We start from the raw sequence: 57,671 nt of genomic DNA on the forward strand, positions 1-57,671 counted from the left end.
GATGCGCAGTTCGAGGCGGAGATGTTCGGCATTGAACCGGGATCGGCCGCCGACTCCTCCACCCGCGGCAAGTCAGGCTATGTCGAGGCGGCTGACGGCGGCGTTCTGTTCCTCGATCAGGTGACGGACCTTTCGCCGGTCTCGCAGGCGCGTCTCGTCGCCTTTCTGGAGACGCGCACTTACAGCCGGTTGGGCTCCTCGCAACGCCGCCAGGTTCGCATAGGGCTGGTGGCGGCCACCAATGCACACTTGCGCCAGATGGTGGTCGAAGGCGCCTTCCGTGCGGATCTTTACTATCGCCTTGCTGTCGTCACGCTAGAATTGCCGCCGCTGCGCGGTCAGACCGAGTTCATACGTGTTGCCACGGACAGCTTCGTGCGGCGCATTAACATGGCGCGACGGCCTGCGCTGACGCTGTCTCCTGAATTCTTCCGGATGCTGCAGGAACATGATTTCCCAGGCAACATCCGAGAACTATCCAACATCGTGGAACACGCTGCCGCCAGCGCCGACGATCTGGCGCGCGTGCAGGATTTCGTGGTTCCGCTGCGTACACCGCCACCCGCGCCGACTGTGGTGCAGCCGCCGCCACTCGGCAGCGCAGGGCTGAAGAACCTAGTCCAGGAATTCGAAAGCTGGGTCCTGGAGAAATCCATCGCTGAGAATGGAAGCAAACGAAGCGCCGCCAAGGCGCTCGGCATCGATATCGCGACACTGATCCGCAAGACCAACCGCAAGAGATGACCCAACGAAAAAAGGGGAACGGCAATGACGAAACGACTACGCGTGACGACGTTAGCCAGGCTGGGCACCTGCGCGCTCGCCCTGCTTGCCATGCTACCGCAGGCGGCGCCCGCTTCGGCCGGCGAGCTAAACATCCTGACCTGGGAGGGCTACGCCACTCCAGATTTCATCCCGAAATTCGAGGAAAGCTCGGGCTGCAAGGTCACGGCTTCCTATGTGGGCTCGAATGACGACTTCGCGGCCAAGCTGGCGGCCGGCGGCGGCGTCTACGATATCATCACGCCCTCGCTGGACACCGTGCCGATGATGCGGCTGGGCGGTTTCGTCGAGCCGATCAATATATCCAAAGTTGAGGGCTTCGACGGTATCTATAGTGAATTTTCCAAACATGTCGACGTGACTGCCGAAGGCAAGACATGGGCGGTGCCGCTGGTCTGGGGCTCGATATCGCTGATCTACCGGCCCGACAAGTTCGCCACCAAGCCGGATTCAATCGCGGTGCTATTCGACCCGGCTAACAAGGGCAAGATTTCGATGTGGGATGACAAGTCGGCTCTGTACTGGACCGCGCGCTATCTCGGCTACGACAACATCTACGACCTGACCGACGAGCAGCTTGATGCGGTCAAGGCAAAGCTGATCGAGCAGAAGCCCCTGATCCGCAAGTACTGGGCCTCCGCCGGCGAGCTGACGGAATTGATGGCAAACCAAGAGGTCTATGTCTCCAACGCTTGGAACGGCCTAACCTCCAAGGACGTGAATGCGCTGAAGAAGGGCTTCGAGGTGGTGGAATTCACTCCCAAGGAGAAGGCCGAGGGCTGGATGGATTCCATGATGCTGGTCAAAGGCACACCGAACGAAGACTGCGCCTATAAGTTCATGTCCTTCATGGAATCGCCCGACGGCCAATGCGGGCTTGCAAAGTCGACCGGCTATTTCCCTGCCAATCCCGTCGCGGTCGCCTCCTGCATGGACGAAGAGATGAAGAAGGAGCGTCAGGTCGGCAACATCGATTTCGTCAAGAGTCTGGTGATGTGGCAGCAGCCGAAGCGCCTCGACAAATATCTCGAGGTCTGGAACGCGGTTAAGGTTGCCCCGTAAGGCCACCCTGCCGCGGTGCCGGCCCCGGAGGGGCGGCCGGCACCTGCAACACTAAGACACAGGCAAAGACCGCATGATATCGCGACCCATAGTGGCGCTTTCGGGCGTCGCAAAGAGCTACAGCTCTTTCATTGCTCTGGACACCACCGATCTTTCACTCGGCGAAGGCGAGTTCGTCACCCTTCTTGGGCCTTCCGGCTGCGGCAAGACCACGACTCTAAGGTTGATTGGCGGCTTCGAACTGGCCGACCGCGGCCGCATCGAGATCGCGGGCGAGGACGTAACCGCCAAGCCGCCCTACCGGCGGCCGGTCAACACCGTGTTCCAGGAATACGCTCTGTTTCCGCATATGACCGTTGCCGAAAACATCGGCTACGGGCTTTCCGTGAAGGCCAACAACGTTCCCGCCGCCGAGCGCCGCCGCCGCGTGACCGAGGCGTTGGCCATGGTCGGACTGGAGGAGATGGGCATGCGGCGTACGGCCGAGCTTTCCGGCGGCCAGCGACAGCGCGTTGCTATGGCACGTGCGATCGTGCGGCGCCCGCGCGTGCTCCTTCTGGACGAGCCGCTTTCGGCGCTCGACGTGAAGCTGCGCGAAGGCATGCAGATGGAATTGAAGCGCCTGCACCGCGAACTGGGCATCACATTCCTAATGGTAACGCACGACCAGCAGGAAGCGCTGGCGCTGTCTGATCGCATCGTGGTCATGAACCGCGGCCGCATCGTGCAGATCGGCTCGCCGGCCGAACTCTACGATGCGCCGACTACGCCCTATGTGGCCGACTTTATCGGCACCAGTAATCTGGTGCCGGTGCGGTCGGTCGGAAGCGATGGCCAGTTCGATCATCTGCTGATGGCCGACGGCACCCGCCTGCGTCGTCGGCGCCGGCCGGGCGACCGCGTCTTTCCCAACGGCCAGTCCGTGTTAGCCGGAATCCGTCCCGAGCGCCTTCTGACTAGTGACGGCGGGGAAGTAAACCGGCTCGCCGGCAGGATTGTCGAGGCGCTTTTCCAGGGCGACCGGGTGCGCATCGAAATAGCGCTAGCCGGTGGCTACGAGCGCAGGTCGATTTTCGCCAACGTGACCCGCACCGCCTCCACGGCCTCAGGAGCGATTGAGCCAGGAACGGAGATCTCGCTGCAAGTCGACCCCTTCGACATCATGCTGTTTGCGGCGGAGGACGGGCAATGAGTGTGCAGCGGCGGCAGAGGTTCGGCGCCTTCGCAGCGCTGTTTTCAGTACCCTTTCTGTGGGCACTGGTATTCATGATCGTGCCCTATCTGGTGATGATCTCGGTAAGCTTCTGGACCCGCCAGTTCCCGCTCTTCGTGCCCGACTTCCAATTCGGCAACTTCGTTCAGATCTTCTCCGATCCGCAATACACGACGGTAATCCTACGAACCCTCAAGATCGCCGCGCTGGTAACCCTCGGCGCACTAGCTCTTGGCTATCCGCTGGCCTATTTTCTCGTTTTCACCGTACGTTCGGAAGGTCTGCGCAACCTGCTCTATATGTCGGTGATCGTGCCGCTTTGGGTGTCCTACCTGCTGCGCGCCTATACCTGGAAGATTATCCTCGGCACCGACGGCGCCGTTAACTCCTTACTGAGGATGGTCGGGCTCATCGACGAACCGCTGACCGTCTTTCTCTACAACCAGACCTCTATGGTCATCACGTTGGTCTATATCTTCGTACCCTTCATGGTGATGCCGCTGTTCGCGGTGCTGTCAAACATCCCGAAAGCCCTCATTGAGGCATCCGAAGACCTGGGCGTCGGTCCCTTCATGACCTTCTGGAAGGTCGTCTTCCCATTGTCTCTCGGCGGCGTGGTGGCCGGCGCAACCATGACCTTCTGCCTCTCCTTCGGCGACTTTGTCGCGCCGGTTCTGGTGGGCGGCCCTGACGGCACCATGGTGGCCAATCTCCTGCAGAGCCAATTCGGCGCCGCGCTCAACTGGCCGCTAGGCTCGGCGCTGGCGACGCTGGTCCTAGTACTGGTGCTCGCGGTGCTGCAGGTTTCAAGCCGCATGGACCGGGCTGGCCGCGTCGGTCTCGGCTGAAGGAGGGGACCATGCACGCATTGAGATGGTGGCAGAAGGGTATGGTCGGCGTGAGTGTCGCCGTGCTTGCTTTTCTTTACCTGCCGATCGTCATCCTCGTCGTCTTCTCCTTCAACGACAGCTCCGTCACCTCCTTCCCGCTCGCCGGCTTCACGCTGCGCTGGTATCAAGCCTTCCTTAGCAATGCGGCGATGCTGAAGGCGCTGGCCAACAGTCTTACCGTGGCACTCTTCGCGACCGCAGTCTCGGTCATCGTTGGCGTGACGGCAGCACTGGCCCTCGACCATTTCGACTTTCCGGGAAAGCGGCTGTTCCAAAACGTCATCCTGCTGCCGCTCAGCCTGCCTGGCATCGTCACTGGCATAGCCATGCTGAACTTCTACAAGCAGATCGGCATTCCACAGAGCCTGGGAGCGGTTGTGATCGGCCATGCCACGGCGCTGCTGGGCGTCGTCGTCTCGCAGGTGATGGCAAGGCTGGCGAAGCTTGACCGCCGCGTGCTGGAGGCCTCGGCGGACCTCGGCGCGGCGCCGCTCGAGACCTTCTTCAAGGTGGTGTTGCCGGCAATTCGCACCTCCATCCTTGGCTCGGCGCTATTGTGCTTCACGCTTTCCTTCGACGAAATCCCCGTCACCTACTTCCTGACAGGGCGCGAGGTAACACTGCCGATCTACATCTATTCGACGCTACGACGCGGCATCACCCCCGAGATCAATGCCATCGGCTCCGTCATCGTGGCCGTGTCCTTCGTGCTGATCGTGCTGTCGGTCACGCTGCTGCGCGATCGTAAGTAATCCAATCCAACAAGGGAGAGCAGAATGGATACTTCCTCCTATACCCGCGATTTCTGGCACGCCAGGGCTAAGTCGCTGAAGTTCCGCGTCAATCACTTTATAGACGGCGCCTACGTGCCCTCGGCGGATTGCCGTAGCTTCGCCACCGTCAACCCGGCCACCGGACAGCCGCTGGCCCAGATCGCTCGTGGCGGCATGCCCGAGATCGACCACGCGGTGGCGGTGGCGCGCAAGGCTTTCAAGTCGGGCGTCTGGTCGCGCATGGAGCCGCGCGCGCGGATGGCAGTGCTGGAGCGCTTCTCGGCGCTAGTGGAAGCCAATGCCGAGGAACTCGCTCTGCTCGACAGCCTTGATATGGGCAAGCCGGTCATGGACATGATGAACATCGACATACCCGGCTCGGTCACCAGCCTAAAGTTCTTCGCCGAGACGATCGACAAGATCGAGGGCGCTGTGACCTCGACCGCGGTGACCGCGCTGCACTACATCCTGCGCCAGCCGCTGGGCGTTGTGGGCATCATCGTGCCATGGAACTATCCGCTGATGATGGCGGCTTGGAAGCTCGGGCCCGCGCTGGCCACCGGCAATTCCGTCGTGCTGAAGCCCGCCGAGCAATCGCCCCTTTCGGCCGGGTTACTTGCGGAATTGTTCATTGAGGCGGGTGGTCCGGCTGGCGTGCTCAACGTGGTCCACGGACTAGGCGAAGAGGCCGGAAAGGCGCTGGCGCTGCACCATGACGTGGACAAGATCGCCTTCACCGGCTCCACCGAAGTTGGCAAGCTCCTGATGATTTATGCCGGCCAATCGAACATGAAGCGCGTGACCACCGAATGCGGCGGTAAGACCCCGCAGATCGTGCTCGCCGATTATGACGATCTCGACACAGCCGTCACTTATGCGGTGAACGGCATCTACGGCAATCAGGGCGAGGTTTGCAACGCAGGGTCCCGCATTCTCGTCGAGAAGACGATCCATGACGATTTCATCGAGCGCTTCACAATGCGCACCGCGCAGAATTTTGTGCTGGGTGACCCGCTCGACCCCTCTACCACCATCGGTCCGTTGGTGACGGCCTCGCACCAGAAGCGCGTTCTGAACTATATCGATATCGGCCGCAAGGAAGGTGCGGCGCTGCGTTTCGGTGGTGGCGTGCCCAACTCATTCTCAGCTGGCGCCTATGTGGAACCCACGCTGTTCACCGGGGTCGACAATTCCATGCAGATCGCCCGCGAGGAGATATTTGGACCTGTGGCGACCATCATCCCCGTAGACGGAATCGACGACGCCATTGAGATAGCCAACGACACGGTCTATGGGCTTGCCGCCTCCATTTGGACGCGAGACGTCGCAAAGGCTCACCGCTTCGCTCGCGACATCGAAGCAGGTGTGGTTTGGGTCAACTGCTTCGACCACGGCGACATGACTTCTATCTGGGGTGGTTTCAAGCAGACCGGCAACGGGCGCGACAAGTGCCTGGAGGCGCTGACGCAATACACGCAGACGAAATCGGTCTGGATCAACTTAGGCTGACCTGCCAATGCCCGAGTTTCTCTCCCCAGGAACTCGGGCCGCCAGATCCATCGACATGGGCAGTTGGCCGGCCGCCCGTGGGGTGGCTAGGCCTCTGCCTTCAAGCCATACATCACCCGACCCAAGACGCTTGCGTAACACAGTGGGGACCGCATTTCGTAGAGTCGGCGATCGGGTTTTGCATGTCCGATGATCAGTTTCGGTTCGGTTTGGCGAAGATGCGCCAAAGCTGCGATTTTCCCGAAAAACGGGAAGGTCGTTCCCGTCATCAGCGTATTCATTGAGCCGAGTGATCCGCCGTAGCTTGCTTCCAACGGTTGAACCGGGAGGAAGAAAGTGATTACTGAGCTCCAGGCCAAAGAGGCGAACGAGCAGTTTCGCGAGGAAGGCTATGCTGTCATTCGCGAATTCATCGACAGCGACAAGGTGGAGCGGCTGCAGCGCGAAACCCAGGCCGTCTACGACGAAGGCCTCGAGCATCATGCGACCTATCGCAATGGGAATCTCAGTTTCCAGGTGCTTCCCGAAAGTCATTTCGACAAGCGATACGTGCTGCAGGCCTACTGGTTCTCCTGGATCAACGACTACTTTGAGAAGCTCCGCCGCAATGACGACTACTACCGTCTGCTACAGGGGCTGATCGGCCCCGATATCCGGCAGATCGCGCAGCAACTCCACTGGAAGCCACCTGGCGTCAATGTTACCGGCTATCGCTTCCATCAGGACATAAGGTTTCGTAAGGGCGACGATCTGGAGAAGGTGGCCACATCGACGGTGACGACCGGGCTCGCGGTCGATCGCGCCACCAAGGAGAACGGCTGCCTTCAGGTCGTGCCGGGAAGTCACAAGCTGGGATATCTCGGTCTGTCCGACGACACGCATGATGGCATGCTGATGAAGGGACTGACCGCGGAAGATGAGCTGCGCAAGGTCGGTATTGATCCATCCACGATCGTCGGCCTCGAACTGGAGCCGGGGGATCTCGCCGTCTGGGGTCTGCTAACCGTGCACGGCTCCTCTCCCAACAAGTCAGACTACGACCGAGCATTCTTGCTTTCCAGTTATGTCAGGGCGGACGCCACCGAGCGCGGGGAGTGGGCGTTCCGCAATGGTGTTTCGACGCCACTCGGCGACACGCCGAAGCTTTGCAAGGATGATCGCCTGCTGACCAATCCAGGTCCAGAATACGACACTACGGTCTGGTGGAATTGAGTTGGGAGTGGGTACCCGTCTCAGATCAAGTCGGAGGATAGTTCGCGGATGAGGAAATCCACAAAGGCGCGCACCTTAGCGGGCACATAGGTGCGATGCGGATAGAGCGCGTAGATCGGGCTGGTAACGGGGCGGTATTCCTGCAACACCGCCTCGAGCCTGCCTGCGCGCAAAGCATCGTCCACCAGCAGGCTGGGGAGATTGCCGATGCCGAAGCCGGCGAGCGTCATCTGATAAGCCGCCTCCACGCTGTTGGTCGAAACCCGACTCTTGACAGGCACCGAGAACGAACCGTCAGGCCCCTGGAAGGGCCAAGTACCGATACTCTTGGCGTAGTTGCTAAGAACACATTCGTGGCCGCCAAGTTCGGCCGGGTGAGATGGCCTGCCATTGCGTTCGAAATAGCTCGGCGCCGCGCAAACGTAGTTCCGGACCTCCCCGAGGCGGCGGGCGATAAGCACCGAGTCGCTCTGGTCGCCGAAGCGGATGGCGACGTCGTAGCCTTCCTCGACCACACCGACCACATAGCGCGAGGTGAGGTTGAATTCGACAGAGACGAAAGGGTTTTCGCGCAGGAATTTCGGGATCAGCGCGGTGATGCGCGTATGCCCCAGCACGTTCGAGCAGGATACTCTGATCAGACCCCGGGTGTGGCTATGCAGCCCCCGCGCCGCATCCTGCAACTCATCGATCTCGTCAAGCAAAACCTTAGCCCGTTCGAAGTAGTTTCGGCCGACCTCGGTGAGATTGAGCTTGCGCGTCGTGCGGTTGACGAGGCGCGCACCCAGTTCGTCCTCAAGCTCCTTGAGATGGCGGCTGACCGCAGTGGACGACATCCCAAGCTCTCTTCCTGCCGCAGAAAGCCCTCCAAGAGTGGCAACGCGTTCAAAGACCCGCATGGCTGTGAAGAGGTTCATATTCGCCCCCGCGCGTATGTTTGCAGACAGGGAAGTTTCCAAAAATGGGAGGAAAATGGAATGGCTGAACATCCGATATTGACTCGATTAAAGACGGATGCCCGAGACGGCCGAATGGACAGAAGAGAGTTTCTGGCGCTGGCGAGCGTATTCGGCGCCAGTGCAGCCGGCGCATATTCGCTACTCGGGCTTGCAGCACCGGTTTCCGCGCTTGCTGAGGAGACCCCACGACGGGGCGGCATCCTGCGCGTCAGCATGCAAGTCATGGCGATCGAGGACCCCAGGAAGTTCAGTGTTTCCCAGATGGGCAATGTCGCCATGCAGTTCATCGAACCGCTTGTGCGCTGGGACCACGATTTCACCTTTCGGCCGATGCTGCTGGAAGGCTGGCAGGTCAGCGACGATGCCACTCAATATGTCCTCAACGTCCGCAAGGGTGTGAAGTGGTCCAACGGCGACACCTTCACCGCTGAAGATGTGGCTTTCAACATAAGCCGGTGGTGTCAGAAGGATGCTCCCGGTAACTCCATGGCGGGACGGATGGGTGCTCTCATCGACTCCGACAACGGCCGACCCAGAAAGGGAGCGATCGAGATCGTGGACGACCATACGATACGTCTCAACCTTGGTAGGCCGGACGTCACCATCATTCCAGCCATGACCGACTATCCCGCGCTGATCGTTCACCGGGATTTCGACAAGAATGGCAAACAGCTTTCAGATCAGCCGGTCGGAACGGGGCCTTTCGAACTGACGAAGCTCGAAGTCGGCTCCCGCGCTTCCGTCAGACGACGTCCTGACGGCTCCTGGTGGGGTGGCGACGTCTGGCTCGATGGTATCGACTGGATCGACTACGGCATCGATTCGCAGGCGACGATGGCCGCCTTTGAGGCCGACGAGGTGGATTTGAACGGCCAGACACAGACAGCCGTGGTTGCAGCTATGGATGGCATGGGCCTGAAAAGATCCGAGATCGTCACCGCCACCACCATCGTGGCCCGGATGAATGTCAGGAAGCCCCCTTACGACGACCAGCGCGTTCGCAACGCGGTCCAGCTTGCCGTCGACAACGAAGTCATTCTCAAGCTGGGCGCGGACGGTTTCGGAACCGCCGCGGAGAACCACCATGTCGGCCCAATGCATCCGGACTATGCCGTCTTGCCACCGGTCAAGCCCGATCCGAAGGCTGCGATGGCGCTTCTCCATGAAGCAGGTGCCGTGGATCACGAATTCGAACTCATTTCGGTTGAAGCCGATTATCGTAAGGAGAGCGCTGATGCGATCGGGCAACAATTGCGAGCAGCCGGCTTCAAGGTGAAGCGCACTGTTTATCCGGAAGCCTCATTCTGGAATGGCTGGACCGAATATCCGTTTGCGGTCACCAATTGGAATGCCCGTCCGCTTGGCATCCAGACCCTGGCACTCGCCTACCAAACCGGAAGCGCTTGGAACGAAACCGCTTTCTCCGATCCGGTGTTTGACGAGAAGCTGAAGAAAGCAAATGCGATAGCGGGCTCCGACAAGAGACGCGAACTGATGGCGGATCTGCAAGGCATATTGCAAAACGCCGGCGTCATCGTGCAGCCCTACTGGCGCAAACTGTTCTGTCATATGCAGCCCCGCGTCAGAGCGTACGAGATGCATCAGGCCTATGAACAGCACTTCGAGAATACCTGGCTGGGATAGGCTCGCGTCCACCCCCTGAAGAAGCGGCCGAAGCGAAATCCGGGGCCGATGTTCATACTCATAGGACTGGGCGGCTATGTCGCCCTCCATTACCTAGGCGTCGACGACCAGCTGACGCTGGCCGTGACCGCGCTGCGCACGGACACGCCGGCCGGTGTGGCGAAGGTCCTCATGTGACCTACGTCGTGACGGGGACACGTCTAATTCTTACGCTTTGCGAACCAGCCGACACTGTTCAGCGGCGGTCGGTCGTCCGGGACTGGGGCGGATGGGTACAAAACGCCAGTCGACGGTGGAGACATTTGAAAGCAACGAGGACGCGGTTTCATCGTCAAGGCGGCTCAAACCTTTGAAGCGCCCGCGAGGATATCGCAATTGTCGTCCCGCCTGGAGGGCGCGGGCAAGGCAACAAATCCGACGAATTCCCAGGATTGATGCGGTTTTCGGTGGATGCGCGTCGAGATTGTCGCTTCCGAGCTACCATCGCCGCACATTCATTGTCATACGGGAAGAAGTAACTTTCGAAACAGGGGATTTTCTTTACATGACGACAGCAACCGAGATTGCGGACAAGATCGCCGGCGAACAGAACCTTTCCAAGGCGCAGGCGAAATCTATCGTTGACAGCGTGTTCAAGCAGATCGCCGAAGCTGCGAAGAGTGGCGCGGAGACAAACGTTGCCGGATTCGGTAAGTTCAAGATCAAGGAGACGCCGGAGCGCGAAGGCCGCAATCCCGCTACGGGCGCGACGATCAAGATCGCGGCGTCAAAGAAGCTGACCTTCACGCCGGCCAAAGCGGTGAAAGACATGCTGAACGGCTAATGAAGTCTGGCGCGTTCCGCAGATAAAGGCTTGCGGCTGAGGCAGCGGACGACCTCGGCCAATGGCATCATTGGATGATCTAGGCAGACGATCCCGTTTCCGGCTGGGCTCCCGGCAAGCCGGACGCTGGTTTGGCGCGTTGTTTCGGCTCAACAACGCGCGGGAAATTCATGCCGCCGAGGCGGGGTCGTTCCGCGCAGCGACCGGAACGACCGTCATGATCGCTCAACCGCGCCCCGCAGGGCGCCTGCCGCGATCCGTGCCCTGGTGGCACTACAGCGTTGTCACAAACGCTTCCATTTTCTTGCGCTGATCCGGATCAGGCAACAGACCGCGCATGGCGCCCAGATTGTCAGTCATGTGAGCGGGGTCAGCGGTGCCCGGAATAACGGCCGTTACTCGCGAATCGGCGAGCAGAAATTTTAGAAAGAACTGGCTCCAGTCTTCGGCAAAGCCGTGCGCCCAATCCGGCACCGGCTTGCCGCGCACAGCGCGAAAGAGCCGGCCATGTCCGAGCGGCAGGGCGGTGAGCACTGCCGCCTTGACATCGGCCGCCAACGGCAGGACGCGCTTCTCTGCCTCGCGATCGCCGAGCGAGTAGTCAATCTGCACAAAATCCGGCTTCTCGCGCCGAAGCACTGCCTCAACCGCGGGAAAGTCGTCGTGGCTCGTCGAAGTTATCCCAATATAGCGACACAAGCCCTGCGCCTTCCAATCCTTGAATCGAGCGAGCGATTGCTTCGGATCGCTAACATTATGCAATTGCAACAGATCGAAGTTTTGCATCTGCAATCGCTTCTGCGAACGCTTGAGTTCGGCGGCGTCCGGGTCTTCGAGCTTGGTGGCGAGGAAGATCTTGTCGCGCAACCCGGCCGGCACGATGGTCTCGCCGAGCACGGCCTCGGCATCGCCATAAACCGAGGAGGTATCGATCAGGCGACCGCCCCCAGCGATCAAGGCATGCAGCACCGCCGCCGCCTTCCCTCGCGTTTCTTCATCGTTGGTGTCGAATACGCGCGAGGTACCGAGCCCAACCGCCGGCAGCTGTTCGCCGGTTTTTGGGATGGCGCGCGTGAGCACGGTCGAAGTCTGTGCAGGCGCCGGCGAAACCATGCATGCCAGGGCGCCGGCGACGACAAATTGACGACGGGTCAGAGCGACGCTCATGCGCTTTCTCCTTTCAACGCTTCCGTCTCTATGAGTGCGGCGCGACGTTGTTGCGTTCGGCCGAGAGCTATCGAGAGAAGAAGCCATGCAGCCACCACGGGTATGGCGACCAGTGCTATACCGCCAAACTTGAGCCCCAGCGCCTGCAGGCTGCTGAAAACCCAGCCATATGCGGCATCCGAGCCACGATAAATTACGACGTCGATCAGGTTCTTCGCCTTATATTTCTCGCCACGCCCAAGGACGGTGAAAAAGACCTGCCGCGCTGGATTGGCGATCGCGAAATTCATCCAGCGCTGGACCACCTGGAGAGCGATCACCACTGCCAATGTGGGCGCCAGGAACAGCGCGGCAAATCCGAAAATATAAGCGGCGGGCAAGGCTCCGGCCGCAGCACCGGTGCCGAAACGCTTGAGCACCTGCGCGGTGGCGAATACCTGTGTCGCCAAGCTCAGAAGGCCGACAGCAAGATCGATGCCGGCGAAAATGCGCGTCTGCGTATCGCGATCATGCACCGCTGCAGCAATGATATTGGCCTGTTCAAGGTACACGATGGTGGCGCCAAACGACAACAGGCTGACCCACGCGGCGATGCCAAGCAAATAGGGTGAGCGGATCAACTCCGGCAGGGCGGCGAAGGCATTGCCGCCGATGCGCGTCGGCTCAGCGCGAACGGCAGCGTGCCCGCCGGCCGGTGCGGTGGCCGAGCGCTCCAGCCGATATGCGCAAAAGACCGCCACTTCCAACAGCGCCGCAGCTGGAATGAGAAGATTGACGGAGCCAAGCGGCTTCGAAAGCCCGATGGTGATGATCGGCCCCAATAGTCCGCCGGCGGTGCCTCCCGCGCCGATAAAGCCGAACAGGCGCTTGCCCTGCTCGGCGGTAAAGAGGTCCGCCATGAAGGACCAAAACACCGCGACCGCGAACAGGCTGAAGACGCTGACCCACACGAAGAAGACGCGAGCGACCTCCATGGGCGCGATGTTAAGCGTCAGCAGAAGCCAGAAGACGGCAAGGTTGATGACGAAGAAGTGGAAGACGATTGGAATGAAGCGCGCACGCGGCAGCCGAGATACCAAGGCGCCGTAAAGCGGTTGCGCTGCAATCAGCGCAACGAAAGTCGCGGTGAGCAGCCAAGGGAGATGCTGCACGCCGCCGGCAATGCCCATCTGGTCGCGGAGCGGCCGCAGCACGTAATAGCCGGCGAGCAGCGAGAAGAAATAGCCAAATGACCATAACGCCGCGGCTCGCTCCTCCTGCGTTGCCGGAACAGCAAACGCAAGACCTCGTTTTCCCGCAGCGATGATGCTTCCCAGGGAGCGAGCTTGAGACCCGGAAACGTCGTTCCGCTGCGATCTCGTCATGGCAGCGACAGTTTCTGTTTCAACTCGGCCGCGCTCACCTGCTGGCCGTAGCCCGGACCGCCCTGCTGGAACCTGCGCGCGTCGGCAAGTTTACCGACCACTACCGGATCGAAGCCTGCATCGCGGACGAGCCCGGCCGCAGTCTGCATCGCCTCGTCGTCATCGCCGGCAATCGGAATGGCCAACCTTGGAGCGGAACGATTGGCCTCGCTGGCAAGGACCTTGTAGTTGAGCGTGTTGAACGCGCGCACTAGCCGCGTCCCTGCAAGGTATTTCTGGGAAACCACGCCGATGCCGTCCCGCTCGACCTCGGCGACGATCGCATCGCCATCGCGCCGTGCAATCGCGTTCCCAGCATCAAGAACGATCTTGCCTTTTAGTGCGGCGCCATAGTCCTGGCCCATTTGCGGCAATGCGCGGTAGGGTATGGCTAGGAACACCACATCGCCGAACGCGATCGCCTGTTCGATCGTGCCGGCTTTCGCCAACTCGCCGAGGCCCCCGACCAAATCCTTGAGCTCATCGGGATGGCGCGAGGAAAACAGGACCGGATGACCGGCCTTGACCCAGAGCGTGCCGACTGTGCCGCCGATATGGCCCGAGCCGATAATACCGATGCGGGTCTTGCTTTGGGCGTCGGCGCGTGCCGGCCGCACGACCATCCCGAGGATCAGCGCCGCGCCGGCACTCAACAGAGCGCGACGTTCGAGATTGATCCCACTGCGTGGGTCTTCGAGTCGAATGCTGGCGGCTTCGATGGCTTCTTGCCTGGGCATGCAAGCCTCCTTGCATCCCCCTTCAGCTTCAATGCGATATCGGTCTTTCCGGCTCCAAGATCAAAGTCGATGCCATCATTTCTCAGTGATCGACAGCGCGGCGATCACGCGTGTGCCGTCCCGCGACGTGTTGGGCGAGCCACTGTTGCAGGCCGAAGCCTCGTTAGCCAACGCGGCAGTGAGTATCCACGGCTCGTTGTAGCATCGGCGCATAGTGCGCAAAGTCTGGCGTGCGCATTCCAGCGATCTTTCCGGCATCGTCGAGATAGCGAACCCTCACGATCTCCTTGATGTTCGGGTGCTTTTCGAATTCCTCGATCTCGGCCGGGCTCATAGGGCCGCCCTGAAGCTTCAATGAGTGCACGGACGCCGGAGACAACTGTGCAAAATAGTTGGGGTCGGTCGCGCAAATACAGCGCTTGGCGGCCACGTGCTGCCGCACGCAATCGACGACTATGCTCGGGAAGAAGCGTTCCACGACCCGGGCGCCCGCTTCTTCGTGATGCTTGTCCACGGTGTCGTCCATCGAGAAGGTGCCGAACTCGCTGGTGAGCACAAGCAACGAATACCGACAGCAAGGCATCGATTTCATTATGGATAAGCAGCACGACACCCTGCCCCTGTTGGAATGGATCCGGGTCTTCGAGGCGGCGGCGCGTTTGGGCAGTTTCACCGCTGCAGCCAAGGAACTCGGCCTCACCCAGGCTGCCGTCAGCCAGCGCATCCGCAATCTCGAACTGAAGCTCGCCACGCAGCTGTTCGACCGGCAGGCGCGCGGGGTCTGCTTGTCGACGCAGGGGGAGGCATGGCTGCCGCACGTCCAGACCGCGCTGGCCCAGCTTGCACACAGTGCCGCCAATCTGTTCGCGGCCCCACGGCGCAAGATCATCATCGCGGCCTCTTCGTCGGTCATCGAGCTATGGATCGTTCCGCGTCTTGCCGAAATCGCGCGTCGCCTTCCGCACCTCCAGCTGTCCTTCGAGACCATCCAGCGCCTGCCGGACTACTCGCGGACGGAGGCCGGTTATTGGATCACCTGGCCGCGCAGCCGTCCCAACGTTGCCGAACATCGCACTCTGATCGACTGCCTGGCTCTGCCAGCTGAAGCAGCCTCCGGGTATCGGGCTTGACGCTGCGTTCGCCGTTTCGGCGGCTGGCATAAAGGATGATCTCGGAAAGACGCGGACTTTTCGGATAAGACCATGCTCAGAAACAAAAGCCTGGGGCACGATGGCGATCAACAGGGAGCGATCGTGCCGGGCGGGTTCTGAAAATCGGAAATGGAGAAATCTCGAATGGCCCCTCATGACGCAATCGGCGCTATCGCTGAAGAAGCCATCTCCTGGCGGCGACAGATCCATCAGCATCCGGAACTGCTGTTCGACCTGCCGAAGACGTCAGCGCTGGTGGCGGAGAAACTGAAGGAGTTCGGCTGCGATGAGGTCGCGACAGGGATTGCCAAATCCGGTGTGGTCGCGGTCATCAAGGGTCGCCGCGGAGACGGACGCACGATCGGGCTCAGGGCAGACATGGACGCGCTGCCGATGTCGGAGCAGACCAACCTTCCGCATGCTTCGAAGGTGGAAAACATGATGCATGCCTGTGGCCATGACGGCCACACGGCCATGCTGCTGGGCGCCGCCAAGCATCTTTCCGCCACACGCGATTTCGCCGGCACTGTGGTGCTGGTCTTCCAGCCTGCTGAAGAAGGCGGCGCCGGCGCCCGGGTGATGATCGAGGAGGGCCTGCTGGAGCGCTTCGGCATCGACGAGGTCTTCGGCATGCACAACGAGCCGGGGCTCGACGTCGGTTCCTTTGCGATCCGGCCCGGCGCGATCATGGCGGCGGGCGACCGCTTCGTCGTGACGCTCAGGGGGCGCGGCGGCCATGCGGCCTCTCCACATCTGACGCCCGATCCGGTGGTCGCCGGCGCCCATCTGGTCACGGCACTGCAGTCAATCGCGTCGCGCTACACCGATCCGTTCGATCCTGTTGTCGTCTCCGTCACCTATTTCAACGCCGGCCGGCCCAACGCCCTCAATGTGATCCCAGCGGCTATCGAGATCGGAGGTACGATCCGAACCGTCGAGGCGAAGACGCGCAAGGCGGTGGGAGCCCGCTTCCGCGACATCGTCACTACCACCGCAAAGCTGTTCGAGACCGAGGCCGAGATCGACTGGCGACCGGGCTATCCGGTGACCGTCAACAATCCGCAGATGACCGTTGCCGCGATCTCGGCGGCATCGAGCATAGCCGGGGAAAAGAAGGTGGACGGCAACTGGCCCTGCACCATGGGCTCCGAGGATTTTTCCTACATGCTGGAAAAGCGGCAGGGCGCGTTCATCTGGATCGGCAACGGCGACTCCGCCGATCTCCACCATCCCGCCTATGACTTCAATGACGGGGCGATCGTGCACGGCATTCGCTACTGGACCGAACTGGTGTCACAGCGACTGAACGGCTGAAGAAAAAGCAACTCATCCTCATGAGACGGAGGCGGCACCGCCTCCGTCGGGAAAAGAACCTCTGGTCTTCGAGGTGATGTAATAAGCACGTGAACGGGCAGCGCCAATTCGAGGGCCGGCTTTGCCGTGAGAATATTCCTCTGAACGGCCAATTTTGGGAATTTCATTCCTGTCAAATCCCGTCTAGTCCGGGCAATTGTGCATCCACCGGGACCCGGATTGTCCAGACCAAGGCCGATTGCATGCTACGATTAGTCACCTGTCATCGAATGTGCAGCGTCTTCGTATGACGCGACGGCGATGCTATTTCGCCGGGATGACCTGACTGAAACGTGAGCTAAAAATGAAACTCCCAACTGTCGCGGCCGGTGCCGTCCGGCATGAGCGCGCAGAAGCCGCGCCCATGGTCACGTTTGAGCGCGTGACCAAACGCTATGGCAGCGACGCGAAATCCTTCACCGCGCTCGATGATGTCGACATGACCGTCGGCCGCAGCGAGATCACCGGCATCATCGGCCGCTCCGGCGCCGGCAAATCCACGCTCATCCGGCTTGTCAACGGCCTCGAAAAGGCAAGTTCGGGTCAGGTGGTGGTCGACGGAACCGAGGTTGGCCGGCTGAACGACGCCGGTCTGCGCGGCCTGCGTCGCGAGGTCGGGATGATCTTCCAGCATTTCAACCTGCTGTCATCGCGCACCGCATTCGACAATATAGCGTTGCCGCTCGAGATCGCCGGTTTGGACCGGGCTGCGATCAAGGCGAAGGTGGGCCCGCTTCTCGATCTCGTCGGCCTCGGCGACAAGGCGGAGCGCTACCCGTCGGAGCTTTCCGGCGGGCAGAAGCAGCGCGTCGGCATCGCCCGGGCGCTCGCTACGTCGCCGAAGCTCCTGCTGTCGGACGAAGCCACCTCCGCGCTCGACCCGGAAACCACGCAGTCGATCCTGGCGCTTCTGAAGCAGATCAACGCCGAGTTCGGCCTGACCGTGCTGTTGATCACGCACGAGATGGAAGTGGTCAAGACCATCGCCAGCCACGTCGCGGTCATCGACAAAGGGCGCATCGTCGAACAGGGTCCCACCTTCGACATTTTCACAGCGCCCAAACATGAGACGACGCGGATCCTCCTCTCCTCCGCGCTGGGCACCAACCTGCCGGAATGGCTGCGCTCCGACCTGAAGCCGGAGCCTTCGGCGGGCGACCGCATTCTCGTACGGCTCACCTTCTTCGGCGCGACGGCCTTCCAGCCGCTGACGGCGCAACTCGTCACCGAGATCGGCGGAAACGTCAACATTCTTGCCGGCGCCATCGAGGAGATCGCTGGAGAGCCTTTTGGCACGCTGGTCGTCGCCTATCCGGCCACACCCGAAGTCCTCGAGCGTGCCAACCGCTTCTATGCCGCAACCGGCCTTTCCACGGAGGTGCTGGGCTATGTCGCCTGAGATGCTTTTTGGCCTGCTCTGGAAATCGCTGCTGCAGACACTGCATATGGTGGCCGTATCCGGTCTCGTCGGGTCGCTGATTGGCCTGCCGATTGGCGTGTTCCTCGCCACGAGCGGTAAGGACGAGCTTTTCCCGGCACCGGCGCTCAACAAGGCGATCGGGCTTGTCGTCAATGCGGCTCGTTCTACGCCGTTCATCATCCTGGTCGTGGCAATCATTCCGTTCACCCGCCTTTTGACCGGCACGTCGATCGGCACCACGGCAGCCATCGTGCCCTTGACCATCGCCACCGTTCCGTTCTTCGCCCGCCTGGTTGAGGCCGCGATCAGGGAGATCGACAAGGGGCTGATTGAGGCCGCGCGCGCCATGGGCGCGACGCCAATGCAGATCGTATTCAAGGTGCTTCTGGCCGAGGCTCGGCCCGCCATTCTGCTCGCCTTCACCATGACCATCGTCAGCCTGATCGGCTATTCGGCGATGGTCGGCGCGGTCGGCGGCGGCGGTCTAGGCGATCTCGGCATCCGCTACGGCTATCAGCGCTTCATGCCTGAGGTGATGCTGGCCGTGGTGATCGTGCTGATCGTTCTTGTGCAGCTCGTCCAGAGCGCGGGCGACGCGCTTGCCCGGCGCTTCGACAAGCGAAACCGCAAGAGCTGACTTTCCCCCTCCCAAGTCGTGTAACATCAAGGAGATACACATGATGAAGTTCCTCGTCACGGCGGCCCTCGCCGCCCTCATCAGCGTCCCGGCGTTGGCCGAAGACATCAAGATCGGCGTCACGCCCGGCGAACACGCGCAGATCATGGAAAAGGTCAAGGAAGTCGCCGCCAAGAAGGGCCTCAATATCGAGATCCTGGAATTCTCCGACTACGTGGTGCCGAACCAGGCGCTCGCCGACGGCGACCTCAACGCCAACTCCTTCCAGCATCAACCCTATCTCGATAACCAGATCGCCGATCGCGGTTTCGATCTCGTCAGCGTCGGCAAGACCATCACCACGCCCATGGGCGTCTATTCCAAGAAGGTGAAAAACCTCGGCGAGCTCGCTGATGGTGCAACCGTCGCCATCCCGAACGACCCGACCAACGGCGGCCGCGCGCTTCTCGTTCTCGCCAAGGAAGGGCTCATCAAGGTCAAGCCGGAAGCCGGCCTGAAGGTGGGCCCCGCCGACATCATCGAAAACCCGAAGAACATCCAGATCTCCGAACTCGACGCCGCGCAGCTTCCGCGTTCGCTGGATGACGTGGACGCCGCCGTCATCAACACCAACTACGCGATGGAAGCTGGCCTGCACCCGAAGACCGACGCCATCGCCATCGAGGGCAGCGAATCTCCCTACGCCAACGTGATCGTCGTGCGCAGCGCCGACAAGGACGCGCCGTGGGTCAAGACGCTTGTCGAGTCCTACCATGACGACAGCATCAAGGCGTTCATCAACGACGAGTTCAAGGGCGCGCTGATCCCGTCCTGGTAATCGGCGCTCGGGCCTGGCCCGATGCTGCAAATCGCCCGAACTGCGATGCCCGGCTGGCCCAGTGCCGCCGGGCGTCGCGCACTTTTTGGATTTACGAGACGGATTCACTAGCGCGATTTTGTCGGTAGCCGACGCTAGGCGCGGGACGTCTCGCGCAGAAAATCCCGGGGCGCCAAAGCGATGTCGGCAAGCGTGTAACGATCGAGCGCGCTCTGGAACGACGACAGGGCGTCGTGCAGCATACCGGAAAGCCTGCAACACTGCGTGATCGTGCATTGGTTGCCCGTCGCGAAGCATTCGACCAGGGCGAAGTCTGGTTCGGTCAGCCGGATCACGTCGCCTATGCGGATGTCTTCTGGCCGGCGGCCGAGAGTAAGCCCGCCTGACCTGCCGCGAACCGCGACAAGATATCCGGCGCGGGTCAGTGTGTTGGCAACCTTGTTTAGATGTGTCTTCGATACGCCGAAGGCACGCGCCGTCTCCTCGATCGTGAACAGCCGGTCCTCAGCGGACGCCGCGAACATCAGCATGCGCAGCGTGTAGTCGGAGAAATTCGTCAGCCTCATTTTGATCCAACCTTCGCATGCCGACCCTGCCGACTGTCCCGGAAGGTCATAGCCTATCGGCCGTGATCGGCTCGACAGTCAACGTGTTTTCACCGCGATTGTGGGCCAGTGCAAGGCGGAATGAATGGGCGATGCGGAAAGCCCGTTCCATGAACAGCGCCGCAATCTCCGGCGGGCAGAGATTTCGGACGGTTGCGCGAAACAAACCAAGCCATCGCCGGAAGTGATGTTCGCCCAGCCCCGGAAGCGCCAGATGCGGCGGCAGCGGGCGGCCGTCATAGCGGCCGGTGCGCAGCATCAAGGACGACCAGAAATCGCACATTTTTGCCAGATGCCGTGGCCAATCATGCGGCGCGATGGCCCCGTTGAACACCGGTCCGAGCAGGGCGTCCTTGCGAATCTCGTCATAGAAGCCGTGAACCACATCGTGGATCATCTGCTCGTCCAACTGCTCGGGCAGCACCCGGCCGTCGATGACGATGGTTGGTTTGTCCTTTGCGCCTACGCTCATGCCTGCACTCCGCCGTCAGCCAGTTCGCTGCGGCCCTTAGTCGTCCAACTATGATGGGTATGTGATGCGAACAGGCTTCACTATGTGGGTTAAAACATATATCGTCAATCTATCTTTATGCCGCACTGACGATCAGGAGGCCAGATGAGGATCGAGTTTGACGAGACCGGAGATTATGTCCTGGACCCGACATTCCTGGCGCATAGGCTTTCGATGGAGGCGAACGAACTTCGGCGCCGCATGCGCCTCGGCCTCGTGACAAGCCTGGTCGAGCGTGGCGTCGACAACGACGAAGGCCGCAAGCGCCTGACTGTGCGCAACGGACACGCGGTCTGGCGTGGCATCATCGACGCTGACAACTGCATTGTCAGCGAGGAGTCGATCGACCTCAGACAATTTCCCGCCTTGGGAGGCTAGTTGGGCTCATCGATCATCTGCCCGGCGGAATGCGCTGGGTAGCACCCGACCAAGGTTAGCTATCCAAGAAATTAAAAACAGAAAGGCACCATGATGGATCAACGTTCGGAAAGCACGCTTGTGCCGATGCTAATCGGCGGCTTGTTGCTATGTATCGTGGGATACGTAGTGGTCATGATCTTCGTGTGAACGGCATAGTGGCAACAAACTCTGAGCTTCCAGAAGTTATATTACATCACCCGCTAGGCGTTTTATCTTCTCGAATTATCTCGCCGCAACGGCTGCCGGTTCCAGTTGGGTGGAACTGTCCAGCGGGGCAACATCCTCTGCGGCATCGATCTGGTTCGCCGCACGGACGGAAGGAAGGTGTTCAGTGTCCCCGGATCGCTTCTCACGACGACTTCAGGGCCAAGATGGGTAAGAAGGCGGCCGGCGCCGTTTGGCTGAATGAGGATCTCCAGTCGCAGTGCGCCTAGAACCGATGGTTCTCGGCGCACTATGATAACCGCACCCCCCGCAAAAACATCCGATTGGATCGCTGGGAGTCTATCCAGGAGAAGAGCGGCTGCTTTCAGAATGGCGGCACACCCGAGCTCGCTCTGCTTCGCTGCGCCCGGAGCGGATGAAAAGTTCGGCACGTCGCTCAGCGAAATAGCGCAACACAACTAAGATCTGCTTCCTGGCGTAGCGCGTCAGGGAAGTCGATCCGCAGCTGCTGTGAGTTCGAGACGCCTCGTTGACCGCCTCTACTTCAGCCCCAGCTTTTTCCTCAGTTCGGCGTTCTCCTTGCGGAGACGTTCCGCAAGCAGGCTCTTCAGTCGTTTGTTTTCTTCCTCGAGCGCCAGAAGACCTTTGAGATCGTTGCTTTCTGATGCGGGGACTGCAGCCTTCTTCCAGTGGTAGTAGGTCTGCTCCGAGACACCGGCCTGCTTGACCGCGCTTCTGATACTCGCGCCGCGACCGATCGACTGCTCGATATCTCCAAGCATTCGAGCGCGTTCCTTTTCGGAGTAGATCTTTCGACCGGTCCGAACTGCTGCTGTCGGGGCTTCAGCCATCTGGGCGGCTGGCTTGGCGCCACTCTTGCGAGCAGACGGCTTGGGTTCAGCCTTTGCCTTCCGCGATCGCCGTACCTTCTTCTTCGCTTCAGGTGCCTGAGATTCGGTGGCGCTCTGTTCTTGTTCAGTTTCTTGAGGGTCGGCCATGTGATCCTCCACTAACGGGTTGTGGCTGTCTCCAGCATCAATCGCTAGCGCATTAGAGTCAATAAGCTGACTGTCTGTCCACTCGATGGGAGCGAACTCTTTTGTTGTCTCAGCTACAAGAGCAGGCAGATCGATATCACCCCAGATCGAACGACTTCGTCCCTGCATGCCGCGCTTCTGTTTGACCTCCACGGTGAACGGTCGAGTCTGTCGCCTCATGAATTCCTTCCTTGAAAAGACACGACTTCCTCAAGAAGTCGCTGTTTGGCGAGAAGCCAACGTCCTGACACCCATCTCTCGCGCCGAGCTTTATCGGATGAGACCGGCGACGAGCAAGCAGCGTTCAGGCGGTCTGTCTTCAGGCAGCTGAGGCTCGTTCGAGCCAGGTCGACAGGCGGCATGCCTCTGTACTCAGAACTTCCCTGCGCAAGAGCGAAATTGAAGGCGTTCCCCTTGAAGCCCGCCCGCAATTTTCCTTCCACTGCAAGTTGGAACTCAGCGAGATGAATTCATCTCGTCCTTTGATGAGATCAATCTGTGCGAAACTAAATTGCGGTCTGGCAGCCCTTTGACACAGAATCGGCGTGCTTGCCAAGGTCCATGATCGTCTTACGGATAATGGCTTCTGCCTGCGCACGTTCCTGGCCGACAACAGGTAGGCGCGGGGCACGGACGTGTTCCGGGGCGCCGTACACCACATGTTCAGCGAGCTTAATGTACTGAACGAGCTTGACGTCGGTGTCGAGATGGAAAGCCGGCGTCATAAGTCGGTAGAGCGGTAGCGCCGAGCTGAAATCGCCGTTTCTGGCCATCTCAAAGAGTTTCACACATTCGGCCGGCCATGCATTTGTCATGCCCGACACCCAGCCGACGGCTCCTAGTGCCAAGCTCTCCAAAATGAGATCATCAACGCCACAGAAGATGTCAAAGCGCCCACCGAACACATTGAAGAGATCGGTGACCCGCCGGATATCACCGGTCTCCTCTTTGATTGCCACGATGCCGGGGACGTCCTCCAACATCTTCAAGGTCTCAACATCGACGTCGACCTTATAGGCGAGAGGGTTGTTGTAGATCATTACCGGGAGGTCGCTCGCATCAGCGATAGATTTGTACCAGGCGGCCGTCTCGCGCCGGTCGGTGCGGTAGGCGAGACTGGGGAAGGCCATCAACCCTTCCGCCCCCAACTTTTGGTAGTTGCGCGCGGCGGCGATGGCATCGTTGGTGGATAGCTCTGCCAACCCCGACAGAAGTGGTACGCGCCCGGCAACCACTTCCTTGGCAGCTCGCACCAAAGTGTCGCGTTCCGTCTGTGTCAACGAGGCGTTCTCGCCCAGCATTGGCAGCACAATGACACCAGATACGCCATTCTGGACAAGCCGATCAAGGCTAGCCTGCGTGGCATCGAGATCGACGGCACCGGATGCGTGCATCTTGGTCGTCACAGCAGGAAAGACACCATTCCAGGTCATCACTTTGGCTCCCACTTTGGTCAATCTTCGTCACTTGAAATAGTGCCGAGTGCATTCGCGCAAGCGGCATGCCCAGCCTCAGCGAGGTATCAGCGCTTCTTCCGCCAATATTGACAAATCCTTGTGACCAAGCAGGCTCGTGACCGGCCAGGCATGGTCCTCGCGGCCCGCCAACAACGCTGCCATTGCCTCACGCTTGCCCACGCCAGCGCACAGCAAGAGCACCTTCTTGGCTGCCTTCAATGTCCTGATGCCCATGGTCACACCAATGCGAGGCACGCTAGCCTCGTCTGGAAAATTCGGCCGATGCGCCCGTCGCGTGCGCTGGTCGAGTTGCACGACATGGGTATCGAGGTCCCATGGCACGCCCGGTTCGTTGAAGGCGATGTGCCCATTGGCGCCGAGCCCCAATATGGCGAGGTCTATCCCTCCGACCGCAGCAATCGCGCGATCGTAGGCACGGCATTCCTCCTCAGCGTCTGGTGCGTCCCCGCGCAGGAGACGAACCTGTTCCATGCGTACGTCGACGTGATCGATGAGGTGCCGTCGCATGAAGGCATGATAGCTGCGCGGGTTCTCGGGCGGCATGCCGGCATACTCGTCGAGATTGAACAGCTTGGCATTGCGGAAGCTGACCTCGCCGCGGCGACAGCGTTCAGCCAGACGTTCGTACATACCGATCGGCGTATCTCCGGTCGGTAGGGCCAGGCTTGTCGTCAAGCCGCCACGGAGTGACGTACATACGTAGGCAGCGGCAAGCTCTGCCATTGCGGCGCGATCTGTCACCCAAGTCACGTCAAGCTTCATCATAGTCAGTCGGCAGCCTCGGCAATTGCAGGGAACATCGTACAGTAGCGGCGATAGAGCTTCTCGTAGTCAGTACGGACAGAGGACGGCACGGCACTGGCCTCTTGCGTTGACGTTTGTCTTGGGCGGGCAACCGACGGAGCAGCCAGGAGCGCGGCGCCGATCGCGGCCGGCGAGGGGTGGTCATAGGCTGCAACGGGACGGCCAAGGATGTCGGCGAGCATCTGCAGCGTAGCCGGATGCGAGGCGGCATGCCCGGCCAGGACGACGCGCTCGATCCCCGAGGTCTCTGCCAGAATGTCGACACAGCGTCGGATCTCGAACTGCACCCCTTCCAGATAGGCGCGAGCGATGTCGTCGGCGGTATGCTGAACGGTCAGGCCATGCAGCACGCCGCGCAGGTTCGGGTTCCACAAGGCACCCTGTTCGCCACCGGCGAGATAAGGCGAGAACAGCAGGCCATTGGCGCCCGCCAGTGAGCGCGCGGCCGCCATATCAATCCGTCCGTTATCCCAGCCGAGAAGGTCATTCAGCCAGCGATAGCTCGTGCCGGTCGAAAGCAGATCCATTTCCCGGCCGAAGACGCCGTTCGTGACATGCGGGGTGAGCAAATAGCGCCTTTGCGGGTCGCGCACCGGCTTACTCAAGCTATCCATGATAATGGTGCTGGAGCCGCTGGTGATGCACACCGTCCCGCTGTCCAGCCCCGCCATGGCGTAGGCGCTGGCGACGGAGTCGGCGCAGCCGACCGCCACCGGCAATCCGGAAGGCAGGCCGAGACGAGATGCAACCGCCTCCCTGAGGCCGCTGAACGAAGCCGATGGCCGAACCGCGGGCAACATGGCAGAGGAGATGCCCCAAACGGCACACAGCTCTGGCGACCAGTTCATTGCGTCGAGGTCGTAAAGCCCATAGCCAGCCGCAGTCGAGGGATCTGTCGTCAATTCGCCTGTCAGCGCGAAATGCAGGAAATCCTTCGCTGACAGGATGGTCCCGACGCCATTGCCGAAAGCGTTCAGGTGGTGGCGGAACATCGGCGCAAGATATCGTCCGTCGATGGGCATACCCGTGCGGTTGTACATCATCTGCCGCTTGGGTTCGTCGAGGAAGCGCGAAGCCCATGCATCGGCTCGGCTGTCCATCCAGGTGATGGCGGAAGGCAACGGCCTATCGCCGTCCAGGCAAACGAGGGTCGGCAGTTGACCGGTCAAGCCGATGGCTGAGACGTTCTTGGCTACGTTCCTGCCGAGCTGGGTCACCGATGACTCCACGGCCGTCAGCCAGTCGGCCGGATTCTGCTCTGCTTGCCCGGGCAAGTCTCTGGTTAGCGGGAACGGAGCCTCAGTCGTGGCGATGATGTCGCCTGAGGTCGACATAGCCACGCATTTGACGGCCGAGGTGCCGAGATCAATGCCGAGGATGACGCTATCATTCTTCATCGAGGCGCCTGAACAGGAAACAAGCACTGAAGGCTTCGCAGGCCTGATGACTGCACGAAAAGGCGTCTCCCCGAAAGCTCAATGTTTCGCCTTCACCGCACGCATGGCCTCGCCCGCAATGGCAACTGTTTGGGCAATGTCGTCGTCAGTGTGGGCAAAGGAGACAAAAAGGTTCTCAAGCGCCCCCGGGTGGAAAAGAACGCCGCGATCGAGCATCTCCTCCCACCAAGTCCGAAACACATCGTGGCGAGCATGGCGAGCGGCGTCGCGATAGTGACGGATTGGCTGGTCGGCAAACCACAGCTGCATGACCGGCCCGACCGCTGTGACGTATGCCGGGATTTGATTATCTGCGATGACCTTGGACAATCCATCGACTAGCTTTTGGCACCGCCCATAGAGCGCATCGTAGATGCCGGGTGTGGCAAGATGGTCGAGCGTAGCATTGGCTGCCGTCACAGCAATTCCGTTGGCGCTGTAGGTGCCAGCCATGGAGACTGTCCCATCGGCCACGAGCGCCATAATGTTCTTACGCCCACCCAGCGCGGCGACTGGGAAGCCGCCGCCAAGGCCTTTGGCGAAGGTGGAAAGGTCGGGCTCCAAGCCATAGTATCCTTGAGCACCTGCCAGGCTAAGGCGGAAACCGGTGATGACCTCGTCGCAGATCAGAATGATGCCAGCTTTGGCCGTAAGCTCGCGCATCGCCTCTAGATAGCCAGGCTCGGGCAGGATACAGCCGGTGTTGCACATGACCGCCTCGGTGATAACAGCCGCAATATGGTGCCCTTCCCGAGCGATTGCTTCGCGCAGCGCTTCCACGTCGTTCCACGGCAGGATGATCAGTGAATCATCGAGACCGGCAGGCATACCAGGTCCCTGCGGAACCGCTCTCGGCGCCTTGTCAGGCCCAGCCGTTTCGATCGTCGGGTGCTTGCTCCAGTAAACGCCATCAGAGAAGCCATGATACATGCCTTCGAAGCGGATGAGTTTCTTTCGACCGGTAAACGCACGCGCCAAACGCACGGCATACAAGACCGCTTCCGTGCCCGTATTGCAAAGACGTACTTGCTCGATTGCCGGCACGGCTGCGATGATCTTTTCAGAAAGGGCGATTTCGTCTGCCGCAGGCATCGCAAAAACAGTGCCACGATTCTGAATAAAATCCACCACGGCCTGTGTGATCTTCTGCGGCCTGTGACCAAGGATCATTGGCCCGAGGCCAAGCAGGTAGTCGATGTACTCATTTCCATCAATGTCAAAGAGACGCGATCCAGTGCCGCGGTCAACAAACAGCGGATATGGGTCCCAGCCTGACCATACAGCGCGCGCCGTGCTGTTAACGCCGCTCGGAATGACTTCGTAGGACCGTGCAAAGCAGTCTCGGCTTCGGGTAGTGCGCGAGGGCGTTTTGTAAGCAGGCATGAGGTTCTCTCCCCCTGAGGAACAGCTTCACAGCTTTGCTTACTTATTATAATGAGTATAATGTCTTGTCAATGCTGGCACGAGGCCTGGAAAATGTCTGGGAAGCCCGCCTCAGACGCTGCCCTTGCTTGCCCGGGGTATACCCGGGTCCCGCTCCCCCTTTCGGCCAAAGCCTAATCGGTAAAGGTCCGCGAATACCGATTTCCGTCCCGCGTCACCGACACGACCTTGCCGTCGACCATTGGCCCAAGGATCAGACGCTCGGGCGCGTGGATTTCGGCGCCGACCCGGAACTTGCCCGGCTCCTGCTCGACCAGTTCCAGGTCTTCACTTGGTGCCTCGACTCCACCCGGCGCAATTAGAAACAGGCGCTCGTCACGCAGCACGATTCGGAAATTTGTGAACCAGGGCGAATGCGAGCGATAGTGGCCGACGCAGGCGAGCAAAGCCTTTGCGCCCTTTGGCAACGAGGTTGGTCTGCAGCACAGTTTCAGGGGGCCGTAGTTCCAGGCAGGTCCGCCGTCCCCGGCGTCTGCTGTCGGATCGAACGTCAGATGGAATGTCCTGAAGTCGGGATGGTCCGTCGCATAGCGCGCCGACCAGCTTTTGAACACGCGGCCCGTTCTGCCGTTGCTCAAAAGCAGCAGCTTGTCTTTGTCGGCAGCGAAGGTAACGGCAACACGTTCGTTGTCCGGCCCATAAGCAGAGAAGTCGCCGAGCATCGCCGTATCGAATGTCGCGCGATCGCCGATGCTTAGATCGAGCTTGATCGGCGGGACGTCCATCTCATTGCCGGCAAGCCACGCATGCGCGATGCGAACGATCACCTGAGCTCCCGGACAGTCGCCGTTGGCGTTGGTCAGCACGGCGATGCCGATGTCATTAGCAGGATCCGCCAAAACGAAGGTGGCATAACCCACCATGCCGCCACCGTGGGTGAGGCAGCGGCTGCCATGAATGATTTCGACGTTGATACCGAGGCCGTAGAGGCTTTCCTCCACGCCAGCGTCGTCGAGGAATTCGACGATCGGCTCACCTCCAGGCGCCAGTAGGCCGATCACTTGTTGGAAAGCCGCCTCGCTGACAAGGGTCTTCCCTTCCAATCGGCCTGCACCCAGCAACATGCGCAGGAACCGACCTATGTCGGGTCCATTCGCGGCAATACTACCGTCGGATGTGTTGGTTTCGAACCAAGTCGCCGGCGCCAGTTCATCGCCGGGAATCCAAGGTCGATCGTCGCTAGCCGGCGCATAGCCTATAGCGAAGCGGTGCCGGTCGCGATTGGAGATGCAGGGAACGCTTGATGTCATTCCGAGCGGTTCAAGCAGGCGTGCCCTGCATACGTCCATCACTGGCTTGCCGGTTACAGCCGAAATGACTAGGCCGAGCAAAATGTAGCCAATGTTGGAGTAGTGGAAGGCCTCCCCGGGCGGAAATCCGGTTGAAAGCTCCCGCAGCCACCAGCCCTGGCCGAGTTCGTCCGGCAGTGCGTCCGTGCCGGCCGGCAACCCAGCGGAATGATTGAGCAGATGCCGAAGCGTGAACATCGGATAGTGCGAGCCGATGCTGAACCAGGGAAGGTAGGTGGTGACGGGAGCGTCGAGTTCGAGCTTCCCTTCTTCTGAAAGTCGAAGGATCAGGAGGCCGACGAAGGCTTTGCTGATAGAGCCTATGGCGAACAGGTGCTCGCGGCTGACCGGGAGGGCTGCATCGACATTCGCGCGCCCGAATGGCAGCTCAAACAAGGTCCTGTCGCGCGACACGGCGACGATGATGCCCCCAGGAATGGGCCAATGTTGGGTGAATTCCCCGGTCAGCTCACGCAACCGTTGCGCTACAGCGTCGGGAGATATCATTTTTCCACCTGCGCACGACTGAGCAACAACTGCAGTAATGCCCTTGTCGGCGAGCCGGTGGCGCCCACCGGCCATGGCGCGAAGCCCTGGTCAAGGTATGCGCTCGATCCGTTGTCGATATGTACCCACGGTGTTTTGCCGGCAAATGTGCTCAGGTAGGTTGCCGCCAACTGGCCGCTATCGGGCACCGACAGCGGCGCATTAGCGATGTCGGCGACCTTCGATTCAATCAGCCGCCCGTATTCCGGCCGCAACGGCAGGCGCCAGCCCGGCTCGCCCGCGGTCTCACCCGCCTCAGTCAACTCTTCCGCCAACACCTTGGAGGTGGTCCAGCACCCCCACAGCAATGGCCCGACGCCTCCGCCATCGGTAAGCGTGCCTACGTCGATGATCGCGCCGACGCCGCTACCGGCGAGATAGGCCACCGCATCTGCCAGTACCAGGCGGCCCTCGCTATCAGTGTCCGTTACCTCGGTCCGCCGCCCGTCGGGATGGGTTACCACGTCGCCGGGGCGCAAGGCATGGCTGCCTGGCATGTTCTCGGCAAGCGGCAAGATAGCCGTCACGTCCGGATCGAAACCAAGCTCCACCGCGGCGAATATGGCACCGGCCACGGCCACGGCCGCGGCCATGTCGGCTTTCATCCAGACAATTTCCTGCGGATTGCGCTTCAGGTTGATGCCACCTGAATCGAAGGTTACGCCTTTGCCTGCCAACCCCAGTTGCGCCTTTGGCCGGTCGGGATTGAAGCGCAAAACAAGAGGCTTGTTAACGCTGCCGCGGCCGACCGCGCGTGTCGCCCCGAAGCCCCGTCTGGCAAGCTCGACCTCATCCCATATCTCAACGCCGATGCCCAGCTCGCGCGCGCGTGTGGCAATCACCTTCGCCAAGTGTTCGGGAACGAGGTCGCTTGCCGGCATTTCGACCAACTCGCGCACCCAGTTGGCGGCTTTTCCAGCCGCTTTGCCGATCTCGAAGCCGCGTTCTGCACTCGACGCGTCAATCGTCAGCAGGTCGACAATTGTGCTTTTGTCCGCCCGGCTATGGCCACCAAGCAGGCAGGCTTCAGCTGCGGCCCGGATCACTGATCCAATGTCGAGCCCGAGGCCATCCAAGGCGACGACGCACCTGCCGCGTCCTTTCAAGAAGATCGCCGCCTCCATCAATACATCGCGCAAGGTGTTTGCGCTGAGAGTATCACGCGGCCCAAGGCCGACCGATAGCACGGCGGGCTCGTTTTCTGCGGAAACCAGAAGTGCCGAAAGCTGGCCGGGACGGGCTTTGAACACTGCATCCCGCCGTAGGGCCGACGCGAACCGACCTCCTTGTCGCACCGCTTCAAGCAGCTCAGCGTCGGCGAAATGTGGCCCGTTCGCCTCGGCGAATGCGGGCATCACCAGGATATCCGCATTCGCCAGGACAGAGCGGTCGCCGCTTAGCCGCAGCTCAATCATGCCTATTGTACCTTGTGGACGTTCATCAGTGTTTCGGTCGAAAGATTGTTGACCGAACCGACCAACGGCGAAAGCACGAAGCCGTCCCATTTCGGGCTATGGGCCTCAATGACGTTGGGGTAGGTAAGTACGATATAGGGGCGCGCCTCGAAAACATGCTTCTGCATGGCCGAGATTTCAGCCAGTCGCTCCTTCTTGTCGAGGAGCGTGCCCTGCTTGGCATACATCCCATCGTAATCGGCGTTGCAGTAGCCGCTGTCGCTGTTGCCGCCACGCGCAGCACAGGTCACGATGCTCAGCACGAAGTCGGGCTCCACAGGTGGCACCCAGTTCCACATGGCGAGATCGAAATCGAGATATTTGACCTCGGGCGCCTGAATAGCCTCGGTGGCTGCGCCCGGGTCCATCTTGCGCTGCGTGATCTCAATGCCGATCTTTTTGAAGCCGGCTTGGATGATCTGGAAGGCTCGATCGCCGGTGCCGTTTTCCTCAGTGGGGAAGATCACTTCGTAGGACATGCGCTTGCCGTCCACCAGGCGGATACCGTTGCCTTTCCCGAAGCCCTTGTCATCCAGGATCTCGTTGGCCTTGTCGATATCGTAAGGCAGCGGCATGATAGCATCGTCGTGGAAGCCGGTTGCGGGTGCTACGATGGTCGAGCCCGGCGTCGAGAAGCCAAGCCAGACGATTTTGTCGATCATCTCGCGGTCGATGGCGTATTCCAGCGCTTCGCGCACTTGCGGATCAAGCAACTCCCGGTTCTTTGGCTTATCGGGGTTGGTGTTGATGATCAGCGTCTTCAGCCCGACACCGGGCCCGCTCGACACCGTCACGCCGGCCTTCTCCAGGGTTTCGACCGCAGTCGGCGGCGTCTGCTCGCCGATCATGTCGAGCTTGTCGGTGACCAGCGCCGTGATCATGGCATCGTCATTGGCGAAAAACTGGAGGCCAAAACCATCGATGATCGGTTTCTTCTCGCCCCACCAGTTCGGATTGCGCGCAAACAGAGCGATCTGCTCGTTGTCGTGCCGGGTCAGCATGAAGGGGCCGCCCGAGACCACTGGAGCGGAATTGGGAAAAGTTGATATCTGCTCACCGTTGCCCTCCATCAGCGGTTCCCAGACATGTTGCGGCAAGATGGGCAGGGCTTGCAACTGCGTGAGCACGTTGGCGACCGGTAGCTCATAGGCGAGCACCAGTGTGTTGTCGTCAGTGGCCTTGGCATCCGTCATGTGGGCGATCCAGCCGGCCAGCTTGCCTGTGGCCCCGCCCTCAAACTTGCGGATCATATTGAAGGTAAAGGCAGCATCCATGGCCGTCAGCGGTTCGCCGTCCGACCAGCTTGCCCCCGGGACTGTATGAAAGGTCCAAGTCTTGCCGTCGGTGGAGGTTTCCCATCTTGTTGCGAAGGACGGTACGATCTCAAGCTTGGCGTTGTATTCTGTCAGATGGGGATAGACATATTGGTACGTGACGGAACTGTAGTCGGAATCCGAAACGAACGGATTGAGGGAGTCTATGGGCTGCGTGGTGCCAATTCGCAGGATCTCGGTCGCCGAGGCAGTGGGCGCGGATGGGAACTGAAGAGCGACCACAGTGATCATCGTCGCGGCCAACGTTAAAATGCAATTGTTCCAACTCTGGTGAGGCTTCTTGTTCATAGGAATCTCCCGAGACGCAAGATTTCCAATTCTGGGTACTTGCTTGATATTCAGGCTACTGAGTATGATGAGTTTATGTCAAGGCGCTTGGGAGGAGCGGAGACATTGCGGGGCTCAGCCTATGTATGGAAGCGCGTTGCTTTCGCCGTTGTCACGGTTTTTATCGCACTGACGCTGAATTTCGTTCTCTTCCGCGTCCTTCCCGGTGGCCCGGTCAGCCAGATATCGCGTGTACCGAACGCCTCGCCAGCCTTAAAACAGGCTCTGACCACACAATTCGGGTTGGATAAGCCGTTGTGGGAGCAATACTTGCTCTATCTCCGGCAGACGCTGCAAGGAAATCTGGGCGTCTCTTACATGAATCGGCAACCCGTCTTCGACAACCTCATCGACGCATTCGCCAATACTATTCCCATGGTGACACTGGGAACTATCCTGGCGCTGGTGATCGGCATCGTGGCAGGTGTTGTGTCCGCGGTCCGTCGCGGCAGCGCAATCGATCATTTCAGCACGAATATTGCCGTATTGTTCTATGCCTTTCCCACGCAGTTCCTCGGCATGATGCTCCTCGTCATATTCGCCGGGATCCTGCCGGCTGCTGGCATGAGCGACCCCTTCGCCGTCGGCGGCTCAAGCTGGGATACCTTCCTCGACATGTTCAAGCACATGATCCTGCCGGTCACGACTCTGATGCTGACGCTCTACGCTGAGAACGCGCTTATCGTACGCTCGGCGATGCTGGAAACCTTGGGGGAAGATTACATTCTAACGGCTAAAGCCAAGGGTGTCCCACGCGGCAGGATGATCCGCGCGCACGCTTTGCGCAATGCCATGCTGCCCATCGTCACCATGGTGGCAATGTCGCTTGGCGCTGTCGTCACCGGTTCGATCTTGATCGAAGTGATCTTTTCCTGGCCGGGCATTGGGCGTGCGCTCTATACCGCTGTGCTTAAGCGCGATTACCCGATGCTGCAGGGCGGCTTCCTGGCCATTACCGTCGTGGTGATCACCTTCAACCTCCTCGCCGACTTGATCTACTACAAACTCGATCCCCGGATAACCACATGACCGTCTCGATGCCTGGGACTTCTTCCTCGGAACTCGAGGCGCGCTTCGGCTTCTGGGCGATGCTGAAGGATGTGCTGCACCAGACGCCCGCACTCGCGGGGCTCACCATCGTCGCCGTCTTCATCGTTCTGGCGCTCATCGCTCCGCTCATCGAGCCGTACGGTATCCATGAAGCCACCTGCGCCGTGTTCGAGCCGCCGTCTAGGCAGCATTGGTTCGGCTGTGACGACGGCGGCATCGATGTATTCAGCCTGGTACTGCGCGGCGGTCGCATTTCGATGATCGTGGGAGCAACCGCTACACTTATCGCCATCGGCATCGGCGCGACGGTCGGCATCCTGTCAGGCTATTTCGGCGGCTGGGTGGATGTCGTGCTGATGCGAGTCACCGACTATTTCCTGGTCATCCCTCAGATCGTTCTGATGATCGTGATCGCGGCGGTTTGGGGCCCCAGTCTGTCGCATGTCATTATCGTCATTGGAGTTCTAATGTGGACGAGCACCGCCCGGCTCATCCGCGCCCAGGTCAAAAGCCTACGCGAGCGGGTATATGTGAAGCGCGTCGAGGCGCTGGGTGCCAGCCATTTACATATCATCGTCCGTCACATTGTCCCGCAGGTCGGGCCGCTCCTGGTCGCCAACACGGTGCTTGCCATCACGGTCGCCATCTTCAACGAGACAGCGCTGGCGTTCCTAGGCCTTTCGGATCCTACGGCAATCACCTGGGGCACAATTATGGAGCACGCATTCGACCGTGCTGCCGTCAGCAGTGGCGCCTGGTGGGCCATCGTGCCAGCAGGCGTCGCCGTCGCCGTGCTGATCATGGGTTGCTATATGCTGGGCCGCTCAATTGAGGACGGGCTGAATCCGCGGCTCAAGGTCTCGTATCTCTCTTTGCATGGCTGGAAATTGCGCCCGCTCGTCGGGCGGGGGCCGGATGCCATATGAAAGGAGCCGTAGCTTGAAAAGCGCCTTTGCAATCCAGGATCTGAATGTCTGGTTCGGCACCGATGTAGGTGGCCGGCGCGCCGAGTTTCATGTGGTGAAGAACGTCAATCTTGAGCTCGCCCCCGGGGAACGGCTGGGGTTGGTTGGTGAATCTGGTTCCGGCAAGACAACCACCATCCTAGCGGCCATGGGACTGCTAACAAGCAACGCCGAGGTGTCGGGCAGGATCCTTCTCGATCGAAAGGACATTCTACGAGAGGGCGAGTCGAGCGTTGCCCCACACCGCTGGAAGGACATCGCCATGGTGTTCCAGGGCGCTATGAGCGCCTTCAATCCGGTCAAGACCGTAGGCTGGCAGATCGCCGAGGCAATGCATATGCATGGCGTTGCGCGTGGCGTCGCCATTTCGCGCCGCATCGGGGAACTGCTTGAATTGGTTGGCATTCCTGCCGAACAGGCCGAGCGCTTCCCGCATCAGTTCTCCGGCGGCATGCGCCAGCGCGCTATGATCGCCATGGCGCTCGCATGTGAGCCGAAGGTGCTTCTGGCCGACGAGCCCACGACGGCACTGGATGTGATGGTGCAGGACCAGGTGATGAAGCTCCTGGTGCGGCTCAGCAAGGAGCTCAACCTGGCACTCGTCCTAGTTACCCACGACCTGGCTATCGTCGCCCAATCCTGCCAACGTGCGGCCGTGATGCTGAAAGGCGAGGTGATCGAGCAGGGGCCGGTTGCAGACCTCTATCATCGCCCGAGGCACGAATATACGCGTAGGCTCTTCGAGGCGACGCCAGATATCTTTGCCTCGGCTCAAGTCTCGCGGCGCGTTTGCGCACCCGCGAGCGAAACTCCCAGAAATGCGCCACTGCTTGACGTTCGCGGCCTCAGCGTGTCCTACCTGCGCAGCCGCTCCATAAGCGACATTGTACGCGGGCGTCCTATAGATGCGCCGGCCGTTGTTGATGACGTTTCGCTCCGCGTCGAGCGTGGCGAGATGGTCGCTCTGGTCGGACAGTCCGGTAGCGGCAAGACTACCGCGCTGCAGGCCATCCTTGGCATGATCAGGCCATGCGCGGGCTCCATCCAGTTCAATGGTCGTGACGTCACGTCTCTTACCAGCCGGCAATGGCGGCCGCTGCGTCGCCAAATCCAGATGATTTACCAAGATCCCTACGAGTCGCTCGACCTACGCTACCGCGTGCGTTCTACAGTCGAGGAGCCGCTACGCGTCCACGGCATCGGCACCACGGCGAAGGAGCGCGAGACACTGGTCTGCGCCGCGCTCGACCGAGTCGGATTAACGCCGGTGCACCACTACCTCGGCCGGTTTCCACACGAGCTTTCGGGAGGGCAGCGGCAGCGCGTGGCGATCGCCTCCGCCATCGTGCTCAGGCCCGAGTTGTTGCTGGCCGACGAGCCAGTTTCCATGCTGGATGTATCGGTGCGCGCTGGAGTGCTCGAACTCCTGAACGAACTGCGAGCCGATGCCAGAATGGGTATCCTGATGATCACGCACGATCTTTCGACAGCGGCGAATTATGCCGACCGCATCGCCGTCATGCATCAGGGCCGGATCGTGGAAAATGGGGATGCCGCCACGGTCGTCCGTTCTCCGCGAGCGCCCTACACGCGGGCATTGCTAGCCAGCATTCCCAATCCGGATCCGGACCGGTCTGGCTTCGTCAACTCAGCGGCCTGACCGACCTGCCCCTTTCTTCCCAGTGGATGGCGTGGACCGCTTGCCACCGTGAAGTGGCAGCACCACCCACTGTTTCATGTCGGTGGGTTGCAGCAAGTGTCGGCTTCCTGACCCGGACATATAGAACACAAAGTCCGAGGCCTTGTAAGTTTGTTGGTAGCAATCGAAAGCCTTGCCATCGCCGGTGAAGGAAACGCCTCTGATACGCACAACCTGGTCGCGCGGACCGAGATCGAGCGCCTCGCGCTCCGTTGCCGTCGGCCGGTCCACTTCCAACGATTGCTCGACATGCTCGTCTCGAAGCCCGTAGCGGTCGGCAAGCAAGCCATACAGCGAGTCGCCCGCTTCCAATTCCTTGTGGTCAATCGCGGGCACCAGGCTAAGCGGCAGAACCGCCTGCTCTAAGATCGCAGGTGCCGTCCGCAGCCTGCGACGTCGGATGATCTCCCAGACCGGTTGCCCCAGCTCGATCGACAGCGCCTTGGCGATCTCCGGGCTCGGCAATCCGATGTTGATCTTGAGCACCTCCGTGGCGAGGTCGGGTCTGCCGCCGGAAGGCGATAGTGTCTCAAGCAGGCGGCCGGCTCGGCTGGGCTCGCTGACGATGCGGTCTCGGGCGACGAAGGTGCCAATCCCCTGATGGCGATGGATCTTGCCGGCGTGTTCCAATTTATCCAGCGCGTGGCGCACGGAAATCAGGCTGACGCCCGTCAGTCGGGCCAGTTCGGTCGAACTCGGTAGCTTGTCGCCGCCTGTTAGACCGTTTGTGGCGATGAAATCGAGGATCCAATCGTAGACAATTTGATAGCGGAGTTTTCGCTCCACGCTCTCCTGGGATGCGATCTGTTTTTGCCTCTGAGCCAAAGTCACTCCCTCGGCATGTTGATCGACAGGTAATTTGTCCCTTTCCCGTCAACCCGGCCGCGGTCAACAGACAATCGCTGTCATACTCAGAATCATAAGCACATGCTAGCTGCATTTGTTGCCTCCTCGGACAAGGCTTCGCCCAAGGGGACGCCTACGCGGTCGCCCGACGAGGTCGGCCGGCGGCGCATCGTCGAAGCTAAATCTTTGGGAGATCGACCTCTGTGGCCCTGCGCGCCGGCGTCGATCGGGAGCATGATCGCTTCACTTAGCCAGTAGATGAGTTCCAATCTGCAAAAAAGCGAACTTGGCGATATCGCGTCTGCTTTCACAGCGCTCATTGATCACTGGATTGACAGGCAATCGAAAGCCGAAGGGCGGGAAATGCACGCCGCCTCTTTCAATCCAATAGGCGTCAAGATCGGTTCGCATTCTCATGCGCCTGCGTGCCGATGCCCTTTGATTGATGACGTGACGAGAGTTGGAAACTGCGATGATGTAGGATGTGACACTCCGCGCCATCATGCCATTCAAGACCAGCAACACTGCATCCTTGGGCCGCAAGCCGCCAAGGTCACGGGTCGCGGAAATGACGGCTCTCTTCGCGTCTTGCTGGGCAGATCCCTGCAAACCTCCGATAGCGATACTGTAGGAGTTGCCTGGCCTGCGCACGAAGACGAAACTTGCCGTACACAAAATTGCGCGATCGACAGCGCGTATGAGACGCAGCGCGAAAACACCCTCATGACGGCTGCCACAATGGTCCGTGAGAGACAGCTGCAGTCGATAATCCTGATCGCGCCCTGAGACAGCACCGATCTCAACCTTTCCGCCCTGCCAAAGCGTTTGGAGCATTTGCGGCTTGAGAAGAAACCCCGCCACATCAAAATGCTGGACGAGAATGTCGAAGCGAGTCCGATATGCCATTCGGTAAACGAGGAACGCCGACAGTGATTTCCGGACAAGATCGTCATGCGGCGGTGCAAATGTGTGCTGCTGAGTGAATTCCTGAAGGAACCGTAGCCAGCGCAATGTGAGTATTGGCGAAATGGCGAAGCGCAGCCAGAACGCCATTGTGCGCCGGAACGCCACGCGTTTGCCCATGGTGATCGCCTGCCGAAGTATCGAATGCGACGCAGGCAGCTGCTTCGACGGCTCGGCATCGGAGCGCTCTTCGTGTTTTCCTGCCTTGGTGGTCGGCAGTTGCGAGAGGGTGGAAGACGAACTTGGATGTGTATGTGTATCCGCAAGCATGACGGCGCCATTGATGATTGACCGAATAGGCGGCGAGGCCGCGCCTTGCCTTTCTTCATCTGTGTCAAGATTGGATGGAGGAAAATCCGGCGCCCTGTGAGCAACCATCAACGGGCCTATACAATCCGCTTTTCCGGGCGCCTTATCGGACCATCGATTGCGTCGCGATCGATTGGTCAAGCCCGGCCGATAGAGGCTTGAATCAAAAGCTGATAGCGACGATCGATGTGCTGGTGGCGGGTCGATGGCGCTACGGAAGATTTGCCATGAACGGTCTGAAGGCAACGGACCAGGCGAAGGCGAAAGAAGAACTCAGCAGGATGCGGAGCTAAACGTGGAAAACAGTCTCGTTCTGATCGTTGAGGATGAGCCGGAGATTGCGCAGATATTGGATGCCTATCTCGTGCGTGAAGGATACCGTACCGTGCGGGCTTCCGATGGTGAAACCGCGCTACAGCATCATGCAGTCCTGTCGCCGGATATTGTCTTGCTGGATGTTCGGATACCGAAACTGGACGGCTTTGCTGTTCTTGCGCGTTTGCGGCACGCGGGCGATACACCGGTCATCATGGTAACTGCGCTTGCTGAAGACATCGATCGCCTGAGCGGCCTGCGTCTGGGCGCAGACGACTATGTGGTCAAGCCCTTCAACCCGCAGGAAGTGGTCGCCCGTGTGAAGGCTGTTCTTCGTCGCACCAATGGCGAACGACAAGACGCTGTACGCCGCTTCGGTGCCATTGAAGTGGATTCCAATGCCTATTCAGCCTTCGTCAACACGGATGGGCAGCGCATTCCCATACAGCTTACCCTAAGCGAATTTCGCATTCTCGCCTATATGATCCGCCGCCCCACGCATGCATTCGACCGCGCTGATATTCTCGATGCCTGCCTGCCAGAAAGTGCCGCTTTGATGCGCACCGTCGACACGCACATTTCCAATCTTAGACGGAAGCTTGAGGAGCTAGGTCAGACGGGCTTCTTTCCCGCCATTCGTGGCGTCGGTTATCGGTTTGCGGATCCCAAATGAAGATCCCCTCCCTGTCGCTTGCGAGACTCACCGCCATTGTCATCGCAGCCATGCTGCTGCTCAGCGTTGGCTTGGCCTATCTGGGCGTGAGCTGGTATTCGTCCTATTTGGAAGAGAGCATCATCGACAGCCTGTCTCCGAATGCAGCGGCTGCCTACAAGGATATGAATGCCGGGATCGTACCGGATGCCGCTTCCCTCAGGGAACTCTTCGATCACATTAATACGCTGACGGAACCAGCCAACTTTCAGCTCTATATGTCGGTTCTGGTTTGCGGCCTCCTTTCCGCTCTGATGTGTAGCCTCATCGGCTTCTATCTTGCACGACGCATCGCACGCCCACTCGAAGAGCTCACCTCAGCGGCGGACAGTTTGAAATCAGGTGATTTCTCTGTTCGCGTTTCGGCATCACACAAGGGCGCGCGCGAAATCTCGAGCCTGGTGGAAACTTTCAACGCACTCGCCATGAGCCTGGAGACAATGGAAGAGCGGTTGCGGTTCAACAATATGGCCGTTGCCCATGAACTGCGCACGCCACTCACCATATTACGCGGATCGATGCAGGGTATGCTCGACGGCGTCTTCCCGATGGAACAGAAGACCGTCTCAAATCTCCTGCTTCAGGTCGAGGGCCTGACGCGGCTCGTCGAGGATTTGCGAACACTGTCTCTTGCCATCGGGCATAAGCTTGTAGTGGACCGCGACAGGCTCAATGCCGCCGAACTTGTCGAAGCGGTTCTCGCATCCGCAAAACCCATGCTAGACGCGAGCGAATTGACGGTCGAGACGCAGTTGCGGCCGGCCTATGCTTCGGTCGATTCACAGCGCGTTCGACAAGCGCTTCTGGCACTTCTCGAAAATGCATGCCGTTACGCCGCAATCGGCGGGGTTCTTCGTTGCGAAACCGAAACGCTGCCAGACAAGAGCGTTGCAATTCGCGTGATGGATCGCGGCCCGGGTTTTCCAGAAGACATGGATGCAATCGCAGTCAATCCGTTTTGGCGGGGCGACCCGTCACGTTCTCGCGCGACGGGAGGCACCGGATTGGGGCTCTCGGTTGTGCAGGCAATTGCTACTGCTCATGGCGGACACTTGACCTTCAGCAACCGAAGTGATGGTGGTGCAACTGTTGCAATAGTTCTGCCGAAGCATGCGGAAGGCCGAACAGACTGTTGAAGAGGCATCCCACCCGTCTTTGAAACGCATGCGTCCACGACGTCAGGTCAAGAAAACCACAGTCGAAGCATGGCATCAGCCGTTGGGGAAGCTGCCCGGGAATGCCTCACGCAAGAGGGTCATGGCCGTCTTGTGCAACGCGTCGGAACGGACGGTATCGGGATTGAGTGTGTCCCAGTACCAGGCACCCTGCACCAGATAGTTGAGCCCCTCGGCCAGCGTTTCTACATCGACATCCTTGTAGCCACCTTCCCGCGCCACTTCGGCGAGGAAACCTCGCGTCTGGGCCAGGTATTCACGATCGCTGGGCAGACTGATCATTCGGTCCAGTTGCACTGTCTGGCGGTCGCTGCTGAATAGCACCCAGACGGCTACCCAATCTGGATGCTGTTGCCTGAAATGGAGCGCACAGTCGATGGCAGTGACTATTCGCTCCGACGCCGTCAGCCCGGGCAGAAGCACCGTCTCCTGCCAAAGCCGTTCAAACTGATCATTTAGATACTCAAGAACTGCACGAAAGAGCTTCTCCTTCGTGCCGAAGTGAAACACGACAAGGGCATTGGAGGACCCGATGTGCTCGGCGATCCGCTGCATGGTGACGCTAGCTATGCCCTCTTCGGCTATCAATCGGATCGTCGTGTCGATAATTCGTTGCGTGGTGGCCAAACCGCGCAGGTGGCGACGATCCGTTTTTCCAGCTTTGGTCATCGGCGCGGAAGCGGCGACCTTCTGCTCCTTCGTCTGTTTGGTGGTAGAGGGTTTCGCTGTCTTCAACGCGCTGCTCCCAGATTGCCGGGCAGTCCGGCACTCTTTCGCTCTTATCGACAGATGACCAGCGATGGTCAACGGCGCACTCGCCGTTGACCGGTTCAATTAGAGGGTTGGGCGGTTGGCCGCGTCGCGGTACCAGGAACCCTGCGCGGTTTCGAAAGCGAGACCCGCTCGGAATACATCCGCATCGCGATAGGTGCGCCCGACGATCTGGATGCCGGTCGGCACACCGTTGCGGGCACGTCCCGAGGGCACCGAAAGAACGGGGCAGCGGCTCATCATGTTGAAGGGCGTCGTCATCGCCCAACCGAGCATGGGATTGACTTGCTTGCCGTTGATCTCGACCGATCCGGTGGAATGATCGAAGTCGGCCGGCACGGCAGGCAGAGCATTGGTTGGGCAGATCAAGACGTCATATCGCTCCAGGATGGGTCCCAGCGTCAGATACATGTCGTCGATAACCTCGAGGCTTTTCACGAAATCCAATGCCTTCGACTTGCCACCGCGCACCGCGAACTGCCGGGCGTAGGTGGTCATCTTGTCGCCATGCTCCTTTAGGAGGCCTGACAGATAAGCCCCGAAAATGTGGTCCAGGTAGCCCAGACCCGCATCGAGGATGTGAGGCTTCCAGCCCAGGTCGACTTCTTCCACCGTGGCGCCGAGCGAACGGAATACATCAAGCGCCGCAAGCGTGTTTTTCTGTACCTCGGGATCGACCTCGAAGAATCCGAGATCCATGGAGAAGGCGATTTTCCAGCCCTTGATCGGCTTGTACTCGAGTGGCAGGCGCAGCTTGGGTCGCAGCGTCGCAATGTCGTATGGGCTTGGGCCACTCATCACATTCTGAAGTAGGATCGCGTCTGTGACCGTCCGTGCCATCGGGCCCGTGTGGCAGAAGAAGTCCAGGTTGAACGGCGCATCGTCGGGATTGCGGCCATAGGGTGGCTTGTAGCCGACCACGCCGCAGGCCGCCGCCGGAATCCGGATCGACCCGCCGATGTCGGACCCGGTCGCGAGCGACGATGTTCCCGATCCCAGCGAGGCGCCTGCCCCACCCGACGAGCCGCCGCAGGTGAATTCAGGGTTCCATGGGTTGCGCGTTACACCCCAAAGACGCGACCAGGTGGTTCCCGCACAGCAGTACTCAGGCGTGGCGGTCCGTGCATGAACGATGCCGCCGGCTGCCATGATGCGCGCGTTCATCGTCGAGGTTCTGTCGGCGACATGGTCCTTGTGGATTAGCGAACCAATCGAGGTCGGCTTGCCCTTGATCTCGCTTTCGTCCTTGATGCCGACGGGCAGGCCTTCAAGCGCACCGGTCCTGGCACCCCTGGCATACTTTGCTTCTGCCCGTTTCGCCCGATCCATGGCTTCGTCAAAATGGGTATAGGTCAGGGCGTTGACCGGCGCTTTCACCGTCTCGGCACGACGGATCGTCGCTTCCATGAGCTCAACCGGAGAAAGCTCACGTTTGCGGAAACGGCCCAGCGCCTCGTGTGCAGGCATGTAACAGAGTTCAAGATCACTCATTGATGGCTCCGAACTAGAGAAGGAAGATTGCTCCGGCCGACCCAACTCGTGACACTTCTCATTGGAAGCCAGTGTCGTGCGGAAAGTCAGCCGGATATCCAGGGTCACTTGAGGACTTCGGTCCAGATTTTCGTATACATTTCATTCACTTCCGGCGGGCAGGCCGGCGTGAACTTGCCCTTGTCGAGGAACTTGGCTGGGACCACAATTTCCGGCGCGTTCTTCATCTCTTCGGGCATGAATTTCTCGGAGCCGGCAATGCCGTTGGCGTAGCGCGCATAGGCCGAGATCATCGCCGCGTTCTCCGGATCCATGACGAAGTTTTGGAACAGCTTCGCATTCTCGACGTGCGGAGCAGTCTTCAGCACCGCGACGTTGTCCATCCAGATCGGATAGCCTTCCTTCGGATAGCCATAGACGAAATGCGAATTGGCCAGGCGTACGCGCATCGATGCGCCGCCCCAGTTGACGCCTGCATCAAAATCGCCGGCGGTGTATTTTTCGATGCTGGGGTAATCCAGCGCCAGCCAGGTGGGTCTGGCTGCAACCAGCCGGTCGCGGACCTTGCGCAGAATAGTCTTGTCGCTGGTGCAGGCTTCGCCGCCTTCGTAGTAGATGGCGAGCGTCAGGATATCGCCCATCTCAGGCACCACACTTAGCTTGCCCTTGAGTTCAGCAGGCGGATCGAGGAAGATCGCCGAGGTGTTGGGATCGCCGGAATAGACCGACGTGTTCACCAGCATGCCGGTCGTTCCCCATTGCCACGGCACTGTGTAGTGGCGGCCGGGATCGAAATCCACATTGACCCAACGCGGGTCGACATTCTTGAAATTCTCCATCTGGTCGGGGCGGGTTTCCAGCAGAAGCCCCTCATCGATCCAGATCTTTACGAAGGTCGAGGTCGGCACGACGATGTCGAAATCATTGCCACCCTGGCGGGCCTTGGCGAGCGCGGTATCGTTGGAATCAAAGTCCGTGATCGTCACCTTGACGTTGTATTTCTCCTCGAATTTCTTGATCAGATCGGGGCTCGTGTAATTGCCCCAGTTGAAGATGTTCAGAACACCTTCGGCATTGGCAGTTCCAATATGCAAGAACGCGAAGATCGATGCAGCGGCAGTAACAAGCAATCGCATGGGAAACTCCGGTTGGTTGAGGCAGGTCAGTCCTTCTTGCGGCTGAGGAAGAAGAAGAGGGTGACGACGGCGATCGAAAGCGCCAGAAACATCGTCGAAATGGCGTTCATCTCGGGCGTTACGGTCCGTCGCAACTGGCCGAGCATGTAGGTGGGCAGCGTTTCCTGCCCTGCCGATTTGATGAATTCAGTGATCACCACATCGTCGAGGGAGACGACGAAAGCGAGCATGAAGCCGGCAAGGATCGCAGGCCACAGAAGCGGGAAGGTCACGCGGCAAAAGACCTTCCAAGGAGTGGCGTAGAGGTCGGCGGCGGCCCGTTCGAGGGAAAGATCCATCGTCTCCAGCCGCGCGCGGATCGGCAGGAAGGCGAAGGGAATGCAGAACGCGATGTGGGCGGCGATGAGGTAGCCAATCCCCGTGTAACCGGTCCACACCTTGACCCGCGAAAAGACCACAAGCAGGGCCACTGCGGTGACGATCTCGGGCACCATGAGCGGCTGGTTGATGAACGCGACCTTGAAGGCGAGCCCGCGGTAGGACGCGGTGCGGGTGGTGGCGAGAGCCGCCATGGTGGCGGCAATGGTCGCGACAAACGCGGCAATCGGGGCTACGGTCAGAGACCTGAGTGTTGCTTCGATGACGCTTTCGTTGTTCCAGGCCGTCACGAACCATCGCAACGACAGACCCTCGATCGCACCTACCGTGGTTCCGGCGTTGAAGGCGAATACCACCATCGTGCCGATCGGGAGATAGAGCAGAACAAAGCAGAGGAGCGCAATTGTCGTAAATCCCCGTTGCCGCCTTACCGAATGCCGCCTAGCCATGCTGCCCGCTCCCGGATTTCGACGCTGCGCGCACATAGACAAGGAGGGCCAGCATGACGCCGCCGGTCAGCGTTATGGAAAGCGCCGATCCCAGCGGCCAGTTGCGCCCCTGGCCAAACTGGAGCTCTATCAGGTTGCCGAGCATCAGGTTCCTGCCGCCGCCCAGCAGCCGTGGCGTCACATAGGCCCCGAGCGACGGTATGAAGACCAGGATCGATCCGGCAATGATGCCCGGCCGCATCATTGGGATGATGATCCGTCGCAATACATTGAAATTGCTGGCGTAAAGATCAGCCGCCGCCTCGGCGAACCGAAAATCGAATCTCTCGATGCTTGCGTAAAGCGGCAGGACCATCAGCGGCAGATAGACATAGGCCATGCCCAGGAAGATGCCGACGTCGGTGAACATGATCTGAAGCGGCCGCTTTATTACGCCGAGCTGCAGCAGCGCGCTATTCACTACCCCTTCATTGCGGAACACTTCCTGTATCGCGAAAGTGCGGATGAGCAGGTTGGTCCAGAATGGGAGGGTGACCAGGAACAACCAGAAATCCCGCCAACGCCGGTCGCGGGTCGCGATGAAGTAGGCCGTGGGAAAGCCCAGGAGCAGCGTCACGAGCGTGGTGATCAACGACAGTTTCACCGAACGCCATAGGATTATCAGATGTGCGTCGGCGAGTTTCAGCGTGTCATCGAAGACGTCGCGTTCGAAGATGACGCTGAACCAGCCGTCCAGCGAGAATTGCCAGTACTTCACGTCACCGTAGTCGCCCTTGACCATGAAGGAATAGAGCACGACCACGACAAGCGGCCCGATCGCTGCGAGCAGCACAATCAGCAGGGCCGGAGTGGCAAGCCACCAGCGGTTTCGGACATCCGTGCGCGCAGCGGCAGTGGCGATCTCGGAAGCTGTCGCCATGGTCAGTTCCTCAGGATCTGAGCAGCGGCCAAGTCGATAGCCACTCCGACCGGTGCGCCGGTCACAAGGGCTGCGTCCTGCAATGCGCTGTTCTGGCGGCGCACCACGAACCGGTCGCCATGGGAAAGTCGTACGTGCAGATGGGTGTCTGTGCCGAAGTAAACAATGCTTTCCAGCGTGCCGCTCAGAGGTGATGGTCGTCCGTCGGCGTGGATCTCGGCATGCTCGGGACGGACGATGACAGTCACCCTGCCCTGCTGTGGCGCAAAGTGAGGCAGCCGCGCCACTATATCGACGCCCGACGCCAGCCTAACCAGTGCGCGATCCTTGGCGGCGGTAACAATCTCGCCACTCAGGAAATTTGCTTCGCCGATGAAGTCGGCGACGAACCGGTCGCCGGGGCTGTCATAGATCTCGCGTGGGGTACCTACTTGCAGGACCCGACCTCCGGAAAGGACCGCAATGCGGTCCGACATGGTCAGTGCTTCTTCCTGGTCGTGGGTAACGAAAATAAAGGTAATGCCGGTTTCGAGCTGAAGACGTTTCAGTTCGATCTGCATTTCCTTGCGCAACTTGTAGTCCAGGGCGCTGAGCGGCTCGTCCAGAAGCAGCACCTTGGGCGCCGGGGCCAGCGCGCGGGCCAGAGCCACGCGCTGCTGCTGGCCGCCGGAAATCTCGGTTGTCCTCCTGTGCCTCAGGTCCTCCATCCGCACGAGTCGCAGCATGTTCTCGACACGTGCCGCGATCTCCGCCTTCGGCTTGCCCAGCATCTCAAGACCAAAGCCTATGTTCTGGCTGACCGTCAGGTGCGGGAACAGCGCATAGTTCTGGAACACTGTGTTGATCGGCCGCTGATAGGGCGGCAGCGTCGCAATGTCCTTGCCGTGCAGTTGGATTGTGCCGGCTGTCGGATATTCGAAGCCGGCTATCAGCCGCAGAAGCGTGGTCTTGCCACAGCCCGACGGACCGAGAAGCGTGAAGAACTCGTTTTTGCGGATTGATATGGAAACGCCGTCCAAGGCCTTGAATGCGTCCCCGAATACCTTGGTGACCTGACGGATTTCGACTGCGGACTTTTCCTCTGGCAAAGCGCGTGTCCCCCCTGCTGAGCCAATGCCGCCGGCTGACCCGGCAGTTTATGTCCTGTTAGGATCAACGTAAAAGTGACTTACTATTTAGTCAATTAGTTTTGTCTCTTTGATCTGACCGTCTCGTGGAAGCACTTAAGTTCATGAGGGGTGGCGCCTGCGCGCGATGGTCTACGGCGAGGTTGAGATCCGCAAAAACCCGCCTTGGCTTTGCCGAGCGAGCGAACTCGGCCTGTTCGAGCTGGGCATAAACGTGGAGCGGACAAACGCAAACGGCATGCGAGGCGCGTGTCGTTGTCAGCCATGCGCCCCGATGTGAGCTTTCTGCAGGCTGTCCATTCGGACCTGAGCGGGAGACTGACGCCACGAAGCTTCAGTCATTCGCCGGGCCCGATTGAACCTGGCGAACTCATTCACCTCGACATCAAGACGCTCGGTCGCCCCGAGCGCACCGGCCACCGTCGGTGATAGACCGGGCCAGCCCAACGGCCGCGGCAAACCGTCTGCTCTTAATTCGACAGCAAACGGCTTCGTCTATTGGGCCGCAAGCGAGAGCCCAACATTTCGGCGCATGAACGGTCCGTGCGGGATTTCAGGCGGGTCGAAACTCTCGGCGGCCGCACGATCCCATCGGCTGTACCAGTCGGCGAGCTCCGGGATTTCCTCCTCTCCCGAAACAAGGAAGCCCTCGGGCAGGTAAGGATAGGCCTCGTTCCCGTCGAGAAACTCATTGTCCTTCTGTCGAAACATGAAGTGGTACGGCATGAAATTGCGCGGATCGCTCAACCCTGCTGCGCCGGCGATCTCGCCCAGTGCCTTCATGGTATTGCGATGGAACCGTGCAACGCGATCGCTCTTGTCACCAACGTCGATCGCGCGCTGACGCGCCGGGTCCTGGGTCGCAATCCCGACCGGGCATTTGTTGGTATGGCATGACTGTGCCTGAATGCACCCGATCGCAAACATGAAGCCGCGCGCCGAGTTGCACCAATCAGCACCAAGAGCCAGGGTGCGAGCAATATCAAATGCAGAGATAATCTTGCCCGCCGCGCCGATCCTGACTTCATCGCGGATGCCGGCGCCACGCAATGCATTGTGAACAAAGGTCAGGCCCTCCAGCATCGGCATGCCGACACGGTTGGCAAATTCAACGGGTGCTGCTCCGGTCCCGCCTTCGGCCCCATCGACAACGATGAAGTCAGGAATGATGCCCGTCTTCAACATTGCCTTGACCATGCTCATGAACTCTCGGCGATGGCCGATACAGAGCTTGAAGCCGACAGGTTTACCCCCCGACAGCTCACGCAGCTGGCCGATGAATTCCATCAGTCCGATGGGAGTAGAGAACGTACTGTGCGCCGCAGGAGACACGCAGTCGATCCCCATCGGGATACCGCGCGCCTGAGCAATTTCGGGCGAGATCTTTGATGCAGGGAGCATGCCGCCATGACCTGGCTTTGCACCCTGGCTCAGCTTCACCTCGATCATCCTGATCTGCGGATCGGCGGCAAGCTCTGCAAACTTCTCTGGCGAGAAGCTGCCATCATCGTTGCGGCAGCCAAAATAGCCGGATGCGATCTGATAGATCAGGTCGCCCCCGCTTTGGCGATGATAACGGCTGATGCCCCCTTCGCCCGTGTCATGGGCAAACCCACCCTTCTTCGCACCAGTGTTCAGCGCGAGGATGGCATTTGCAGACAGCGAGCCAAAGCTCATCGCCGAGATGTTGTAGAGGCTGGCATCATAGGGCTGCTTGCACGCAGAACCTCCGATGCGGACGCGGAAATCGGTATTCTTGATAACGACGGGCGTAGCGGAGTGGGTCAGCCATGCATAGCCGGAACCATAGACGTTCTCGATCGTGCCAAATGGCCGCTTGTCTTCGACGCCTTTTGCCCGCTGGTAGACAAGTCCACGGTCCTGACGGCTGAACGGCTCGGCGTCGCGATCGCCCTCGATGAGATATTGTCGTATCTCGGGACGAAAGCTCTCCACAATGAAGCGCAAATGACCGATGACCGGATAGTTGCGCAAAATGGAATGCCGGCGCTGCACAAGATCGTAAATGCCCAGTGCAACCAGCGCTCCAGAAATCACTGCAACCGGCAGAAGCCAGGCGCTGTAGAGCAGCGCTCCGGCAGCAGCGAGAAGCGTGATGAGCGCAGCACCGGCGAACACCAAGTAGCGCTGATATATGACCATCGTTGCCACCACCGATCATGGGCAGGAAGGGTTGATTAGAACCCGGTTGGAGTCGGCGGACTGTTAGTGCATTGCCTCGCGGAAGGCCAGCGCCGAATGCTGCCTCGCAGTACGCGACCATTGCGGAGATCGACGGTGACCACCCCACATACCCGCAACGCGGCATAATTTTCATGAATCGCGCAACCTTGGCGTGCGTGCTGGAACGGTTCTCCCTTTCAGGCGAGTTTCGCCTTGATCGCCCGGACGATCCCTTCGTCGGTCCGCTTCGGGCGCGGCGAGACGAAGCCCAGCTCCAGCGCCTTTCCAGCGGTCGCATCAGCGGCGACAGAGCAGGACGAGTGGATTTCGCGGAAGGGCAATCGCGCCCAGATGGCGTCCAGCGTTTCGAGATTAACCCCTGAGCCCGGCATGATAACGATGCGATCACCGGCGTGGGTGAAACACGCCGCAAGTGCCTCCAAACCCTTCAATGCCGTCGTCTCGCCGCCCGAGGTCAGGATGCGTTCGAATCCAAGCTCGACGGCAAGGTCGATTGCGGCTGCAAAATCAGGACCGGCAAGATCGAAGGCACGGTGCAGCGTCTTGCCAAGTCCCTTCGCATGGTCAGCCAGGCGCGCAAGCACATCGCGGTCGAGGCTGCCATCTGCGCGATTGGCGCCAAGCACGACCCCTTCCAGGCCGGCGGCGCGCACCGCGTCGATGTCGGCAAGAAGTGCCGCCATATCCCCATTGCCATCGCCATAGACGAAGTCGCCGGGGCGCGAGCGGATCATCGCATAGACCGGGATCGGCGCCTTGGCTGCCAGCGTCATCAGGCCGGGCGACGGGGTCAGCCCGCCGGTCTCCAGCGCTGAGCAAAGCTCGATGCGGTCGGCACCACCAGAGATCGCCGCGGCAAGGCCCTCCGGGCTATCAACGCAGACTTCGAGCAGGATCTTCTCAGACATTGGCGATCTCCAGGAGGCCGAGGGCGGCAGCGCCGATCAGGCCGGGTTCGGTGGTGAGTGCTGCCTTGACCACCAACGGGTTGGCAGCGCGGCGCAGCGTGCGGCCGCGCACCTCCCGGTCCAGTGCTTCGATCAGCTCGGGAACGTTGGACAGACCGCCGCCGACCGGCACGATGGACGAGCCGATGATGTTGAGAGTGAGCGCCAGCGGCACGCTGACCAATTCGAGATAGATGTCGATGGTGCGGCTCGCACTCACCTCGCCTGCGCGCCAGCGGTCAATGACTTCGGTGCTCGACAACCCCTCGCCGCAGAGGAGCTCGTGCAGTTTCTCCATTCCGCGCGCGCCGCCGATTGTATCGACGCAGCCGGACTGGCCGCAGCCGCATGCGAAGTGCGGCACCTCCGTCGGCGGCTGGCCGACGGTCGTCTGCAGTGCTTTGCCATGACCCCATTCGCCGGCATAGCCGCCGGCGCCGGCGACGATGCGACCGTCGATGACCAGTCCGCCACCGACCCCTGTACCGAGGATGACGCCGAACACATTGCGATGGCCCTTGCCGGCGCCGCTGGTGGCCTCGGCCAGCGCGAAGCAGTCGGCATCATTGGCTATCCACACAGGCAGGCCGATGACGCGCTCGAGATCGGCGGCGATGAGGCGGCCGTCGACGCAAGGGATGTTGGCGCATTTCAGGCTGCCGGAAGCGGGATCGACCACGCCAGCGATCGAAATGGATACGCCCTTGGAAGGCCGGTCCCCAGCGTTCGCCCGCGCGGCGATGGCGGCCGCGAATGCGTCGAAATCATCGAGCGGCGTCGCCACCCGGTCAATGATCTCGATTTCACCGGCCGAGCGGGCGTGGGCGCTTTTTATCGTTGAACCGCCAATATCGAAGCAGGTAATCATCAAATCAGTTCCCGAAAGAAATTCCGCGGCCGGACATCCTGCCTAAAGCGCGGGATTTCAAGACAGATACATCGCAAAGGAAGCAATGGACAGTTCGCGCAAACGACGCTCCTCGCCGACCATCGCCGATGTCGCGGAGCTTGCCGGCGTGTCGCGCGCCATCGCCTCGCGCGCGTTGTCGAGCGAAAACCGTCCGGTTTCTGCCGACAAGCGAGCTCGCGTGCTTGAAGCAGCCGATAAGCTCGGCTTCAAGCCCAATCTCCTGGCACGCAGCCTGACCACCAAGACGGTCAACCTCATTGCGGTCATCGTCAACCACATCCACGACTTCTCCGACCTCGACCTGTTCGACCTGCTGATCGGCGAGATTCAGTCGATCGGCAAGCAGGTCATCTTCCTGCGCGTAGGCTCTGTCGAACGCGTCGAGGAGTTCTTGCGCAACGGCGCCGCCTATCATGTCGATGCCGCACTCGTGTTCTCCGACTTTGCCGACGCCGCAAGCGTGCGCAAGATGTTCCGCAGCGACGACGTGCTGATGCTGAACGGCATGCATGACGGCTCCTCGCCCTCGGTCGTGCCCGATGAGACCATCGGCATCGCCGAGGCTGTGGCAGATGCCGCCAGCAAAGGCATCGCAACTGCCGCGCTGGTCACCGGCCGCGTGTCCTCGCCAGTCGAGCAGAGCCGCATCGCCGCCTACAAGGCCGAGATGCGGCGTCATGGAATCAAGCTCGTCACTGAGCTGCGCGGCGACTATTCCTATGCCAGCGGACGGCAGGTGGCGCAGTCGGGCAATTGGCCGACCGTGGATGCAGTGTTCTGCACTTCCGATGCCATGGCCATGGGTGTGATGGATGTTCATCGCGATGCGTTCCCGCAGAACCGGCCCGGGCGTTTCCGGCTCTACGGCTTCGACAACCTGTCGCTGACAGATTTCGAGGCCTATCCGATCTCGTCCATCGGCTACGACAAGAAAGCCTATGTCGGCGAGATCCTGCGCTTCCTCACCCGTCCCGGCGAATTCGCCGACGGCAAGGCCGACGTGACGGTGCCGACCTTTTTCGTGCCACGCGCGACCTCTTGAATGCAAAACGGGCAGGCCGGATTGCCCTGCCTGCCCGCTGTTCGGTTGACCGCTTACCAGAGCGGGGTCAGTGCCGGCGGATTGGCCTTTTCGCCCCACCACTTCTTGTAGTTCGCCTCATAGGCGCCGCTCTGGATGTATTCCGACACGAACATGTCGATCCAGCGGACGAAGCCGTCGTCGCCCTTGGCGACTGCGATGCCGATCGGGTCGTTGGAATAGAGGCCGGGCAGCGTCACGAGGTTGTCGTTCTTGGTGGCGAGATAGTCGAGCAGCGAGGAGTCTTCGATGGCCGCGTCGACACGCTTCTGCTGGAGCAGCAGCACGCCCTCGGGCGAGAAGTTGTCGGTGTAGACCAGCTCGGCCTGGGGTGCGGCCTTCTGGATGAAGGACTCGCCAGTCGAGCCGCGACCGACGACAATCTTCTTGCCGGCGAGGTCCTCGATCTTGGAGATGCCGGCATCCTTCTGGACGATGATGCGCAGGCCGGCGCGGTTGTAGGGGATCGAGAAATCCACCGACTTGGCGCGCTCGAGCGTCGCCGAGGTGTTTGCGACGGCGATGTCGATCTGGCCGGAGACCAGCATCGAGATGCGGGCGTCGCCCGACACGTCGACGAACTCGACCGGCACGCCGAGCTTTTCGGCGATCATGGTCGCGACGTCGACGTCATAGCCGACTGGGTTGTTCTGAGCGTCGCGGAAGCCGATCGGCTCGCCGCCGAGCGACACGCCGATGCGGACGGTGCCGCGATCGCGGATCTCGTCGATCTTGCCGGCCTGGGCTGCGCCCGTGGCGGCGAGGCCTATGGCAAGTGCCATGCCGGCCAGTTTCGTAATCAGGTTCTTCATGCTCCCTCTCCCTTGAGTGCTAGGATTTGAACGGTTCGGCGAAGCGGTGTTCCGGTTCCGGCAGGCTTTCGTCCCAATACCAGTAACGGATCTGTTCTTCGCAATTAAGGCTGACGACCTTGTGGTTGCCCTTCGCGTCGAGCGCGTGGATGACGACGCCGGCAAGGAAGCCCTGCTTCAGCTCGCACAGTTCCTCGACAGCCAAGGCGATGGCCTGTTCCAGCGAATGGCCGAGGCGCATGGCGAGCACGATGGTGCGTGCCGTGCCGCAGCGCATGGTCATCTCGCCGGTGTGGGTGCAGGCGGCGGCGCCGAAGCGGCTGTCGGCATAGAATCCGGCGCCGGGGATTGGCGAGTCGCCCAGGCGGCCGGGATATTTCCAGGCCCAGCCCGACGTCGAGGTGACGACGTTGAGGCCATCGGCACTATCCTTGGACAGGAACACGGTGGTGTCGCGCACGCGCTCGGGATCGGTGATGGTGCGGCTGAGCGGCGCCAGCGCGATGTTCGGGAACTTCGCCAGTTCCTCCGGCGTCAGTTCCTTTTCCAGCCGCTCCCACCAGACGCGCTTGCTGTCCTCGTAGAGCGTCTCGTCGACGGCGAAGCCGATCTCGGTGGCGAAACGGCGGGCGCCGTCGCCGGTCAGCATGACATGCGGCAGGCGCTTCATCACCTCATGGGCAAGCGCCGAAACCGGCAGCGTGTCTGGTACGGCTCCGACTGAACCGACCTCGCGGGTGGTGCCGTCCATGACGCCGGCGTCGAACTCCATGCGACCGAGCATGTTCGGCCAACCGCCGAAGCCGACGGAGCGCACCTTCACCTCGCGCTCGACCTCGCCGATGCCGGCAACCATGGCGTCGAGGCCGTGGCGACCCGCCTTCAGCAGGTCGATGCTTTTGGAGAAGCCGGGCCAGGCCTCGGAATTGGCAAGCAGGATCATTTCGGTCTTTTCAGTCTTTGCGCATCTTGGAGAGGAACTGGGCCACGCGCGGCAGCGCCATGCCCTTTTCGGAGAAGAATTCTTCGGTCGGCAGGTCGGCGATCATCAGCCCCTTGTCGAGAAAGGCGATGCGCGTGGAGATGGAACGGGCGAACTCGATCTCGTGGGTGACGAACACCATGGTCGTGCCGCCCTTGGCGAGATTGGCCAGGATGGACAGCACCTCGGCGGTCATCTCAGGGTCGAGCGCACTGGTGACCTCGTCGAGCAGGAGATAGCTCGGCTTCATGGCCAGTGCCCGGCAGATGCCGACGCGCTGGCGCTGGCCACCCGAGAGTTGGGCCGGATAGGCGTCGGCGCGCTCGGACAGGCCGACCTGCTGGAGCAGGCGGCGCGCCTCGGCTTCGGCCTCCTTGCGCGGCACCTTGAGCACCTCGACCGGGGCGAGCGCGATGTTCTGGGCCGCCGTCATGTGCGGGTAGAGGTTGAAGAGCTGGAACACGGTGCCCGAGCGCTTGCGCGCCTCGGCCAGCTCGCGCGGCTTGGACACGTCGAAGTCGTCGACGGTGATCCTGCCGGCATCGACCTTTTCCAGCCCGTTGATGCAGCGGATGAGCGTCGACTTGCCCGAACCGGAAGAACCCAGCACCGAGACGACCTCGCCCTTGCGGATTTCGAGATCGATGCCGTTCAGGACGGTGGTGGCGCCGAAGGATTTGCGCAGGCCGGTAATGCTGATCATTTACAGACCCTTCCAGGCGGTATGGGCGCGAAGCCGCTTCTCGAAGCGGGCGCCGGCATGGGCGACCAGCTTGGCGGCGATGTAGTAGAGTGCGCCGACTGCAGTCCAGACGAGGAACGGCTTGAGCGTACGCAGGTTGAGGATGTTGCCGACCTTGGTGAGGTCCATCACGCCGATAACCGAGATCAGCGAGGTGACCTGCAGCTGGTTGACCAACAGGCCCGTCAGTGGGCCGATGGCGAAGGCTGCAGCCTGTGGCGCGATTACCCGGCGCAGGATCTGCCAACGGCTGAGGCCGAAGACGCGCGCCGCCTCGAGCTGGTCGCGGCCGACCGACTCGATCGCCGAGACGGCGATGACGTAGATGAAGGCCGCGCTGTTGCCCGATAGGGTGATGATGGCGGCTTGGGTCGGCGTGACATTGATCTTGAGGAAAGCCGGCAGGCCGAAGAAGACCAGAAACAGCTGCACCAGCACTGGCGAATTCTTGAGCAGTTCGGCGACAAAGGCGACCAGCTGAGCCAGCACCGGCACGCGGTAGAAGCGGATCACCGCCCAGAGCGTGCCGATGACCAGGCCGATCAACGTGGTCGACACGAACAGTGCCAGCGAAACGCCGAGCCCCTGGAGCAGGAGCACAAGATCGTAGGGCGTGAAATCCCCGTAGCGCATCAGACCGCTCCCTCCGCCTGGTTGCGATTGAGGTGGCGATGGAGCATGCCGATCAGGATCGAGACGAACCAGGTCAGCGCCGCATAGGCGACGAGCAGGACGAAATAGACCTCGAAGGGCCTGAAGGTCTGCGACGCCACGATCTTGGCCGAACCCGTCAGCTCGTTGAGCGTGATCGTCGACAGGATCGACGAGGTCAGGATCAGGTTGATGAACACCGAGCCCAACGGTCGAACCGAGGCGCGGAGCGCAATGGGCATGACGATCTTGCGGAAGATCGTGCTCTTCTTCAGCCCGCTGACCTGGGCTGCCTCGATGATGCCCGGGTCGATTGCCAGGATGCCCGACCGAACGACGTCGGAGGTGAAGGCGCCGCCAGCGACGGACATGGCGATGACGCCTGTCGTGAAGGCGTCGATGTAGATGCCGATTTCGGGCAGCCCGAAATAGAAGAAGAAGAGCTGCACGATGAAGGGGATGTTGCGGAAGATATCGACATAGATCGCCGATAGCCGATTGAGCAGAGGCGAGGCCGACGTACGCGCCGCCGCCACCAACAGCCCGAACACGAGACTGCCGATGATGGCAAGCAGGCAGGCCTGAAAGGTCAGCCACGCCCCTTCCAGCAGGAAGGGGATATGCTTGGCGATGATCGACAGGTCGAACTTCAAACAGCACGCATCCAAAAAGTGAAACCGGTTTCACCCTGCAGAAGGACCATCATGATGTCAACCGCCGCGAGCCACGCTTGAGCAGTTTTTCAGTGATGTCGCGACCTTGCGCGGTTCGCAAAAGATCGCCCAACCTCCGCCGCAGGCTTGCACACGACCGAGATACCGACCCCGAAACTGGTGCCGTTCCGCAGGGCGTGCAGCTGCGAAAATGAGCACGGGCGAGGCAGGGATTTCGGTCTGCGGGTGGGCCTCTTCACTGGCAATGAATGCGAGGTGTTGGCGCCGTTCCACGGGAAAGCTGGCGGACGCCTTTGCAGACGAAGGCGTCTCGGGCACAACAATCCAACGCTCGTGCCCGTTTCACAGAGACAAGGTCGGCATCTCAGTTTATTCGCCCCACTTCCCTTGCACGGCCAATCCCAAGCCCCCAATAGTAGGGGACGGCAACACCGCGCGAATTTGGATTCGAAGCTACCTAGGGGGCAGATGAACGACGACGTACTACTTATCTTGATTGTCGTTCTTCCCTTCATAGGAAGCGTTCTAGCAGCCACATTTCGTCCCAATGCGCGAAATTCCGAGGCTTGGCTGGCCGGGGGCGTCGCGCTTGCATGCCTGACCCTGGCCGTTACCGCCTATCCGGCGATTGTCGAGCGCGGAGCCGTTCGCAGCGAAATCGAATGGCTGCCGACGCTCGGTCTCAATTTCACGCTGCGCATGGACGGCTTTGCATGGCTGTTCAGCGTTCTGGTGAGCGGCTTCGGCTTCCTGGTCGTACTCTATGCGCGCTACTACATGTCGCCGCACGATCCAGTTCCCAGGTTCTTCGCATTCCTGCTGGCGTTCATGGGCGCCATGCTCGGCATGGTGATCTCGGGCAATCTGGTGCTGCTGGTCATCTTCTGGGAACTGACCAGCATCTTCTCCTTCCTGCTGATCGGCTATTGGCACCATAACGCCGGTGCCCGCGACGGCGCCCGAATGGCCCTTACCATAACCGGCATAGGCGGCCTCGGGCTTCTGGTCGGGGTCCTGCTGATCGGGCACATCGTCGGCAGCTACGATCTCGACCGCGTTCTTGCGGCCGGAGACCAAATCCGTTCGCACGATCTCTACGTGCCGGCATTGATCCTCATCCTGCTGGGCACGCTTACCAAAAGCGCGCAGTTTCCATTCCATTTCTGGCTGCCCAATGCGATGGCCGCGCCGACCCCGGTGTCGGCCTACCTGCATTCGGCGACCATGGTAAAGGCAGGCGTCTTTCTCATGGCGCGGCTTTGGCCGGTACTGTCGGGAACGCCCGAATGGTTCTGGATCGTCGGCTTCGCCGGGATGGCGTCGCTGCTGATCGGCGCGTTCTTCGCGATCTTCCAACACGACCTCAAGGGCCTGCTGGCCTATTCCACGATCAGCCATCTCGGCCTGATCACGATGCTGCTCAGCCTCGGCAGTCCGCTCGGCGCGGTCGCGGCAATCTTCCACATGATGAACCATGCCACGTTCAAGGCCTCGCTGTTCATGGCCGCGGGCATCATCGACCACGAGACCGGCACGCGGGACATGCGGCGGTTGAGCGGGCTTTTCCGCTACATGCCGATCACCGCCACGCTGGCCATGGTGGCAAGCGCGGCCATGGCCGGCGTGCCGCTGCTCAACGGCTTCCTGTCCAAGGAGATGTTCTTCGCCGAGGCAATCGAGACCCATGCGAAGTCCGTTCTCGATACCTCGGCGCCCTATGTTGCGGTGCTGGCCAGCGCCTTTGCAGTGACCTATTCGCTCCGCTTCATCCATACAGTGTTCTTCGGGCCGAAGCCGACCGGCCTTGATCGCCAGCCGCATGAGCCGCCGTTTTGGATGCGGTTTCCCATTCAATTCCTCGTGCTCGCCTGTCTCGTGGTGGGCACTATTCCGGCGCTGACCGTCGGACCGTTCCTGCACACGGCGGTCACCTCCGTTCTCGGCCCGAACACGCCGACTT

General features: G+C 60.5%; 54 protein-coding genes (2 of these 54 cut by a window edge). 23 read left to right on the top strand and 31 right to left on the bottom strand.

What is annotated here, in order from left to right:
• The 7 genes from M2281_RS22285 to M2281_RS22315 form a co-directional block, all read left to right on the top strand.
• On the top strand, positions 1-744 hold the 3' portion of the coding sequence (locus M2281_RS22285; protein WP_280823376.1) for a sigma 54-interacting transcriptional regulator. The gene continues 651 nt to the left of window position 1, outside the view; the window shows 744 of its 1,395 coding nt (coding positions 652-1,395); its start codon lies off the left edge, out of view; it ends in the stop codon at positions 742-744.
• A gap of 24 nt (positions 745-768) precedes the next feature.
• A complete protein-coding gene (locus M2281_RS22290; protein WP_280823377.1) occupies positions 769-1,845 on the top strand; it encodes an ABC transporter substrate-binding protein in 1,077 nt (358 codons plus the stop codon).
• Between the two features lie 73 nt (positions 1,846-1,918).
• The gene (locus M2281_RS22295; protein ID WP_280823378.1) at positions 1,919-3,037 is read left to right on the top strand and encodes an ABC transporter ATP-binding protein; all 1,119 of its coding nucleotides are present in this window, start codon (positions 1,919-1,921) and stop codon (positions 3,035-3,037) included.
• Entirely contained in the window at positions 3,034-3,906 is an 873-nt protein-coding gene (locus M2281_RS22300; protein WP_280823379.1) for an ABC transporter permease, read from the top strand. The genes M2281_RS22295 and M2281_RS22300 overlap by 4 nt, the downstream gene beginning before the upstream one ends.
• 11 nt (positions 3,907-3,917) lie before the next feature.
• A complete protein-coding gene (locus M2281_RS22305; protein WP_280823380.1) occupies positions 3,918-4,700 on the top strand; it encodes an ABC transporter permease in 783 nt (260 codons plus the stop codon).
• A 24-nt stretch (positions 4,701-4,724) separates the two neighbouring features.
• Positions 4,725-6,230, top strand: coding sequence for an aldehyde dehydrogenase (locus M2281_RS22310; RefSeq protein WP_280823381.1), 1,506 nt, complete (start codon positions 4,725-4,727; stop codon positions 6,228-6,230).
• A 336-nt stretch (positions 6,231-6,566) separates the two neighbouring features.
• Positions 6,567-7,442 carry a phytanoyl-CoA dioxygenase family protein gene (locus M2281_RS22315; protein ID WP_280823382.1) on the top strand — a complete coding sequence of 292 codons (876 nt, stop codon included), beginning with the start codon at positions 6,567-6,569 and terminating at the stop codon, positions 7,440-7,442.
• 20 nt (positions 7,443-7,462) lie between these two features.
• Here M2281_RS22315 and M2281_RS22320 read toward each other — a convergent pair whose 3' ends face one another.
• Entirely contained in the window at positions 7,463-8,431 is a 969-nt protein-coding gene (locus M2281_RS22320; RefSeq protein WP_280823383.1) for a LysR family transcriptional regulator, read from the bottom strand.
• Here M2281_RS22320 and M2281_RS22325 point away from each other — a divergent pair.
• The 3 genes from M2281_RS22325 (at position 8,420) to M2281_RS22335 (ending at position 10,868) form a co-directional block, all read left to right on the top strand.
• Positions 8,420-10,045, top strand: a complete 1,626-nt coding sequence (locus M2281_RS22325; protein ID WP_280823384.1) for an ABC transporter substrate-binding protein — start codon at positions 8,420-8,422, stop codon at positions 10,043-10,045. The genes M2281_RS22320 and M2281_RS22325 overlap by 12 nt on opposite strands.
• Positions 10,046-10,093: 48 nt before the next feature.
• Positions 10,094-10,222 (top strand): hypothetical protein, encoded by a 129-nt coding sequence (locus M2281_RS22330; RefSeq protein WP_280823385.1) that lies wholly within the window; start codon positions 10,094-10,096, stop codon positions 10,220-10,222.
• 367 nt (positions 10,223-10,589) lie between these two features.
• Positions 10,590-10,868, top strand: coding sequence for an HU family DNA-binding protein (locus M2281_RS22335; RefSeq protein WP_280823553.1), 279 nt, complete (start codon positions 10,590-10,592; stop codon positions 10,866-10,868).
• Positions 10,869-11,141: 273 nt separating this feature from the next.
• On the opposite strand, the gene M2281_RS22340 is transcribed toward M2281_RS22335, so the two are convergent.
• The 4 genes from M2281_RS22340 to M2281_RS22355 all read right to left on the bottom strand — a co-directional run bounded on the left by M2281_RS22340 (position 11,142) and on the right by M2281_RS22355 (position 14,701).
• Positions 11,142-12,035: an aldo/keto reductase gene (locus M2281_RS22340; RefSeq protein WP_280823386.1), complete on the bottom strand. Its 894-nt coding sequence runs from the start codon at positions 12,033-12,035 to the stop codon at positions 11,142-11,144.
• Positions 12,032-13,399, bottom strand: coding sequence for an NTP/NDP exchange transporter (locus M2281_RS22345; RefSeq protein WP_280823387.1), 1,368 nt, complete (start codon positions 13,397-13,399; stop codon positions 12,032-12,034). The genes M2281_RS22340 and M2281_RS22345 overlap by 4 nt, the downstream gene beginning before the upstream one ends.
• Positions 13,396-14,061 carry an NADPH-dependent F420 reductase gene (locus tag M2281_RS22350; RefSeq protein ID WP_425537791.1) on the bottom strand — a complete coding sequence of 222 codons (666 nt, stop codon included), beginning with the start codon at positions 14,059-14,061 and terminating at the stop codon, positions 13,396-13,398. The genes M2281_RS22345 and M2281_RS22350 overlap by 4 nt, the downstream gene beginning before the upstream one ends.
• A 277-nt stretch (positions 14,062-14,338) precedes the next feature.
• Positions 14,339-14,701, bottom strand: a complete 363-nt coding sequence (locus M2281_RS22355; RefSeq protein ID WP_342394285.1) for an HD domain-containing protein — start codon at positions 14,699-14,701, stop codon at positions 14,339-14,341.
• Here M2281_RS22355 and M2281_RS22360 point away from each other — a divergent pair.
• The 5 genes from M2281_RS22360 to M2281_RS22380 all read left to right on the top strand — a co-directional run bounded on the left by M2281_RS22360 (position 14,691) and on the right by M2281_RS22380 (position 19,553).
• Positions 14,691-15,305, top strand: coding sequence for a LysR family transcriptional regulator (locus M2281_RS22360; protein WP_342394287.1), 615 nt, complete (start codon positions 14,691-14,693; stop codon positions 15,303-15,305). The genes M2281_RS22355 and M2281_RS22360 overlap by 11 nt on opposite strands.
• A gap of 165 nt (positions 15,306-15,470) precedes the next feature.
• Positions 15,471-16,640, top strand: coding sequence for a M20 aminoacylase family protein (locus M2281_RS22365; RefSeq protein WP_280823389.1), 1,170 nt, complete (start codon positions 15,471-15,473; stop codon positions 16,638-16,640).
• Between the two features lie 403 nt (positions 16,641-17,043).
• On the top strand, positions 17,044-18,078 hold the full coding sequence (locus tag M2281_RS22370) for a methionine ABC transporter ATP-binding protein (RefSeq protein ID WP_280823555.1): 1,035 nt from the start codon (positions 17,044-17,046) through the stop codon (positions 18,076-18,078).
• Positions 18,068-18,736 (top strand): methionine ABC transporter permease, encoded by a 669-nt coding sequence (locus M2281_RS22375; protein ID WP_280823390.1) that lies wholly within the window; start codon positions 18,068-18,070, stop codon positions 18,734-18,736. The genes M2281_RS22370 and M2281_RS22375 overlap by 11 nt, the downstream gene beginning before the upstream one ends.
• A gap of 40 nt (positions 18,737-18,776) precedes the next feature.
• On the top strand, positions 18,777-19,553 hold the full coding sequence (locus M2281_RS22380; protein ID WP_280823391.1) for a MetQ/NlpA family ABC transporter substrate-binding protein: 777 nt from the start codon (positions 18,777-18,779) through the stop codon (positions 19,551-19,553).
• A 134-nt stretch (positions 19,554-19,687) separates the two neighbouring features.
• Here the strand turns inward: M2281_RS22380 and M2281_RS22385 are convergent, their stop codons facing one another.
• Together M2281_RS22385 and M2281_RS22390 are read right to left on the bottom strand one after the other, a co-directional pair.
• Complete coding sequence (locus M2281_RS22385; protein ID WP_280823392.1) at positions 19,688-20,119, bottom strand: Rrf2 family transcriptional regulator; 432 nt, start codon at positions 20,117-20,119, stop codon at positions 19,688-19,690.
• Positions 20,120-20,165: 46 nt separating this feature from the next.
• A complete protein-coding gene (locus M2281_RS22390; protein WP_280823393.1) occupies positions 20,166-20,630 on the bottom strand; it encodes a group III truncated hemoglobin in 465 nt (154 codons plus the stop codon).
• 144 nt (positions 20,631-20,774) lie between these two features.
• On the opposite strand from M2281_RS22390, the gene M2281_RS22395 reads away from it, so the two are divergent.
• On the top strand, positions 20,775-21,047 hold the full coding sequence (locus M2281_RS22395) for a DUF6522 family protein (protein WP_280823394.1): 273 nt from the start codon (positions 20,775-20,777) through the stop codon (positions 21,045-21,047).
• A gap of 746 nt (positions 21,048-21,793) precedes the next feature.
• On the opposite strand, the gene M2281_RS22400 is transcribed toward M2281_RS22395, so the two are convergent.
• The 8 genes from M2281_RS22400 to M2281_RS22435 form a co-directional block, all read right to left on the bottom strand.
• Positions 21,794-22,471 (bottom strand): transposase, encoded by a 678-nt coding sequence (locus tag M2281_RS22400; protein ID WP_280823396.1) that lies wholly within the window; start codon positions 22,469-22,471, stop codon positions 21,794-21,796.
• Between the two features lie 326 nt (positions 22,472-22,797).
• Positions 22,798-23,724, bottom strand: a complete 927-nt coding sequence (locus tag M2281_RS22405) for a dihydrodipicolinate synthase family protein (protein WP_280823398.1) — start codon at positions 23,722-23,724, stop codon at positions 22,798-22,800.
• A 78-nt stretch (positions 23,725-23,802) separates the two neighbouring features.
• Positions 23,803-24,534 (bottom strand): glucosamine-6-phosphate deaminase, encoded by a 732-nt coding sequence (locus M2281_RS22410; RefSeq protein ID WP_342394288.1) that lies wholly within the window; start codon positions 24,532-24,534, stop codon positions 23,803-23,805.
• A gap of 2 nt (positions 24,535-24,536) precedes the next feature.
• Positions 24,537-25,970 (bottom strand): xylulokinase, encoded by a 1,434-nt coding sequence (locus tag M2281_RS22415; RefSeq protein WP_280823399.1) that lies wholly within the window; start codon positions 25,968-25,970, stop codon positions 24,537-24,539.
• 78 nt (positions 25,971-26,048) lie between these two features.
• Positions 26,049-27,392 (bottom strand): aspartate aminotransferase family protein, encoded by a 1,344-nt coding sequence (locus M2281_RS22420; protein ID WP_280823400.1) that lies wholly within the window; start codon positions 27,390-27,392, stop codon positions 26,049-26,051.
• Positions 27,393-27,565: 173 nt separating this feature from the next.
• Entirely contained in the window at positions 27,566-29,248 is a 1,683-nt protein-coding gene (locus tag M2281_RS22425) for a serine hydrolase domain-containing protein (RefSeq protein ID WP_280823401.1), read from the bottom strand.
• Positions 29,245-30,702 (bottom strand): leucyl aminopeptidase family protein, encoded by a 1,458-nt coding sequence (locus M2281_RS22430; RefSeq protein ID WP_280823402.1) that lies wholly within the window; start codon positions 30,700-30,702, stop codon positions 29,245-29,247. The genes M2281_RS22425 and M2281_RS22430 overlap by 4 nt, the downstream gene beginning before the upstream one ends.
• A 2-nt stretch (positions 30,703-30,704) precedes the next feature.
• Positions 30,705-32,363, bottom strand: a complete 1,659-nt coding sequence (locus M2281_RS22435; RefSeq protein ID WP_280823403.1) for an ABC transporter substrate-binding protein — start codon at positions 32,361-32,363, stop codon at positions 30,705-30,707.
• 105 nt (positions 32,364-32,468) lie between these two features.
• On the opposite strand from M2281_RS22435, the gene M2281_RS22440 reads away from it, so the two are divergent.
• From M2281_RS22440 to M2281_RS22450, 3 genes are read left to right on the top strand one after another with little or no spacing between them, the layout of a single operon-like run.
• Positions 32,469-33,431 carry an ABC transporter permease gene (locus M2281_RS22440; RefSeq protein WP_280823404.1) on the top strand — a complete coding sequence of 321 codons (963 nt, stop codon included), beginning with the start codon at positions 32,469-32,471 and terminating at the stop codon, positions 33,429-33,431.
• A complete protein-coding gene (locus M2281_RS22445) occupies positions 33,428-34,378 on the top strand; it encodes an ABC transporter permease (protein WP_280823405.1) in 951 nt (316 codons plus the stop codon). The genes M2281_RS22440 and M2281_RS22445 overlap by 4 nt, the downstream gene beginning before the upstream one ends.
• A 13-nt stretch (positions 34,379-34,391) precedes the next feature.
• Positions 34,392-36,077 (top strand): ABC transporter ATP-binding protein, encoded by a 1,686-nt coding sequence (locus M2281_RS22450; RefSeq protein WP_280823406.1) that lies wholly within the window; start codon positions 34,392-34,394, stop codon positions 36,075-36,077.
• Here the strand turns inward: M2281_RS22450 and M2281_RS22455 are convergent.
• Both M2281_RS22455 and M2281_RS22460 read right to left on the bottom strand, forming a co-directional pair.
• Positions 36,066-36,902 (bottom strand): GntR family transcriptional regulator, encoded by an 837-nt coding sequence (locus M2281_RS22455; RefSeq protein WP_280823407.1) that lies wholly within the window; start codon positions 36,900-36,902, stop codon positions 36,066-36,068. The genes M2281_RS22450 and M2281_RS22455 overlap by 12 nt on opposite strands.
• A gap of 303 nt (positions 36,903-37,205) precedes the next feature.
• A complete protein-coding gene (locus M2281_RS22460; RefSeq protein WP_280823557.1) occupies positions 37,206-38,303 on the bottom strand; it encodes a DUF535 family protein in 1,098 nt (365 codons plus the stop codon).
• A gap of 226 nt (positions 38,304-38,529) precedes the next feature.
• On the opposite strand from M2281_RS22460, the gene M2281_RS22465 reads away from it, so the two are divergent.
• Both M2281_RS22465 and M2281_RS22470 read left to right on the top strand, forming a co-directional pair.
• Positions 38,530-39,222, top strand: a complete 693-nt coding sequence (locus M2281_RS22465) for a response regulator (RefSeq protein ID WP_280823408.1) — start codon at positions 38,530-38,532, stop codon at positions 39,220-39,222.
• On the top strand, positions 39,219-40,397 hold the full coding sequence (locus M2281_RS22470) for an ATP-binding protein (protein WP_280823409.1): 1,179 nt from the start codon (positions 39,219-39,221) through the stop codon (positions 40,395-40,397). The genes M2281_RS22465 and M2281_RS22470 overlap by 4 nt, the downstream gene beginning before the upstream one ends.
• Before the next feature lie 75 nt (positions 40,398-40,472).
• Here M2281_RS22470 and M2281_RS22475 read toward each other — a convergent pair whose 3' ends face one another.
• The 9 genes from M2281_RS22475 to M2281_RS22515 form a co-directional block, all read right to left on the bottom strand.
• Positions 40,473-41,171 carry a TetR/AcrR family transcriptional regulator gene (locus tag M2281_RS22475; protein ID WP_280823410.1) on the bottom strand — a complete coding sequence of 233 codons (699 nt, stop codon included), beginning with the start codon at positions 41,169-41,171 and terminating at the stop codon, positions 40,473-40,475.
• A gap of 99 nt (positions 41,172-41,270) precedes the next feature.
• Positions 41,271-42,698, bottom strand: a complete 1,428-nt coding sequence (locus tag M2281_RS22480) for an amidase (RefSeq protein ID WP_280823411.1) — start codon at positions 42,696-42,698, stop codon at positions 41,271-41,273.
• Positions 42,699-42,802: 104 nt separating this feature from the next.
• Positions 42,803-43,834, bottom strand: coding sequence for an extracellular solute-binding protein (locus tag M2281_RS22485; protein WP_280823412.1), 1,032 nt, complete (start codon positions 43,832-43,834; stop codon positions 42,803-42,805).
• A 26-nt stretch (positions 43,835-43,860) separates the two neighbouring features.
• Positions 43,861-44,661: an ABC transporter permease gene (locus tag M2281_RS22490; RefSeq protein WP_280823413.1), complete on the bottom strand. Its 801-nt coding sequence runs from the start codon at positions 44,659-44,661 to the stop codon at positions 43,861-43,863.
• Positions 44,654-45,580, bottom strand: coding sequence for an ABC transporter permease (locus M2281_RS22495; RefSeq protein WP_280823414.1), 927 nt, complete (start codon positions 45,578-45,580; stop codon positions 44,654-44,656). The genes M2281_RS22490 and M2281_RS22495 overlap by 8 nt, the downstream gene beginning before the upstream one ends.
• 2 nt (positions 45,581-45,582) lie before the next feature.
• Positions 45,583-46,668: an ABC transporter ATP-binding protein gene (locus M2281_RS22500; RefSeq protein ID WP_280823415.1), complete on the bottom strand. Its 1,086-nt coding sequence runs from the start codon at positions 46,666-46,668 to the stop codon at positions 45,583-45,585.
• 534 nt (positions 46,669-47,202) lie between these two features.
• The gene (locus M2281_RS22505) at positions 47,203-48,870 is read right to left on the bottom strand and encodes an FMN-binding glutamate synthase family protein (protein ID WP_280823416.1); all 1,668 of its coding nucleotides are present in this window, start codon (positions 48,868-48,870) and stop codon (positions 47,203-47,205) included.
• Between the two features lie 218 nt (positions 48,871-49,088).
• Positions 49,089-49,820 (bottom strand): copper homeostasis protein CutC, encoded by a 732-nt coding sequence (locus M2281_RS22510; RefSeq protein ID WP_280823417.1) that lies wholly within the window; start codon positions 49,818-49,820, stop codon positions 49,089-49,091.
• A complete protein-coding gene (locus M2281_RS22515) occupies positions 49,813-50,727 on the bottom strand; it encodes an ROK family protein (protein ID WP_280823418.1) in 915 nt (304 codons plus the stop codon). The genes M2281_RS22510 and M2281_RS22515 overlap by 8 nt, the downstream gene beginning before the upstream one ends.
• 85 nt (positions 50,728-50,812) lie before the next feature.
• On the opposite strand from M2281_RS22515, the gene M2281_RS22520 reads away from it, so the two are divergent.
• On the top strand, positions 50,813-51,811 hold the full coding sequence (locus M2281_RS22520) for a LacI family DNA-binding transcriptional regulator (protein ID WP_280823419.1): 999 nt from the start codon (positions 50,813-50,815) through the stop codon (positions 51,809-51,811).
• A 53-nt stretch (positions 51,812-51,864) separates the two neighbouring features.
• Here the strand turns inward: M2281_RS22520 and M2281_RS22525 are convergent, their stop codons facing one another.
• From M2281_RS22525 to M2281_RS22545, 5 genes are read right to left on the bottom strand one after another with little or no spacing between them, the layout of a single operon-like run.
• Positions 51,865-52,662, bottom strand: coding sequence for a transporter substrate-binding domain-containing protein (locus M2281_RS22525; RefSeq protein WP_280823420.1), 798 nt, complete (start codon positions 52,660-52,662; stop codon positions 51,865-51,867).
• A 19-nt stretch (positions 52,663-52,681) separates the two neighbouring features.
• Complete coding sequence (locus M2281_RS22530) at positions 52,682-53,605, bottom strand: isoaspartyl peptidase/L-asparaginase (protein ID WP_280823421.1); 924 nt, start codon at positions 53,603-53,605, stop codon at positions 52,682-52,684.
• Positions 53,606-53,615: 10 nt separating this feature from the next.
• Entirely contained in the window at positions 53,616-54,347 is a 732-nt protein-coding gene (locus M2281_RS22535) for an amino acid ABC transporter ATP-binding protein (protein WP_280823422.1), read from the bottom strand.
• Positions 54,348-55,019: an amino acid ABC transporter permease gene (locus M2281_RS22540; protein ID WP_280823423.1), complete on the bottom strand. Its 672-nt coding sequence runs from the start codon at positions 55,017-55,019 to the stop codon at positions 54,348-54,350.
• Positions 55,019-55,690: an amino acid ABC transporter permease gene (locus tag M2281_RS22545; protein ID WP_280823424.1), complete on the bottom strand. Its 672-nt coding sequence runs from the start codon at positions 55,688-55,690 to the stop codon at positions 55,019-55,021. Before M2281_RS22545 ends, M2281_RS22540 begins: the two co-directional genes overlap by 1 nt.
• Positions 55,691-56,179: 489 nt before the next feature.
• Here M2281_RS22545 and M2281_RS22550 point away from each other — a divergent pair, with 489 nt between their 5' ends.
• Positions 56,180-57,671, top strand: partial view of a monovalent cation/H+ antiporter subunit A gene (locus M2281_RS22550; RefSeq protein ID WP_280823425.1) — the 5' portion only. Its footprint extends 1,430 nt past the window's final position; the window shows 1,492 of its 2,922 coding nt (coding positions 1-1,492); it begins with the start codon at positions 56,180-56,182; its stop codon lies beyond the right edge, outside the window.

It is taken from the genome of Pseudaminobacter soli (ex Li et al. 2025), assembly GCF_029892515.1.
Taxonomy (GTDB): Bacteria; Pseudomonadota; Alphaproteobacteria; order Rhizobiales; family Rhizobiaceae; genus Pseudaminobacter; species Pseudaminobacter soli_A.

Coding starts and splice junctions, on each gene's coding strand:
- M2281_RS22535 (WP_280823422.1), bottom strand. CDS start 54,347: ATGATCAGCATTACCGGCCTGCGCAAATCCTTCGGCGCCACCACCGTC.
- M2281_RS22510 (WP_280823417.1), bottom strand. CDS start 49,820: ATGTCTGAGAAGATCCTGCTCGAAGTCTGCGTTGATAGCCCGGAGGGC.
- M2281_RS22410 (WP_342394288.1), bottom strand. CDS start 24,534: ATGATGAAGCTTGACGTGACTTGGGTGACAGATCGCGCCGCAATGGCA.
- M2281_RS22490 (WP_280823413.1), bottom strand. CDS start 44,661: ATGGCTAGGCGGCATTCGGTAAGGCGGCAACGGGGATTTACGACAATT.
- M2281_RS22385 (WP_280823392.1), bottom strand. CDS start 20,119: ATGAGGCTGACGAATTTCTCCGACTACACGCTGCGCATGCTGATGTTC.
- M2281_RS22430 (WP_280823402.1), bottom strand. CDS start 30,702: ATGATTGAGCTGCGGCTAAGCGGCGACCGCTCTGTCCTGGCGAATGCG.
- M2281_RS22325 (WP_280823384.1), top strand. CDS start 8,420: ATGGCTGAACATCCGATATTGACTCGATTAAAGACGGATGCCCGAGAC.
- M2281_RS22425 (WP_280823401.1), bottom strand. CDS start 29,248: ATGATATCTCCCGACGCTGTAGCGCAACGGTTGCGTGAGCTGACCGGG.
- M2281_RS22390 (WP_280823393.1), bottom strand. CDS start 20,630: ATGAGCGTAGGCGCAAAGGACAAACCAACCATCGTCATCGACGGCCGG.
- M2281_RS22525 (WP_280823420.1), bottom strand. CDS start 52,662: ATGAAGAACCTGATTACGAAACTGGCCGGCATGGCACTTGCCATAGGC.
- M2281_RS22485 (WP_280823412.1), bottom strand. CDS start 43,834: ATGCGATTGCTTGTTACTGCCGCTGCATCGATCTTCGCGTTCTTGCAT.
- M2281_RS22515 (WP_280823418.1), bottom strand. CDS start 50,727: ATGATTACCTGCTTCGATATTGGCGGTTCAACGATAAAAAGCGCCCAC.
- M2281_RS22435 (WP_280823403.1), bottom strand. CDS start 32,363: ATGAACAAGAAGCCTCACCAGAGTTGGAACAATTGCATTTTAACGTTG.
- M2281_RS22305 (WP_280823380.1), top strand. CDS start 3,918: ATGCACGCATTGAGATGGTGGCAGAAGGGTATGGTCGGCGTGAGTGTC.
- M2281_RS22290 (WP_280823377.1), top strand. CDS start 769: ATGACGAAACGACTACGCGTGACGACGTTAGCCAGGCTGGGCACCTGC.
- M2281_RS22480 (WP_280823411.1), bottom strand. CDS start 42,698: ATGAGTGATCTTGAACTCTGTTACATGCCTGCACACGAGGCGCTGGGC.
- M2281_RS22395 (WP_280823394.1), top strand. CDS start 20,775: ATGAGGATCGAGTTTGACGAGACCGGAGATTATGTCCTGGACCCGACA.
- M2281_RS22400 (WP_280823396.1), bottom strand. CDS start 22,471: ATGAGGCGACAGACTCGACCGTTCACCGTGGAGGTCAAACAGAAGCGC.
- M2281_RS22345 (WP_280823387.1), bottom strand. CDS start 13,399: ATGACGAGATCGCAGCGGAACGACGTTTCCGGGTCTCAAGCTCGCTCC.
- M2281_RS22295 (WP_280823378.1), top strand. CDS start 1,919: ATGATATCGCGACCCATAGTGGCGCTTTCGGGCGTCGCAAAGAGCTAC.
- M2281_RS22460 (WP_280823557.1), bottom strand. CDS start 38,303: ATGGTTGCTCACAGGGCGCCGGATTTTCCTCCATCCAATCTTGACACA.
- M2281_RS22540 (WP_280823423.1), bottom strand. CDS start 55,019: ATGCGCTACGGGGATTTCACGCCCTACGATCTTGTGCTCCTGCTCCAG.
- M2281_RS22340 (WP_280823386.1), bottom strand. CDS start 12,035: ATGAGCGTCGCTCTGACCCGTCGTCAATTTGTCGTCGCCGGCGCCCTG.
- M2281_RS22415 (WP_280823399.1), bottom strand. CDS start 25,970: ATGAAGAATGATAGCGTCATCCTCGGCATTGATCTCGGCACCTCGGCC.
- M2281_RS22355 (WP_342394285.1), bottom strand. CDS start 14,701: ATGGACGACACCGTGGACAAGCATCACGAAGAAGCGGGCGCCCGGGTC.
- M2281_RS22300 (WP_280823379.1), top strand. CDS start 3,034: ATGAGTGTGCAGCGGCGGCAGAGGTTCGGCGCCTTCGCAGCGCTGTTT.
- M2281_RS22495 (WP_280823414.1), bottom strand. CDS start 45,580: ATGGCGACAGCTTCCGAGATCGCCACTGCCGCTGCGCGCACGGATGTC.
- M2281_RS22350 (WP_425537791.1), bottom strand. CDS start 14,061: ATGGTCGTGCGGCCGGCACGCGCCGACGCCCAAAGCAAGACCCGCATC.
- M2281_RS22365 (WP_280823389.1), top strand. CDS start 15,471: ATGGCCCCTCATGACGCAATCGGCGCTATCGCTGAAGAAGCCATCTCC.
- M2281_RS22405 (WP_280823398.1), bottom strand. CDS start 23,724: ATGACCTGGAATGGTGTCTTTCCTGCTGTGACGACCAAGATGCACGCA.
- M2281_RS22505 (WP_280823416.1), bottom strand. CDS start 48,870: ATGGTCATATATCAGCGCTACTTGGTGTTCGCCGGTGCTGCGCTCATC.
- M2281_RS22335 (WP_280823553.1), top strand. CDS start 10,590: ATGACGACAGCAACCGAGATTGCGGACAAGATCGCCGGCGAACAGAAC.
- M2281_RS22470 (WP_280823409.1), top strand. CDS start 39,219: ATGAAGATCCCCTCCCTGTCGCTTGCGAGACTCACCGCCATTGTCATC.
- M2281_RS22530 (WP_280823421.1), bottom strand. CDS start 53,605: ATGATCCTGCTTGCCAATTCCGAGGCCTGGCCCGGCTTCTCCAAAAGC.
- M2281_RS22370 (WP_280823555.1), top strand. CDS start 17,044: ATGGTCACGTTTGAGCGCGTGACCAAACGCTATGGCAGCGACGCGAAA.
- M2281_RS22445 (WP_280823405.1), top strand. CDS start 33,428: ATGACCGTCTCGATGCCTGGGACTTCTTCCTCGGAACTCGAGGCGCGC.
- M2281_RS22380 (WP_280823391.1), top strand. CDS start 18,777: ATGATGAAGTTCCTCGTCACGGCGGCCCTCGCCGCCCTCATCAGCGTC.
- M2281_RS22330 (WP_280823385.1), top strand. CDS start 10,094: ATGTTCATACTCATAGGACTGGGCGGCTATGTCGCCCTCCATTACCTA.
- M2281_RS22320 (WP_280823383.1), bottom strand. CDS start 8,431: ATGTTCAGCCATTCCATTTTCCTCCCATTTTTGGAAACTTCCCTGTCT.
- M2281_RS22310 (WP_280823381.1), top strand. CDS start 4,725: ATGGATACTTCCTCCTATACCCGCGATTTCTGGCACGCCAGGGCTAAG.
- M2281_RS22520 (WP_280823419.1), top strand. CDS start 50,813: ATGGACAGTTCGCGCAAACGACGCTCCTCGCCGACCATCGCCGATGTC.
- M2281_RS22420 (WP_280823400.1), bottom strand. CDS start 27,392: ATGCCTGCTTACAAAACGCCCTCGCGCACTACCCGAAGCCGAGACTGC.
- M2281_RS22375 (WP_280823390.1), top strand. CDS start 18,068: ATGTCGCCTGAGATGCTTTTTGGCCTGCTCTGGAAATCGCTGCTGCAG.